The sequence below is a fragment of the Pseudomonas sp. FH1 genome (assembly GCF_000510895.2).
Lineage (GTDB): Bacteria > Pseudomonadota > Gammaproteobacteria > Pseudomonadales > Pseudomonadaceae > Aquipseudomonas > Aquipseudomonas azotoformans_A.
Window position 1 is genome coordinate 1 of sequence record NZ_AOHM01000147.1, and the last position, 55795, is coordinate 55795.

Sequence of the window (55795 nt, forward strand, 5' to 3'; positions counted from 1 at the left end):
GCACCGCTGTCAGGTGGTGCCAGTGGCACCACTGATCTAGTCGTCGGCGCCGATGATCCGTTCGGAGGGTGGTGCGTGTCGCGCCGTTGTGAGGTGGTGCCAGTGGCACCACTGATCTAGTCGTCGGCACCGATGATCCGGTCGGAGGGTGGTGCGTGTCGCACCGCTGTCAGGTGGTGCCAGTGGCACCACTGATCTAGTCGTCGGCACTGGTGATCCGGTCGGAGGGTGGTGCGTGTCGCACCGCTGTCAGGTGGTGCCAGTGGCACCACTGATCTAGTCGTCGGCACCGGTGATCCGGTCGATGAGTGATGCAGGTCGCATCACCATGGTTGGCTGTGGCTTACAAGAAGGGCTATCCACCCCGCGAGGGAAAGAAATGGCCCAAAAGGCATACGTACACTTTGAGCTTTCAAGAGACGCAGGCAGACAATGGGGGCCATTGCGAGCAGTAGTGCGGTCGCCACTGTATAGGGAACTATTTGCCAGCCCCCCCATGCCCCAATCAGAGCTAGCAGCTTGAAGTCGCCCGCGCCCAAACTTTCTTTGCCGGTAATGTGTTTGACCAGGTGGAAGACTGACCAAAGGCTCACATAGCCTATGACACACCCCCAGAGAGCTTCCTGCAATGTGGTGAGCAACCCGAAGGAATTGATGACTAGACCGATCCAGAGGACCGGCATTGCCAGCACGTCCGGCAGCAAGTAGTGCTTACTGTCGATCAAGCTCAAAGCCAGAAGATACCAAGTGAACAGCAGGACAAAGAATGCCTGCATCGTTGGCCCAAAATGCACCGTCACCACGAGCGACAATACAGCGCAGCCGATTTGCGCGGCCCAGGTCCCTCGTATCGGAGCCCCGGTCGTTTGAAGGTCACAAGGCTTCTCGAAATCCAGCCCCAGTAGTTCCCGCGCATCCCGCTGCCATTGTTGCTCGAGGAGTGCCGGCAGCCAGTGGGCGACCCAAGTACACAGGCGACCTGCCAGCATGCCCAGCACGATGGAACCAAACCCTAGGGTGATCTCAGAACCCATCCAATCACTCATCGGTGGGCTCCGCGCGACGACGTGGGTCAAGCAGGGCTTGGAGCGAGGTCAACGCGGAGTTCGCTGTCTGCATCGCGGTCGCTGTCGGTGCCGGCTTCTGGGCGGGGGACAGGGTAGGGCGTGTAACCATCCGTGCCGCTGGAGGCGTTTGCGTTGGCGTCGGAGTTGGAGCGGGTGTTGAAGGGTTCCACTCGGCGTTGAAGTCACCCCGGATGGCCTTGCCAGCAAGGGTCGTCAGGTATGCAAGGGGCTTGGCCACGCTCCCGGTTGTACAGCGATGCTTCCACTGGTTGATCACCGCCTCTCGGACATGCTCCGGTACTGGCCCCATGATTTCTCGTGCCTTCACACGGTCCTCTGGCTTGAGAAGATCCAAGGCAAGCAACCAATTCACACCTGCATTCTCGCGCGGTTGTACAAAGCTTTTAGATACAGACTTGTCTGTATTTGTATACGTACTAGCTGAGTTCGGACTCCGAACTGAGGGTGTACTCAGCGGTTTTAGACTCAGTTCGGATTCCGAACTGAGGGGGAGGGCCCCCTGTTTCACTGAGTTCGTGCTGAGTTCGGAATCCGAACTTAGTCCCTCTGCGGTTAAGTTTTGCTGAGTTCGGATTCCGAACTCAGGGGCGGGTAGTGCATTTTGCTTGGTCTCTACTGCCCAGGTCTGGGCATTCAGCCGATCGCTAATCGTGTCAATCCGCGAGGGAAGTCGTCGGCCCACGTCGGGATCGCTGGTGAATTCGCGCCAGGTGATCGCCGCGATCTCCTTGATCGCTTTGTTCTGATGCTCCATGGATTGCATCAACAAGGTCATGTAGTCCTTGTCGAACTCCAGGGCCTCTGCCGGTGTTACAGACTCATCGTGGAGCAGATAGACGTTCCCCTGGACCTGTCCGTTGATCTCATTACGGACGGTCCTACCCAAGCTCAACCAACGGGTTAGACGGAGTACGGTTAAGGCCTTTGCCACGGTTTCTCTAGAGGCATGTTTACCTGGAGTCATGCCCAGGTATGGCCGTAGCTGCTCATAGGTGGGGAAGGCAGTGATGCCATCTTCGTTGACAAGCAATCGGAAGACTTGCCAGCAATTGCGTTCCAAGGGGGTCAGCCGATTGTCGAGCAGGAGTTTACGCGGGACTGTTTCATGCGGATTTCCGCTGAATATGATCCCGGAGTAGGGCGTAGCAGGCGCAGCAGTAGGGGCGGTGTCCTCAGCTCTCTTTTTCTGTACATGGGCCTCGAGTTGCCCCGAGGCCGAATCTAGGAGCGTGGAAATCGGGAACCGTGCGAGCTTCATTTTCTATGTTCGCCTTCTCCAGAGTGGGCAGAGGCGGCACAGCTTTCATCAACACGGCGTATGCCGCCCTCTTCCAGCAGAGTGAGTTGTCGACGCTCAGATACTCGGGGTCGTTCCTTGCTACCGGTATACAGACCTTGTTCGATCCACTGAGTGATTCGAGACCAGATCTGCGCAAGCGTTAAGCCGTCTGTGCTCAGTTCTTCAGCAACCAGCATGGCAACGTCGAGCATGGCCAGGCTGTCCTCGATCTCCACTCGGTTTTCATCCATCAACTTGGTCCAGCGGTGCCAAATATGATGATCTTGATCCTCGGAAAGCTCGGGCCATCGTCCGCGCGGGGCTCGAACCCCAATGATGGTACGTTGCAGCGCGATCTCTTGAGGTGTGAGCCCGAAGAACTTGTTGAGCAAGCTGGTAGTGGCACCTAGGCGGATTGCCCGCTCAATAAGACGTGTTTCTTCTTCTGAGCGCGCAGCCCCGGTCAGAAGCTTGAGGATCATCGAGCTGTTGATAGACACGTTGACCCAACTGACCGGTGTGTTACGGAGCAAGCTGAGAACTGTTGGATGCTGGATCTGGCCCAGCACCTCAGGTTCAACCCCCATTTCCACACAGCGCTGGAGTTGACCATTGCGCATCAGGTCAAGAAGCTGCGACAGAACTGCTTCGTTAAGTGTTGACTTGGACATTGAGACTCTCTCCCGTTCATCCCATCGAGTGTTCAGTTGCCCTGGACTTCCGAGGACCGTTTGAACTCTTCGATTTCCAAGTCGATCAACCGGCGAGCCAGTCGAATGATGCGGAACAGTTTGACCAGCGCGCCGTCGCTCAAACGACCGTCGTCTCCTGGAGCCTGTTCAGCAATTAGGGGCTGGCCCAGCAGTAGTTGGCCGAGGCCGGCTGCAAATTCAAACTCAGCTAATGCACTGGCAGGATCTGGTTGCTCGTTCAGCATCTTCAGAGCGATCGCGGTGGCACCGCTCAGTGACTGAAGCAATGTCAGGGTATGTTGAGCTGTTGCAGTGACTTCGATATCGGTGTCGGGCTGTTTGTACTTGAAACCGATCCCGCCATCGATTGCCAGGATATCGCCTGGGCCATTGACGGACTCGAGAATCTCCACTGCCAGCTGGGATACCTGCTTGCGCAACTCTGCAGGTTGGTCAATCTGCCGCTCGATGTACCAAAGGTCTGTGATGGGGTGCAGTCCGCCGGCCTGCACGGGGATGGCGACCAGACAGTTCGCGTTGAAATCGGGCAGGGTTTCTCCGCTGAGGGCGGCAACCTTGGCTTTGGTTTCGATCACCCGCTGGCTGAGGTTCGCAGGGGACGCAATGTGCCCTGCAATTCGTTTCTGCTGTTCCTCTGGTGTGAGCGACGTAACTGGTTGTGGTGGCGTTTGCGGAGGCTGCTGCGAGCGACCAGTAGCTTCAGGTGGTTGTTGCGATGGCGGAAGGGTTGAGCCTGCCACAGTGCCTGGCGCCGACGCGGGCGGAGTTGGCGTCGAACTGGTTATCGGCAATTCAACCACCGGTGTCGAGCGACGAAGCTTGTCCTGCTGTTGAGTGATTTCCAGCAGAATGTCCTCATAGCCCAGCATCAGCGATTTTTTCATTGTGCCGATGAGCTCGTCCTGGAAACGCTGGAACAGGAACTCTTCCGCTTCGCCTTCAAACTGGGCAAGGACGTCCTGGAACAACATTTCAAAGTCGACGCCTTCACTGCTGTAGTGCTTGTCCCAGCAGGCCAGCGCGGATTTCCTCAGTGACAGTATTTTCTCGATTTGTGGTTTGCCGAGGCCGTTGTAGAGAAGGGCGGGTACGGCAGGTAGAAGGTACTGAACCGTGTCCAGCATCCTGCTGATATGAGAATGAGAGATTGGATATCCGTCCTTTGTCAGGCGGCGGGAAAGTTCTCGGATCCCAACCTCCTCTCCAGATTCGGATTCATACAGCGCTTTTGCATTCCCCACACCCACGGCGCGCTCGATGAACTTGAGCTCACCCTTGAGATCCTCGGCCAGGTGGCCGGTGAGCATAATGATTTCGGCGCGAGCTTGGTCCCACGGACGGAACAGAACATTGATCCTCTGGAACCTTTCGTCGCCAGTTTCCTGGAACAGCTCCTTAAGGATTGTGATCCTCGTGTTCCCGCCGTTGCGGATCCGGTATTTTTCCTCGCCAGGCCTGCGCGTTACGGGTGGGGGGGTGTCGAGGCCGCGGTTGCGGATCGATTCTTTGAGGTCATCGTATCGTGGGTTGCGAGTGGTACGAGGGTTGTCCTCCCAGGGGAGAACCTCCTCGACGGTCAGCACCAGTGGGGTGTCCGCGATAGGGTCACTCATGGCAGCGGTGGAGCCTGTAGGGCTGAAGCCTGGAGCGAGGAGCTTGGCTTTGAGGTCAGTAGCGGCCATATCAAGCTCCTACCGCAGCAATGTGGGGGTGAGCCAGTGGTGTTTGCTTGCGGACCAGGTGCAACACTTCCTGGATGTCATCTTGTGTAGGAAAGGCGTTTTGCAGCAGGCGATCGATGACCCGGTATGCGCGGGTCAGCTCGGCTTTCAACTCTTCCGCATTGAGAGAGCCGTCTAGCATTTGCTGAGCCGACTCGAACTGGGCGTTCAGCAGTGACTGTTCGAGGCGATCGATAATCTCGCTGTTCATGGAGCGGTGGTTCTTGCGGGCCACTTCTGCGACTTGCTCACGCATGCCGTCCGGCAGGCGTACCACGAATTTGTCAGCGGTGCGGGAATTGGTTGCGTTCATGATGTTCTCCAAAAAATGTGCGGGCCGCTCAGATCCGGGCAGTGAGGGGGCGGCAGCTGTGGTCTGGGACAGTGGCGAAAAAGTCGAACTGGGACAGGCCTTGAAAGGCTGCCCGGTTGAGCCAGAGGCATTCGGTCCGACTTCGCGCTCCATCGGCATATGCTTGCCTGCTTACCCGGTACCAGTCTTTGTAGAGATTGTCGTAAAGCGCGCAGGGGTAGCCTGAAAGCACGACCATCCCTTGCCTGCTTTGCAAGAACGTGGCGAGCTGCAGGTGTTCTTCGTCGCTCAATTCGTAGCGATAGGATTTGCCCGTGTCGGTGTGGCGAACTTTCGTACTGCGAGTGGAGTGCACATAGGGAGGATCTACGTAATGCAAAGTGCTAGGCCGGTCGTGGTGCTCCATGATCGTCAGAGCGTCGCGCTGCTCGATCACTACCCCCTGTAAACGTTCGATGATCGTGTCTAAAGCATCGGGATAGTTGCGCCAATCTACCGCCGGTGAGGTGCCGGATCGAACCGACGTTGAGCGAAATCCCGTGCGCTCCCCGCAGGCAGCCGCACTACCAAACCCTTGGAAAGAGCGGAGTACCATCCGCCGGGCGCGTTCAAGAGGATCTGCCGTCTCGCTGTAGCTCGCGGCAAACTCCTCACGAGCGAAGGGCGTCAGGGCGAGTACGTCGCGAAGCTCACCACCACGGTCCCGGGCTACACGGAAGAGATTGACTACTTCACTGTCCAGGTCGTTATAGATCTCGGCGGGGCTTCGAGGCTTGCGCAGCAGAACAGATGCGGCCCCACCAAATGGCTCGACGTAAGTGTGATGGCGGGCTAAGTGCTGGATGATCCATGCAGCCAGCTTCCACTTCCCTCCGTGATACCGAAGTATCGGGCGCTGAACTTTTTTCATTGCTGCTCTCCCGAATCCGCAATACGACGCTTGAGCTGGTCGGTGAGCTGAGTGGGCAAATTCTTGATCGTCAGGGAGCCGGTGTCGGCATCGTAGGTGACGTTGGAACCGAGCAGGTGTGCCTCAAAGCTGATCGAGAGGCCTTCGGCGCGGCCAGTGAAACGACGGAACTGGTTGAGCACGCGTTTGTCGGCCGGGATCTCGGATGACAAGCCGTAGTCGTTGTTGCGAATGTGGTCGTAGAACGCCTGGGGGCGATCTTCATCGAGTACTTCAGACAGTTCCTGCAGGTGGAGCGGCTGGCCGAGTTTTGTTTGAGTGGTGGCGTAATCGAGCAGCGCATGGGTCTTTTCCCGCGCGCTTTCTTCAGGGAGGTCCTCTTTCTCGACATACTCGGTGAACGCCTTCAGCAACGTGCGGGTTTCACCAGGGCCATCGACGCCTTCCTGGCACCCGATGAAGTCGCGGAAGTATTCCGAGCTCTTCCTGCCGGTTTTGCTTTTGACGATGGAGATGTACTGCTTCGAGTTTGGATTGTTCCGCCACTCACTCAGGTTGATCCGGGCTGCGCAGGAGAAGTTACTGGTGTCCAGGTAGCGCGAGACCACAACGTTGAGATCACCGTCCAGGCCGACTGTCTCGACCAGTTGGAGGAGGGCGATCATCAGGTATTCAGTCATACCCTGCTGGTAGTGGGTGAAGAGCACGTGCCCGCCGGTGGAGAGGTTGGACTCTTCCATCAGCCTCAGTAGGTGTTCGACGGAAGTGCGGCTGAAGGCGGTGAAGTCCTGCTGCTCATCCAGGTGCTGCTTAAGCCAGCCACTGAACGGATAAGCACCGGACTCACCGTGAAAGAATCCCCAGGCTTTGCTCTGTTTTGCGTTGTAACTGTCGTTGAGGTCGGCCAGAAGGTTTTCGATGGAGTCGGAGGCTGCGAGTTCTTGGTCGCGAGCATGGAGCACGGCGGGGGTGCCGTCGGGCTTCTTGTCGACTAAGTGAATGATTGCGTGTCGGATCGGCATTATTGAATCCCCCGCGAGGAGCTGTTTTGGGATTCCGCACGGCGCAACAGGGCCCGAGTATTACGCTCGGTGCGATGGTCGCTCGGTGTGCAGGAAGTGAAGATCGGAGTGAAGCCAGCCTTGCTGAACTTCAGGTGGCCGCTACTGGACCGGCTGAGGGTCCAGCCCTGTGAGAGGGCGAACTCTGCAAGCCGGCGGACGCTGTCGTGTGCGCCGCGAAGAAGGTTATGCATTGGCTCCGGCCTCCTTCTGGCAAAGGGCATCACCGGCTTGGATGGCCACGATTTCAGGACTACAGCCGGGGTATTGGGTGGCCAAGACAGTGAGGAACTCACGTGCGGTTTCGCGTGGTCCAGGAATGCGGAAGACCACGGTGCAGTGCTGAGCCTCGTCCTGTGTGGTGGGCAGATGGGGGGTTACTGCCACCTTCAGCCCGCAGCTCAGGAGGTGCCTTGGTACCCATACGGACCAGAAGTAGTTCGTCAGCAGGGTTGGTTGGCCGAGAAGGGTCGCAGTCAGTGTTCCAGCATCACTGCTTTCCAGCTGGATGTACTGTTGCTGTGCAATCTCATGCAGAACTTCATTCAGCTCAACGGGCACTGTGGTTTCACCGAACTGGGTGAGTCGTGAAACAACCTGGCCAAGAGCATCCAGCCAAACCGCGTTGACGCCAGACTGATGCGCGAAAGCCAGGGCTGACTGCTCAGTGCTTGCGATCGCGGGGATCGTTGGATAGGCCTGCTCAGTCTGCATCGTGCGCCTCCTGCAGAGGCTCGATGTCGTAGCTGCCGCAGACCGGGCAGGCCAGTACCTCAGCTTCACCTTCAGGGGTGTGTTCGGCAAGATGTACCTGCTGTACCTGGTGCAACGCGAAGTGCCGGTCGCAGCCGCGGCAGCCATGGGTAATCGGATGGGATTGCATAGGCGTCATACGGTAGCTCCTTGCCAATGATCGGCAGTGAGGTTTGCGAAACGGGTTTGGTTGGCGATGAAGGCGGCACGAACATGCCCAACGGGACCGTTGCGGTGCTTACCAATGATCAGTTCCGCAACGCCCTTAAGCTCGGAGTCCTTGTTGTAAACCTCGTCTCGGTAAACAAAGATGATGAGGTCCGCGTCTTGCTCGATCGCACCGCTATCGCGGAGATCGGCATTTACTGGCCTTTTGTTGGGCCGCCGTTCCAGGTCACGATTGAGCTGGGAGAGAGCCATGAAGGGGCAACTGAACTCTTTCGCGATCCCCTTGAGCGATCGAGAAATCTCGCTGATCTCGTTAACCCTGTTTTCCTGGCCAGGGCTACGCATGAGTTGCAGGTAGTCCGCCATGATCAAACAGGGTTTACCAAAGCGCCGGCTGGCACGCCGAACCTTTGCGCGCATCGCGGAAGGGGTGAGGTTCGCGCTGTCGTCGATGACCAGGCGGTTGCCATACGCGCTCATGCGGTGCACGGCGGCGGATAGCTTAGGCCAGTCCTCATCCTGCAGCTGACCGGACAGGAGCCTGCTTAGGTCGATACGGCCCAGAATGGCCAACATTCGATAGATCAGTGCCTCGGTAGGCATCTCCATGCTGAAAACCAGCACGATCTCGTCAGGCGCATTGGTCAGCGCGGCATCGACGGTACTCAAGCAGAACGAGGTCTTGCCCATGGATGGGCGAGCGCCGACGATGATCAGATCCGCTGGCTGCAAACCTCGTGTCATCTCGTCAAGGTCGGTGATCCCGGTCGGCACACCAGTCACTGTTACATGGCCGTTGAAGTTGGCGTCGATCTTGTCGACGACGGAGAGCAACTTCTCGTTCATGTTGGCGAATTCGCTAACCACACAGCCTTCGCCTAGCTTAAACAGCTTCTGCTCGAGCGAGTCCTGGACCTCCGCCGCATCAGCGGTAAGCTCAGCCGCGTCTCGGGTCCCCTGGAAACACAGGGACATGATGCGGCGGAGGTGCGCGCGGTTACGCACAATCTCTGCATACGTTTGGATATTCGCTACGGACGGAATGTTCTTTGCCAGCTCTGCCAGGTATGACAGGCCTCCAACCTCTTCGGGGACGGCCATCTGCTCGAAAATCGTCACTATGTCGAATGGGCTGTTTTTCTCTGACAATTGCTGGATAGCAGCAAAGATCAGCTTGTGTTCGGCCCGAAAGAAGTCCTCCGTCTGCAGTAGGTCCCCTATGAGATCCCAGGCGTCGTTGTCCAGCATCAGCCCGCCCAGAACGCTTTGTTCGGCCTCGATGGAGTGGGGAGGGGAATAATTCAGACCAGTCATCTGGCACCTCCGTGGGCAATGGCAGGCTGTTTACTGCGGGATACTCCACGATGGATCTGAGCACGCTGGCCTTGCTGAATGCCTGCGTGCAACGAGCTAAGATCGTGGCCTTTGGCTTCGCTCGGCGTGATGTCGGAGCGCTTCAACTCAGGGTGATGCACGCCCAAATAGGCAGTGATATCAGCTTGGGACTCCGGATCCAGGCCACCCGCGAACTCACGCACTTTGTAGGCCACTGCCCCGATCCAACCTTCGGCAAAGAGTTGACCGCGACGTCGTTTGGTTTTGAGCTGGCAGCGTTTCTGGTGTGACACATGCTCGCGACGTGCTTTCTGCAACTGTTGAATGAGGCTGCTGTAGGCATAGGTAGCCATATCCGGACCGATACCCTTGCCCAGGAACTTGAAGCAGTACCCCTTCACTGGGTGGTAATAGGAGAGGTGGCTGCAGTCGAAGGCGGCTGCACATGTTGCGGCAAGGGCGTGCAGCCAATCCGCCGGGGAGCGTCGAGTGCCCGTTGGGATGCTTGCTTCCAGAACTTGGCTGGCACGAAGTTCGTCGGACTCGATGTTGTACTGGGCCATGAGTGCGCGGGCCTGGCGCAATGCGATCCCGGCCTCGTTCGTGTTTGCCCCTGGGCTATTGGCCAAGGACATCAGCTTGGTGACCTTGTCGAGGATCTTCTGCTTTTCCATCATGAACCCTCCCCGGCGCGGCGAGGTCGGCTGCGCATCGCGGATGCGAGCAAGGCCAGGGTGTTCAGCACGCCGAAGACACAGAGCGCATAGGCTGAGTAGACCGCTCCCTGCAATGCCAGCTCGACATGGGGGGCTTTGAAGATCGAGCCCAAGCCATAGGCAGTGGCCAGTGCCACAGAGCAGTTCATGAGATACAGGCAAAGCGAGCCCGCGAATTGAGATATGAGGGCAAGGCTCATGCTTGGCCCTCCTGCCTGTCCGCTGCAGGCACCAAGGCCTCTTGCCAGAGGCGAAGGGTCTCGCGTTCGTCTGCTGTCAAGGCAGCCAAGCCTACAGCTTCGGCCACTTTCTCCTGCAGGAGCCGCAGGCGTTCCTCAACCGATGAACCATCGTCATAAGCAAGGTGGCTGGTCAGGTCGCTGATCATGAAGTAGCGGAGTGATCTGACATTCCCGGCTCGGTGTTGCTCCACTGAATGCCCATAGAGCCGAGCAGGTGTCTTCAGCTCGTTTCTGATGTAAACGTTGAATTCAGAAGGGGTGTAGGAGGTGTTGAACTGCCGTGCACGATTCAGGATGAGTGCGGCTTTGATCGTCTCCAGCAGTTCTTCGTGAGTCTCGGTAGGCAAGGGGAACGTACGGGCTACCAGCTGTTTCGACTGAGCATCACGCGCATCTTGCCGGCGTTTCGTTTCTTTCTCGGAACGAACGCGCTTTTCCTTCGCATGGGTCACGTTGTGGCCGATCGAATCAATGAGTTGTGCTGCATTACGCAGTAACTCGCGCTGTTCACTGCTCAGAAGGTCACCGAGCGAACCGAGTAAGCCGCTACCCATCTTCCAGCCGTTGGCCAGCTTGTATAGGTCTCCAGACGTGGACGTCAGCTTTTTCTGGATGCCGCGTAGTTCATTTGAGCTGTAGAGTTTCCCAATCCTGAGGACTTCCTCAGCCGTGATCCCGGCAGCCTTGGTAATCGCGTGCTTACTCATCGCGGCGGGCCTCCTTCACGATTTCGGCGACCCGCTCCTCGGTCATTGCCTCGAAGCGGTTTGCCCACTCCGGGAAGGCCTCGATAGCCAGGCTGCGGATGACGCTTAGCGCCGAAGGAGACTTACGGTTCGATGGTTGACGGTATTCAAGTCGATGGGCTGGCACACCTTGGCTGGCGGCCTTCTTGAAGATCACGGCGTCTGGAATGATCGATTGCAAGACGGTGTAGTCCGGATTTCCATCGAAGATTTCGCGCACGGTTCGATGGATCTCGCGTGCGTCAGCGGTTTCATCCAGGCCGTTGATGATGATGTTGATGTGGGGAATGGTGAGGCCGAGACGCGCGTAACTGCGCAGTCCATCCATCATGTGGATGGTTCCACGACTGAATTCGCGCGCGGCCAACATGTTCGGGGGGAGAGGGGAGAGGATGACGTCGGATGCAAGAACGACCATCTCCAGCATCGCAGAGCGGGCGCCCTGGGTGTCGAACAAGATGAGGTCGTAATCGGCATCGAAGGCTGACATCAGGTTGGCTAGTCGCAGCCTGCCATCAGGTGCCTGGAGTATGAGATTGTTGAGCTGATTGTTAGCGTCGTTCGAAATGATTACGTCGAGGTTCTTGATCGACGTGTGGGAGATGATCTTGGTCCGGTCGGTCTCGTTGTAGGAGAGCAACTCGAAAATACCACCCGGGGCGGTGTATTCCAGGGGGTAATAGGAGGATGCCGAGGGTTGGACGGGGTCTAGGTCGATGAGGAGGGTGCGTAGCCCTGCGTCAGCGATGAATGCTCCCAGGTTGGTGGATCCAGTGGATTTGCCGGTGCCGCCTTTGGTGGAAACCTGACCTGCTCGTTTTGCTTTCTTCGGGTGTGTCATTGCCATGCCTCTAATGTGGGTTTCATTAGAGGCAGCGGTCCTAGATTGTACGTAAATCTGCTTTAGATTCCCTTCCTAGCTATCCAAGACCAACAGTCCAATTGTCTTTTAACCAATTGGTCGTAGGTTCGAATCCCACACGACCCACCATTTTTGAGACCAGTTAACGCTGGAATCGAATCTTAAGATCAGAGGCCAAAAGCCCTGATCGAAGAAGGCGACTGAAAGGTCGCCTTTTTTTTACCGGGGTATAGCGCAGTCCGGTAGCGCGCCTGCTTTGGGAGCAGGATGTCAGGAGTTCGAATCCCCTTACCCCGACCATATTAAAAATCCTCGTATCGAAAGATACGGGGATTTTTTTTGCTCGTTTTCTACTTCATTTGTGCGAATTCCAAACAGATATTGTGCTGATTGGTGCGTTGGTGCTGCGGCGGTCGCCTCCTAGACTGGGCTCCGTCAGTTACTTACCCCAACAGGAATTCGCATCATGACCCGTACCGTATCGTTGCTCTGCCCTCAATCGACTCGTTCATTGCCTGCATGGGCCAAATCCACGCTCGTTGGTTTGGGCATGATGTTGGGTTTCGGCCAATTTGCCGCCGCCGCCGATGCCGCGGCGAACCCGCATCCCACTATCCGTGCCATGTCGGGAGCGGAATCCATCGGCCGGCTGGACCCGAAAACCACCGCCTTGCTGGTGATCGACTTCCAGAATGAATACTTCACCGGCCGCATGCCGATCCCGGACGGTATGAAGGCCCTGGAAAATACCCAACACCTGATCACGTTTGCCGACAAGGAACACATCCAGGTTATCCATGTGCAACACATCGCCCCAGACGGCGCGGCTGTATTCGCAACCAATGGCAAGACGGTCGATTTCCACCCCTTGATGAAGCCGCGCCCGCAAGACAAATTGGTGCAGAAAACCACCGTCAGCGTCTTTGCCAGTACCGATCTGGATGCCCAATTGAAGCAAGCCGGCATCAAGACCCTGATCATCACGGGCCTGATGACGCACGCCTGTGTCGCCGGTGCCGCCCGGGACGCTGCGCCGTTGGGGTATGACGTTGTGGTAGCATCCGATGCCACCGCGACCCGGGCGATCACCCGTGTCGATGGCCGTTCGGTGACCAAGGATGAGTTGCACAACGCGGCGCTGGCTGAGATCGAAGACACCTTCGGTTCTGTGCTGACCACCTCGCAAATCATCGCTCTGCCGGTTAACTGATTCCCCCTGACCAGTCTGGGATCGCCCGTTCCATGAACCAGTTATCCGCCATGCGCGCCTTTCGGGGCATCGTTGAAGCCAAGGGGTTCTCTGCTGCCGCAGAACGCCTGGACACCACACACTCGACGATTTCCCGGCAGTTGCAGCAACTGGAAACTGAATTGGGCGCCCAGCTGATCAATCGCAATACGCGGCGCTTCAGCTTGACCTCGGCAGGGGAGCAATACTACGCAGCGTGCGTTGATATCCTTGATCGCGTCGAGGCCGCCTCCCAGGCTGTCGCCCAAGGGCATCAGCGTGCGGAAGGTCTGCTGAGGGTCAGTGTTCCGCTGGTGGTGGGGACGTTGGACCTGCCGCAATGGTTGCCGGGTTTTCAGCGACGCTACCCGGATATCGAGCTTGAGTTGCATTGCGATGATCAGTTTGTCGATCTGGTCGCTGACGGCTTTGACGTCGCCCTGCGTATCGCCAGCGCCTTGGCGGACACGACGTTGATGGCCCGAGCGTTGACGATTTCCAAACAGGTGCTGGTAGCCTCGCCGGCTTACATTGGTCGCCATGGTTTGCCACGTTCGGCCCAGGAGCTCGATAAGCACCGCCTGCTGACATTCATTGGCGCCTCGTCGGATTGGGTGTTGAGCCCGGTACGCGGTGAGGCCGTCACGGTGACGCCCTCCGGGCGGTTCAGGAGCAATACCATCAGTGCGCTGCATGCGGCGACATTGGCGGGGGCGGGCATTGCGTGTTTTACCCAGGCTACGGTGCGCAGTGATTTGGCGCAGGACCGCCTGGTGCCGATCCTGCCTAATTACTCGCTAGGCGAGCGGCACTATTACGCCCTTTATCCACAGTCCCGGCACTTGGCACCGAAGGTGCGGGCGTTCGTCGACCATATGGCTGAGTTTTACAGGGCCCAATAAAAATCCCCCTCTCTTTCGAGAGGGGGATTTTTTTCAGCGGCATAGTCGATCAGTGCAGCTTGAGCCGTGGCTCGGTGCCACGCCCGATCTTGCTGCCCAGCATCAGCATCGCCGTGCGGAAGAAGCCATACAGCGCCATCTGGTGCATGCGGTACAGCGACACATAGAACATCCGCGCCAACCAGCCTTCGAGCATCACACTGCCGGTGAGGTTGCCCATCAAGTTACCCACTGCCGAGAAGCGCGACAGCGAGATCAGCGAGCCGTAGTCGGTGTACTTGTAGCTCGGCAAGTCCTTGCCTTCGATGCGCAGCTTCAGCGACTTGGCCAGCAACGAGGCTTGCTGGTGAGCCGCCTGGGCCCGTGGCGGTACGTTGCGGTCGGTGCCCGGTTGCGGGCAGGCGGCGCAGTCGCCAAAGGCGAAGATGTTTTCGTCGCGGGTGGTTTGCAGTGTCGGCAGTACTTGCAGTTGATTGATGCGGTTGGTTTCCAGGCCATCGATGTCCTTGAGGAAGCCTGGCGCACGAATCCCGGCGGCCCAGACCTTGAGGCTGGCGGGGATTATCTGGCCGCTGCTGGTGATCAACGCATCGGCGGTCACTTCGCTCACCGCCGAATTGGTCAGCACAGTCACCCCAAGTTTCTCCAGGGTTTTATGCACAGGCCCGCCGATACGCTCCGGCAGGGCAGGCAGCACCCGTGGGCCGGCTTCGATCAGGGTGATGTGCATGTTTTCCGGCTTGATGCGGTCCAGGCCGTAGGCGGCCAGTTCATGGGCGGCGTTATGCAGTTCGGCGGCCAGCTCGACCCCGGTTGCACCCGCGCCGACGATGGCGACGCTGATCTTTTCCACCACGTCCGTCTGCCCGGCATGGGCGCGCAGGTAGTGGTTGAGCAATTGCTGGTGGAAGCGCTCGGCTTGCTTGCGGGTGTCGAGGAACAGGCAGTGTTGTGCCGCGCCTTCGGTGCCGAAGTCATTGGTGGTGCTGCCCACGGCAATCACCAGGCTGTCATAGCCCAGCACGCGCGCGGGCACCAGCTCACGGCCTTCTTCGTCGAGGGTGGCGGCCAGCTGGATTTTCTTCTGCTCACGGTCAAGCCCGCTCATGCGCCCCAGCTGGAACTCGAAGTGGTTCCATTTGGCCTGGGCAACATAGTTGAGTTCGTCTTCCGAAGAATTCAGCGAGCCGGCCGCCACTTCGTGCAGCAAGGGTTTCCAGATGTGGGTCAGGTTGGCGTCCACCAGCGTGATGCTGGCGGTGCCGCGCTTGCCCAGAGTCTTACCCAGGCGGGTAGCCAACTCCAGGCCGCCGGCGCCGCCGCCGACGATAATAATACGATGGGTCATGGGGATATCTCGCAAGGCTAAAAGAAATCGGAGCAGTTACCCCCGCGAGCGCCAGGCAGCTCATAGCGTCAGGTAACTCAAAAGTCGGCTCAGCAGGCCCAGGCCGATCACTACAACAAGCACCACACCCAGGAGCAGCCATGGCCGGAAAGGCTTGCGCTCGACTCGGTTTTGGGAGAGTTGCAGGTACTCTTCGACATGCTGTTGGTCATCGGGGTTCAGGCGGCTGGTCATAAAGGCCTCGTCAGGTAGACGTTGCAAAAGGGCGCCACGTTACAGTCCGGGGGATCAGAGGCTGATGCCCACGTCGAATACTATGCTGCGGCCCAGGTTGTTGCGCAAGAAATCCGGTGCGTCCGGGTGCGCGAACAACACCCGTGCAAACGTCGGTCCCACCAATGACAGTGAGCGCCAGCCCTGGCGCAGGTATTCCGTCGGTGGCGGAAAATGGCTGTTCAGGTCGAGCACTTCGCGCTTGAGGCTGGTGAAGGCGACGATATCCAGCTCGCCCAGATCCATCCCGCGCTCTTTATAGTTATGGGCTTTCTTGCGCAGTGTAGGCGCCAGGCGCAATAGAAACTCATGGGCGGGGATGCGTCGCGGCTTGGTCTCGCGTCGTACCAGTTGGCTCAGGGAGAAGGCGCTGCGCCGGCGCAGTAACTCGTCGCGCCATTCGTCGTTCAGGCGGCGGCCCTCATCCAGTACGAAAAACACCTCGAAGCTGGCGTCACGAAAAAGTACGTCCGGGGGCTCTTGCCCTGCGGCGTGAAACTCTTCGGCTCGATAAGGCACGTTCAAGCCTTGCAGCAGGCGCTGGCAGACCCAACGCTCACGCTCCCATTTGCGGGCATTGGACAGGAACGCGTTGGCTTGTTCGGCCGCTACGGTGAGCAGGCGCAAGTAATCTGAGTCATCCATAGCTAGCAGCTTAGCGCTCAAATGTGATGAAAAAAAACAAAAGTCGGGCGCATTTCCACCTTGGAGGATGCGCTCTTGAATATGCGGCTGGGAAATTTCCTACAAGTACGGGGAAGTTTCCTACTTTTTTGTTCCTCCTCGAACCCTAAATTCACTCCCTCACCGAGCCTCTGATCTAACGTCAGCCGCGCTCGACCTGGATGCCTCCGGCGTCCTTATCGCCGGTTTGGCGGTTAGTCTGAGGTTTTGAATCATGCACACCCTTCACCCGAAACGCCCGGCGATACTTGCCCTTTCGCCGCTGGCACTGGCCATGTTCATGCTGCAGCCTACCCCCGCGCGGGCGTTTACACCCACGGTCAACAATGGCGCAGTGGTCGATGGCGAGATGGTGACGGGGGGGCAGCAGAGCATTGGCACCAACGGCACGGCCAACAACACTTTGATTGAGGTGACGGGCACTCAGGCTGTTTTCCAGCATGGTGTCTCCAATGATGCAACGGTCAATGGCCGCCAACTGGTGCAAAGCGGCACGTCCAATCGCGCAGTGGTCAATGTCGGCGGTTCTCAAGTTGTCAGTGCCGGGGGGATCGCCAACGGAACGGTCTTGAATGGCGGCACACAGACAGTGCAAACCCCAAACAGCCGCGCCAACGGCACCGTGATTAATTCGGGCGGTGTGCAAACCCTCACGCTTGGTGCGTCCGCAGCGGACACCGTCATTAACGACGGTGGCGTGCAGACGGTGATCAATCAGGGGGCGGCGCTTAACACGTTTGTGTTGACCGGCGGCGTCCAAAATCTGGAACGCGGCATCCTGGGCGGTGCCGTGGCGACCGATACCCATATCAGCGGTGGTGTGCAGAACGTTTACGACAGTGCTACCGCCAATAACAGTACGGTCAGCAACGGCGGCCAGGTCAACCTCTTCGGCGGTGCACAGGCCAATGGACTGGTGGCGGACGCGGGCGGTAGCGTTAGTGTCATGGAAAACGGCGTAAAAACCGTGGACTCGCTGACCCTCAATGGGGGGCGTCTGGTTTTCGCGCCAAGTACCGACGGCACCTTCAAGACCTTCACCGTCAATGCGTTGTCCGGCAGCGGCAGTATCCTGATGAATACCGACATCGCCAGCGCGCAAAACGATGTGTTGGTGGTGGAGGGCGCCGGACTGGCGAGCGGCAACCATACGTTGATCGTGGCGGATTCGGGCCATGAGCCGGGTACAGCGGACGGCCGTTTGCTGTTGGTGGACACCCATGGCGGCAGCGCCAAGTTCGATCTGTACGGCGGGCATGTCGATGCCGGCGCCTTTCGATACGGCCTGCAGCAAGAAGGTGACGATTGGGTATTGGCCAGTGCTGGCAAAGGGCCCTCTGGGCCGTCGCCGCAGAACCTCTCTTCGGGGGCCAACGCCGCCATCGCTGCACACACCGCCAGCGCCAGCCTATGGAGTGCGCAGATGAACGCGCTGGTCAAACGCCTGGGCGAATTGCGGATGGGCGAGGATAACGGGGGCGTATGGACTCGGGCCATCAGCAGGCGTTTCGATGTGAGCGAGCAGTCCAGCCGTGCCTATTCCCAGAATATCTCCGGGCTTGAAATCGGCGCCGACAAGGCAGTGGCGCTGAGCAACGGCAAGGTGTATCTCGGCGCCATGGTGGGTACTGCCCGGTCGGACCAGGATTTCGGTGAGGGCGCTTCGGGCAACACCGACAGCAAGATGTTCGGTGTGTATGCCACTTACCTGCACGACAACGGCATCTACGTCGACAGTGTGCTGAAGTACAGCCGGTTCGACAACGATATCAAGATGCCGACGAACCTCGGCGATCGGGTGAAGGGGTCGTATAAAACCAATGGAGTGGGCGCGGATATCGAAGTGGGCAAGCACATCCCTTTGGGAAGTGGCTGGTTCGTCGAGCCTCAACTCGAACTCACCGCGACTCGCACCCAAGGCGCCGACTACACCGCGAGCAATGGCTTGAGGGTCAAGTCCGACGATCTCGACTCGTTGCAGAGCCGTGTGGGTTCACTGTTCGGCCGTAGCCTGGCATTGAGCAACGGCATGAAGGCGCAGCCGTACGTGAAGGCGTCCTATGTCACAGAGCATGCCGGTGGCAGCAAGGTCAGCGTCAATGGCAATAAGCTCGATGCCAAGTTGCCGGGCGATCGCACAGAGCTGGGCTTAGGTGGTGTGTTGCAAGTCAGCGAGAAGAGCAAGATCTCCCTGGATGCCGAGTACGCCAAAGGCAATTCCATCGAGCAGCCGTGGGGTGTGAACCTGGGGTATCGCTACCTGTGGTAAAGCGCGGTGTAGACTGATCACCCGATAGCAACCTTTTGGGTGAGATAAAGCCATGATCAGCGCCGCGATGCTAGCGCCGCAAACCCTCGGTATCGGCTGGGTGTTGTATGCGCCGGTGCTGGTGTGGGCGATCCTGCGTTCGCCGTGGGTGGAGCTGTTCGCCGACCGGCGCCGTCAGCACCTGCTCTTCGGCACGGTGTTCGCATTGTTCATGTTGTGGCTGGTCCGGCGGGACTTCGATACCGGTGTGTCCTACCACTTCATTGGCATGACTGCCGTGACCCTGCTGCTGGATTGGCCCTTGGCAATTGTCGGCGGCTTCGCGGCCCAGTTCGGGTTGATGTTGTTGGGGCGCCAGGACCTGGGCGCCCTTGGCATCAATGGCCTGTTGCTGGTCGTGCTGCCGGTGCTGGTCACTGAAGCCTGTGCGCAGTTGGTCGAGCGAGCGCAACCGCGTAATCCCTTCGTATACATCTTTTGTTCCGGATTTTTTGCCGCCGCATTATCGGCCTTGCTCTGCCTGCTGTTCGGGCTGGGGCTGCTGTGGTTCGACGGCCGTTTCGCCATGCCGGAATGGCTGGAGGATTTCGTTGGCTACCTGTGGCTGATCATCTTTCCCGAGGCCTTTATCAACGGCATGGTCGTCAGCGCCCTGGTGGTGTTTTGCCCGGAATGGCTGGAGACTTTCAACCGCACGCGTTACCTCTCGGCGCCCTGGAAGGATGACGATTCGCAGCGTTGATCCAGATCAAATCTCACGCGCCCTGGCAGGCCCATGCTCTGCAAAATTTTTCCAGGAGCACGGATCATGAGTGTGTACGAGTGGGCACGGCAGGAATTGCGCAGAAGCCAGGACGCGGCACAGGAAATCGGTTTTGACCCAGGCCTGACCCTGCGCGCCATGCTCAGTGCAGTGGTGCAGCAGAGCAAGGGGGTGCGCAGTTTCGAAGACCTGGCCGACGAGCTGCAATACCTTGCAGAAAACCTCGACGACCAGCAGGAATACGCCTTTATGCGCCCTTAGTGGCGCGGTGGAAGGTCTTCGGAAAACAGTTCGTCTTCGGCATCCGGGGCCACGGGGATCTTGTGTTCTTCAGCGGCCCAGGCGCCCAGGTCGATGAGTTTGCAGCGGTCCGAGCAGAACGGCCGGTTGAGGTTGGTCGCTTTCCATTCCACGAGTGCGCCGCAGGTTGGGCAGTCGACGGTCAAGGGTTGGCTCATGATCGGCCTCCACGCAAAGTAAGGTAAAAGTGGTGCAGTCGCTCGACCTCGCTGTGCAGCCAGGCGAGGTCCTGGTCATTGACCAGGACGTCATCGGCATGTTTCAGGCGGTCTTCGCGGCTGGATTGTGCCTTGAGGATCGCCTGTACCTGTTGCTCGTTGATGCCGTCGCGCTGCAGGGTACGCTGAATCTGCAGCGATTGCGGCACGTCGATCACCAGGATGCGCTGGGTCATGCTGTACTGGCCGGATTCGATCAGCAGTGGCGACACCAGGATCGCGTAAGGTGACGTTGCCCGCGCCAGGTGGCTGCGGATTTCTTCACCAATCAACGGGTGCAGCAGGGCTTCGAGCCAACGGCGCTCTTCGGGGACTTCAAAGATCAGCTTGCGCAATGCGCCGCGGTCCAATTGGCCGTCAGGCTGCAACACGCCGGCGCCAAAGTGCTCAGCGATACGCGCCAGTGCCGGACGGCCAGGCTCCACCACCCAGCGGGCGGCGTGGTCGGCGTCTACCAGGTCGATACCCAGGTCGATAAAGTGCTGGGCCGCCGCGCTTTTGCCGCTGCCGATGCCGCCGGTAAGGCCGAGAATCCAGGGTGTTGCAACAGAAGTGGTCATCTGAAACCGACAGACTGCAAATAGAAGTCGGTTATTTGACCACCCCAGAGCAATGCAATCCAGCCGGCAATGGCCAGATACGGACCAAATGGCATCGGCGCCGACGCTTGGGCCTTGTGCCGGCGCATCAGGATCAAGCCGACGAATACACCGACCAACGACGACATCAACAGCGTCATCGGCAGGATCTGCCAACCGCCCCAGGCACCGAGCAGCGCGAGTAACTTGAAGTCGCCGTGGCCCATGCCGTCCTTGCCAGTGACCAGCTTGAACAGCCAGAACACGCTCCACAGGCTCATGTACCCGATCACCGCGCCCCACAGTGCGTCGGCCAATGTCGTCAGCAGGCCGGACCCGTTGACGATCAGCCCCAGCCACAGCAACGGCATCACCAGCACATCCGGCAACAATTGATGATCGGCATCAATCAGGCTCATCGCCAGCAAGCCCCAGCTCAGTACAAGCACTGCGCCCGCCTGCCAGCCAAAGCCGAAATGCCAGGCCACCCAGGCCGAGATCAGTCCACACGCCAGTTCAGTAAGTGGATAGCGTGGGCTGATTGCCCCTCGGCAATCGGCGCAACGACCTCGCAGAAACAAGTAGCTGAGCAGTGGGATATTTTCCCACGGGCGTATCGGATGGTTGCAATGCGGGCAGCAGGAATTGGGGCGCATCAGGTTATAGGTCGGCCCGGCTGGGTCGGCGGGTATACCGAGCACTTCATGGGCTTGGGCGCGCCATTCCCGTTCGAGCATTTTTGGCAGGCGCCACACCAGCACGTTGAGAAAACTGCCGACGATCAGCCCCAGTATCCCTGCCATCACCACAAAGGCCCACGGGTGTTCAACCAGTAACAGGCTCAAAACGCGCTCCCCAGCTGGAAGACCGGCAAGTACATGGCGATGACCAGCGCGCCGACGATGCTGCCCAGGACCACCATGATCAGCGGCTCCATCAGGCTGGTGAGGTTATCGACCAGGTTGTCCACATCGGCCTCGTAATGATTGGCGACCTTTTCCAGCATGCGGTCCAGTGTGCCCGACTCTTCGCCGATAGCAGTCATCTGGATCGCCATGGGAGGGAACAGGCCGCTGGCGAGCATGGATTGATTCAATGGCAGGCCGGTGGATACATCGTGTCGCATATGTTCGATTGCCTGTTTGAACGGCCCTGAACCGACCGCGCCGGCTACTGAATCCAATGCCTGAACCAATGGGACACCCGCCGCAAAGGTCGTGGACAGTGTGCGGGCGTAGCGGGCCACGGCCGATTTTGTCAGCAGTTTGCCTGCCAGCGGCGCTTTCAACAAACCGGCATCCAGCCAGAGTCGAAAAGCAGGGGCGGCGTTATAGGCGTGGCGCAACCCCATGCCGCCCGCGAGAATGCCCAGCGCTACGATCCACCAGGCTTTCTGCACAAACTCGGACAAGGCGATCACCTGCAAGGTAAAACCGGGCAGCGTGCCGTCGACGCCGGCAAACAGGTTCTGGAACTGCGGCACGACGTGGATCAGCAGAACGCCGGTGACCAGGCTGGCCACCACCAGCACCGCGATCGGATAGGTCATGGCTTTTTTGATCCTGGTCCTTAACTGCTCGCTCTTTTCCCGATGGATCGCCACACGCTCCAGCAGGGTTTCCAGCGCTCCGGCCTGCTCGCCGGCCGCCACCAGATTGCAATACAGCTCATCGAAGCAGCGCGGTTGTTTGCGCAAGGCTTCGGCCAGGCTGGAACCTGCGGCAATCGCTTGTTTCAGCCCCTGCACCAACTCGCGAACAGCGCGGTTGTCGAAGCCATCGCCGATGACGGCGAAAGCTTGCAGCAGGGGAATCCCGGCCTTCAGCAGCGTCGCCAGTTGGCGAGTGAACAGGGTGATATCCGTCGATTTGATCGACGGTGTGAGTCCTCGCAGAACGGGGGATTTCTTGCGCACATGCCCCGGGCTGATGCCCTGTTGGCGCAACTGGGCCCTGACCCAGGCAAGATTGTGCCCCGTGGTTTGCCCGCACACCCTGCGTCCTTTGCGATTGATGCCTTCCCAGGCGTACAGCGTTAAAGCGTCGTCCATGTCACCGTTCCGCACAGAGGTCGTCGAAGATTTATAGCTTAGTCAGGTGACGGATTCGGGCAGGCTGGGGAAGCAGGATAAAATGTCAGAATATGCGACTTGCGCGCGATTGAGCGTCTGCGGATGAGTACACTGGCGCCGCTGCACAACAACGGGGCGCAGGACGCGCCTTGTCATGAGTTTTATCCTGGAGAGTGAATGTGAGACGTCAAAAAGGTTTTACCCTGATCGAGCTGTTGATCGTCGTGGCAATCATCGGCATTTTGGCCACCATTGGCCTGCCCATGTACACCACCCACCAGGCCAAGGCCAAATTCACCGCCGGCCTGGCTGAAATCAGCGCGTTGAAGCCTGGGTATGAAGACACCCTCAACCAGGGCACGGTCCCGACGCTGGCATTGATCGGCGGCACCAGCCCGACAGCCAACTGCAAGATTGATGTAGCAGGCGATGTCGCCACGGGCGCGGGCTCCATCCAATGCGAAATACTCGACGCGCCCGCGCCGGTGCTGGGCAAGACCATCAGCCTAACGCGCAATGCCACCACCGGTTGGAAATGCACCACCACCGCTGACGCAAAATATGTCGCCAAAGGTTGCGGCGCCGACGGTGCATAACTGCTAAACCCTCCGCAGGGAAGTTGAGGTGGCCGATGGCGTTATCCGTAGAGCAGCGTGGCAGTATTTTCCTGGTGGCCGTGGTGTGCCTGCTGGTGGTTGGGGTTTGTGCTCCCTTCAGTGGGCATGATCTGCAACGGGTGATGCAGATCGCCATCGGGGCTTGCGCGGTGCTGTACGGGCTGTCGGTCGCCCACGTTGAACGGCTGGTTGACCGGCCCACGGCCTTGGGCCTGGCGCTGATCATTGTGCTGGGCCTGGCGTCTTCAATGCGGGCTCACCAGCCGCTCTGGGCGCTTGTCGAAATGGCATCGTTCGTCAGCTGTGGCGCGATTGCGGTGGCATTCGCCCTGCTGCGACGCCAGGGCGGTGAATCGTTGGACCGCGTCTTGATTCTGTTCGTGGTGCTGCTGTGCCTGATCAAATCGATTCAATACACCTACGCCGGTGCTCTGGCGTTCATCAGCGCTGAGCGCACGCTAGACCCTGACGTATTGCTGGCCGGCTTTTCCAACAAGCGTTTCTACGGCCAGTTCCAGACGTTTACTTTGCCGCTGCTGGCGCTCCCCTTATTGATCCCCACGCTGTCTCGCTCACTCAAGGCCGTGGTGTTTGCGCTGCTGTGCGTGTGGTGGCTGATTGCAGTGGCTGGCGGCACGCGTGGCACCTGGCTTGGCATGGGCGCGGCGGGCGTGGTGTTGGCGGTGCTGGGGCCATGGGGCCGGCGCTGGTTGGGGTGGCAGTTGGCCGCAATGCTGGGCGGACTGTTGTTGTATTGGCTGGTGTTCAAGGTGTTGGCGGATTACCTGGGGATCGAGATCGCCAATGCCGCCAGCGATCGCCTCACGACGTCGTTGTCGGGGCGAGGGCCGATCTGGTGGCAGGCCTGGCATATGCTCGTCGAGCGGCCTTGGTTGGGCTTCGGGCCAATGCATTTCGCCGATATCACCAACAGTATTGCCGCTCACCCCCATCAGACCATCCTGCAATGGACGAGCGAGTGGGGCGTGCCATCCGCGTTGTGCGTCGCGGTGTTGGCATGGCGAGGAGGCTGGGCCACGGTCGGTGTCGTGCGTGAGCGTGCGCTGAGCGCCGAGTGTGCAGATTTGCTGCGGCTGTGCCTGTTTGCGGCGTTGGTCGGTGCGCTGGTGCAGTCCATGGTCGACGGCGTGATCGTGATGCCCAACTCCCAGGTCTGGCTGGCGCTGGTGGTGGGCTGGCTGATGGCGTTGCACGTCTGGCGAACCCCACAAACCAACGAGTTGCCATTGGCCTGGAGCGCCTGGAAAGCAATGGGTGTACTGGCCGTTGGTCTGTTGGTTGTGATCGCCTTGCGGGACGTTCCTCATATCGAACACGCTCAACAGCAGTACCTGGGCGCCCATGGCAATCACCTGCAACCACGCTTCTGGGCCCAAGGCGTGATTGCCCGCTGACGGCGGCAAGTTGCCGGACTCCCGATGCGGTGCTAGCTTTAGCCCACCGCCCGTGTAGCTCAGCCGGTAGAGCAGCGCACTCGTAACGCGAAGGTCGCAGGTTCGATTCCTGTCTCGGGCAAAAAGGCAACATCGGCAGCACTGTTTTCAGATGATCCCAGAATGGTTCTGAAGGCCAGACGAGCTGGCATTTGCGCCCGCTCTTTTGTATCTGCGCAACCTTGATGACCCAGATGCATCCCCATTCCTCGATCTAAGAGAACGACATGACCACGACTGAAATGACCCAGGAAGTTCGGCATCAAGCAGCCCTCGAAAAATACCTCGAGGAGTCGCCGCAACTTAAAGAAGAGATCAAGGACCTGAGCGCCGATGATCAGCGCGACCAGATTCAGTGGGCATTCGAGGACGAGGCCGAGAGCCAGGGTTATCAGCCCTGGGAGCTGACCCTCAAGTACACCTCGACACCGGAAGAGTTCGAAGCGGCACGGCTGGCCTTGCATAAAGAGGCGGCTGAAGTGTTGGGTGTCGAGTGGGAAGAGTATTGCGAGATGAACGACTTGGTGGTTTAGAAGCAGCTGCCAGTTTCAAACTGCAAGCTGCAAGTTGTCTTGCAGCTTGCAGCCCTCTTGCAGCTTGAAGCTTACTCCTTGCAGCTCCTCAGATACTCAGCCGCATCGACAAATCCACCACCTTCACATCCTTGGTCATCGCACCAATCGAGATGTAATCCACCCCGGTCTCCGCAATGGGCAGCAGGGTGCTTTCATTGATCCCGCCGCTGGCCTCCAGCTTCGCCTTGCCGCCGTTCAGGCGAACGGCTTCACGCATATCGTCCAGGCTCAGCTCATCGAGCATGATGATATCCGCGCCCGCCGCCAGCGCTTCGCGCAGTTCATCCAGGCTTTCCACTTCGATTTCCACCGGCTTGCCGGGGGCGATCTTGTGGGCGGCCGTGATCGCCTGGGCAATGCCGCCGCAGGCCGCGATGTGGTTTTCCTTGATCAGGAACGCGTCATACAAACCGATACGGTGGTTGTGGCAGCCGCCGCAGGTTACGGCGTACTTCTGCGCCAGGCGCAGCCCCGGCAAGGTTTTGCGGGTGTCCAGCAGCTTGACCTGGGTACTGGCCACAAAATCCGCCAGGAATTGCGCACGGGTGGCGACACCGGAGAGCAACTGCAGGAAATTCAGCGCGCAGCGTTCGCCGCTCAAGAGTGAACGTGCCGGGCCTTCAAGGTGGAACAGCACCTGGTTGGGGCTGACGCGTTCACCGTCGGTCACCTGCCAATGCACCGCGACCCGAGGGTCCAGTTGGCGGAACACCGCATCCACCCAGGCCGTACCGGCGATAACAGCCGTGTCACGGGTAATGATGGTGGCCGTGGCCAGCCGTTCGGCCGGGATCAACTGCGCAGTGATGTCGCCGCTGCCGATATCTTCCAGCAGTGCGCGGCGCACGTTGGCTTCGATTTCGGCGGTGAGGTCGGCAAGACGGAGATTCGGCATAACAGGCTCCACAGACAAAGTGCCCCGATTATAGGGGCAGTGCGCGTTCGAACCCAGGCTCACCACTCATTTACCGAGCAAAGGCAGAGTTTGCTGGCGCAACCCCCCTCATTTGCAAGATAATCTCGCGCCTTGCAATTGGCGTCATAGCTTTGACGTTCAGACCCATACCGCCGTTTCAGGAGGCCAGGATGCACAATGACGGAAAGGTGGTGCCCTTCAACAAGGCGCCCGCCACGCCATCGCCGCTCGCCCGACTGCCGGTGGTTTTGCTGCAGGTCCGCGACAAGGCGGCGCAACAGTTGCAGCAAGGGCTGCAGGATCTGTTCGATAACGCTGACGACACCTTGTTCGAAATGGCCGACAAGGCGCGTAACAACCTCGATCACCATATTTTCTTCGAAGCCATGCGCGACCTGCGCCTCAAGCGCAAGAATTTCGAGCGCGTGTTCATGGAGCGCCTGTTTGAAGCCTTCGCCAGTCTGGGTCAGGCAGGGCGCGGGGAATTGCAATTGGTGCCGGTGGTGTCCTACGACGCGGCACCGGGCTCATCCAGGGATGATCGCGAAAAAGCCGTGGCGCTTGAGGCCATGCTGGGTCGTGTGCGGCACCGTGATGGCCTGGCCCTGGGCCAACTCACCGCGCGCTTGAGCGCGTTGCTCGGCAACCGCCTGGATGATCGCGAAAACCCCCTGGGGCCTGCACTGTTGTGTGAGTTCTTCCTGCGGGCGGGGCGCAGCCTGGGCGTAGAGATCCGCGTCAAGCTGATCATGCTCAAGCTGTTTGAAAAATACGTACTCAGTGACGCCGACCAGCTATACGGCGAAGCTAATCGGTTGCTGGTCGCGACCGGTGTGTTGCCTGAACTCAAAAGCGTACCGTCGCGGCGGCTTGAAGCGCGTGAGTCCCGTGAGCTTCCACGCGAGGAAACCCTGCCGCCCGTTGACGGAAATGGCCAGCAAGCCTTTGCCGCGCTCCAGCAGTTGCTCACGGCGGTACGCGGTAGCGTGGCGCCGACGCTTGAAGCCAGCGCCGAACCCTTGCCCATCGCCACCCGCGACCTGCTGCGCCTGCTCTCCCATTTGCAGCAATACGTGCCGGAGCCTGAGGTCGAGGATGATTTCGACCTGCGCAACCAGCTTGAGCAGTTGCTCACGCGCGTCAGCGTCAAGAGTGGCAAGTCGAGGGTGGTGGAGGAGGCGGACGAAGATGTGATCAACCTGGTCGCGCTGCTGTTCGAATTCATCCTCAACGACCGCGCCGTGCCCGATGCCTTCAAGGCCCTGATCGGTCGCCTGCAGATCCCGATGCTGAAAGTGGCGGTGCTGGACAAGAGCCTCTTCAGTCGCGCCAGTCACCCGGCGCGGCGTCTGCTCAATGAAGTCGCAACCGCCGCAATGGGCGGCAGCCAGCGCGACCATCTGTACCTGCGCATCGAGCAGGTGGTGCAGCGCTTGCTCAACGAATTTGTCGAAGATCCGGCGATATTTTCCCAACTGCTCGCCGAGTTCAGCGCGTTTACCGCGGATGAGCGGCGGCGCAGCGATTTGCTTGAACAACACACCCGTGATGCCGAAGCCGGGCGCGTGCGCACCGAAGCGGCCCGCCAGCGCGTGGCCGATGTGCTGAACAAACGGCTGTTGGGCAAGACCCTGCCGCGTCCGGTCGTGCAGTTTCTGCAGCAGGCCTGGAGCCAGGTGCTGTTGCTGGCCAGTCTCAAGCATGGCGAGCAGTCGGTGCAGTGGCAGGCGGGGCTACGCACCATGGACGAACTGATCTGGAGCGTTGGCCTGCAACAAGACACTGAAGCCGGGCGCCATCTACTGGAGCAACTGCCGGGCTTGCTCAAGGCCCTGCGCGACGGCTTGACCAGCGCCGCGTTCGACCCCTTCAGCACCCGCGAATTTTTTGTGCGCTTGCAAGCCCTGCATGTCCAGGCACCTGAAGGCGTCGACGAGTTGATCGAAGTACGTGAGGCGTTTGTGCTGACATCGGCGTCACCCGACCCGGTCAGCGACTTGCCGGACAACGACCCCGACTTGCTTAAAGCCCGAGAACTCAAGGTGGGGGGATGGGTGGCGTTCGAGGAAAACGAAGCCACTACGCTGCGCTGCCGACTGACGGCGATCATGGCGCCGGCCGAGACCTATGTCTTCACCAGTCGCACGGGGCTCAAGGTGATGGAGAAAAGTGCCGGCCAACTGGCATTGGCGTTCAAGCGTGGCGTCCTGCATGCCCTGGACGATGGCCCCCTGTTCGAGCGCGCACTGGCCGCTGTGGTGAGCAAGCTGCGTCAACTCAATCACGGCAAGTGATCGCAACCTGAGGGTCGAACGCGGCATACTGGTCACACGTTGTCTCGTTAAAGGAACCTGTATGCAGTTGGACCCCACCAGCGGTTGGTGCCAGGGCATCCGTCATTGCCCTTCACCCAACTTCAACGAGCGCCCCGCCGGCGAAATCTCACTGTTGGTGGTGCATAACATCAGCCTGCCACCGGCGCAGTTCGCCACCGGTAAAGTGCAGGAGTTTTTCCAGAATCGCTTGGATGTCACGGAACATCCCTACTTTGAAGGGATTGCCGACTTACGGGTGTCTGCGCATTTTCTGATTGAGCGTGACGGTGCGGTGACGCAGTTTGTGTCCTGTCTCGACCGGGCCTGGCATGCCGGGATCTCGCAATTCGAGGGGCGGGAAACCTGCAATGACTTTTCCCTGGGGGTGGAGCTCGAAGGCACGGACGACCAGCCGTTCACTGACGCTCAATATGCGTCATTGATCGACCTGACCCGCCAGTTGCTGGCGGCTTACCCCGGCATCACGCCCCAGCGCATTTGTGGTCACAGCGATATCGCTCCGGGTCGCAAGACCGATCCCGGCCCGGCTTTTGATTGGACGCGCTTTCGCAGCGCCCTGCAGGATGGAGGACACGCACGATGAGTTTCCTGGTGTTGGTGCTGGCGGTCTGGATCGAGAAATTTTCGGCCCTGCGCCAGCGGTTGCAGCGTGATGGGGGTTGGCTGCGGGAACTGGCCAAGCTGGAATCGAACCCGCGCATGGGCAAGCAGCCCTGGTTGATCCTGGCATTGCTGGTGTTGTTGCCGGTCGCGTTGCTGGCGTTGTTGCTGTTGGTGTTGGAGCCGGTGGCTTACGGGCTGTTGGCACTGCCGGTGCACTTGCTGGTGGTGATCTACAGCCTGGGCCGTGGTGATCTGCTCGCCGGGCTGGGCCCCTTTCGCGATGCCTGGCGACGGGGCGACCTGCAAGCCGCCGAACACGTGGCTGAGCGTGACTTGAACCTGAGCGCCGACAGTGGCGAACAATTGCTCGAGCGCGTCCAGGGCCATCTGTTGTGGCAGGCCTACCAAAGCTTTTTTGCCGTGATTTTCTGGTACTTCCTGTTGGGCCCTGTGGCTGCGTTGGCTTACCGCCTGCTCGCACTGGCCAGTGAACACAGCAGGAACCCTCTGGTGGCTGAGCGAGCCGGGCAACTGCGCCACGCATTTGACTGGCTGCCGGTGCGCCTGCTGGCGGCCAGTTTTGCCCTGGTGGGTAACTTCGTCGCGGTCGGCCGTGTGATGCTCCACGAACTGCTGAGCTGGGACATCAGCGCTGCCCAACTGGTGGAAAAAGTTGGCCTGGTCGCCGCTGAAATCCCGCCTCCAGCGGTCGGCCCCGATGGCATCAACAGCCTGGACCGACTGTGGGAGCTTCTGCTGCGCGCGGCGGTGTTGTGGTATGCCGGGTTTGCGATCTGGACGGTACTGCCCTGACGGCTGATCTCATTAACCTTAAGTTACAAAACTCCCTTTCAAATTGAGCTATACAGATGCTGGCTAACTGCCGCCCTGCGCCTCAATAAAAATAAAAGAAAGGGAGTTCACCTGTGAAGAGCTTGCTCTATCCCGCCGTCGCGCTGATGAATCGCCTGAGCTTCGGCATGAAGTTCAGCCTGATCAGCGTGTTGTTCCTGCTGCCGATGCTGGCGACCAACTATTACCTGGTGCGTGATTCGTGGCGTGAATTCCAGGGCACACGCGTCGAGCTGCAAAGCCTCGACCTGCTCGGCAGCAGCCTGGCCCTGCGCCGCGACCTGGAAACCCTCAACAACCAGGTGCAGATCAACGCCACGTTGGGCCAGTCCGGTAAGGCGGGCGACCTTGAGGGCAAGATCAGCGCTTTGGAACAAAGCGTGCTGAACCGCCTGCAAAGCCTCAACGCCATGACGACCGAACCCGAGCAAATCGCCGCTTTTGACGCCAAGCGCGACGAGTTGATCGCTGCCTTCAAGGCCCAACAGCAGGAAACCTCGCTGCTGAGCAAAAGTGCCCTGATCGGCAAGTTGCTCAACAAGGCGCAGATGCTCAGCCAGATCATCGCCAGCCAGTCCGGCTTAAGCCGCGATTCCCAAAGCGACCTGCGCCAACTCAGTGAACTGATCACCAGCGTGACCCCGCAAGTCACCCAGACCCTGGGCGAAGGCCGGGCAATGGGCGCGTATTCCCTGGGCCAGGGCTTTCTCAACTCGTCGTCCAGCACACGCTTTGACGAGCTGTTGCAGCAATTGGAAAAACTCCAGGCCGAGTATGGCTTGAAGTTGCAGGATGCCTTGGGCTCCAGCAAAGCCGCGCACGCGGCCCTCGACAGCCTGGCCAAGACCAGCAACGCCAGCCTCAAGCAAGGCAGCGAGTTATTCGAGGAGCAGGTGGTGATGGCCGAAACCCTTGATGCGCCCTGGCAGGCCTTTTACGACAGTGTCAGTCAGTTGATGGCCCAGACCTACCAGTTGGATGACGCCACGCTGACCTTTCTCGGGCAACAGTTGGAACAGCGCCTGGCACAAAACCGCACGCACATGGTGGTGCTGGTCTCGGCCCTGAGCGCGGTGTTCCTGTTGATTTTCTACCTGTACGCAGGCTTCTACGCGTCCACGCGCACCACGCTGCGGCGTCTGGGCGCGATGATGGATAAGGTGGCGGCCGGTGACATGACCGTCACCTTTGTTGCCCATAGCCGCGATGAGTTGGGTGACCTGGGCCAGGTATTCAACGGCACCGTGGCGAAGATCCATGACTTGATCGAGCGCGTCGGACACACCGTCAGCCAGGTCGAGTTACAGGCCGGGCAGGTGGAGACGGTCTCGGCCCAGAGCAATCAGGCGGTTTCCGGGCAACGCACGCAGATCGAGCAGGTGGCGACGGCCATGAACCAGATGTCGTCCACCGCCCAGGAAGTCGCGCGCAGTGCGGCGGCGGCGGTGAGCAGTGCCCATAGCGTCAATGACGAAACCGTCAGCGGCCGTGGCCTGGTGCAGTCGCAGCAGGGCAGCATTGCGCGACTCGCGACGGAGATCGATCAGTCGGTGCGGGTGATCAACCAACTGGCCACCGACAGCCAGTCCATCAGCAGCGTGTTGGAAGTAATCAAGAGTATCGCCGAACAAACCAACTTGCTGGCACTCAATGCGGCCATCGAGGCCGCGCGGGCCGGCGAGCAAGGGCGTGGGTTTGCGGTAGTGGCGGACGAGGTGCGTACCCTGGCACGACGCACCCAGCACTCCACCGAGGAAATCGAGCAGATGATCAGCCGCTTGCACAGCGGCGTGGCGGCGGCCGTGAAGGCCATGGGCAGCAGCCATGAAATGGCCAGTGGCACCGTGGGCCAGTCGGAAAAGGTCCAGCAAGCCCTGGAAAACATCCTCGCTGCCGTAGGGATGATCGTCGATCAGAACCAGCAAATTGCCGCCGCCGTGGAGCAGCAAACCGCCGTCGCCCACGATATCGACCAGAACATCGTTGAGATCAATCGGGCTGGCGAACATGCCGCCCAAGGCGCACATCAGACCGAAGCGGCGAGCCGACAGCTGTCGATGCAGGTGATCGAGTTGAAGCAATTGATCGGCGCGTTCCGCGTGTAAGATCAGAATGTAGGATTTGTCGTTTGCTGGCGTGGTGCTCGTCCTGATTTCGCTGCGTCTCTTTTCTGGGGTTTTGAATGGGGGAAAATTGTTTCACTCGATTTCAAGTCCTGGGGAGGCACAGCGATGAACGCTGTAATCGGCATCAAGGGGCACTGCGCCCATTGCGACATCACCTTTAATCTCAAGCCTTGGCAACTGAACGCCATTGCCATCGAAGAACCGTTCGATTGCCCGTACTGCCAGTGGATCTTGCAGTTGAACTGCCCTCGGCAATTGCGCCAATTCAGGTCGCTAGACCATTGGGCACTGGTGCGCCCGAGCATGGTGGTATTGACCTGCACGGCACTCATCGTGGCACTGGTGACGGAGTGGGTGGGGCTGATCAGTGTGATCGGCCAATTCAACATTTCGCTGATCGTGCTGCTGGTGCATTTCCTGGTGCTGCGATATGCCCGCTATCGTCAGCGGATAACGCTGGAGCTGCAAGTGGTCTCGCCTTCTCTACCAATTGAACAGCTCGCACCCATTGCGTGTGCTCGCCTCGGCCAGCAATAGAGGGCTGGTATTCATGCGCTCGGCGAGCGCGGTGCAGATGTCCGGCAGGTGTTCGGGGCTGTTGCGTTGGCCGGGGTGCATCGCGGGCGCCATATCCGGTGAGTCGGTTTCCAGTACCACCGCGTCCAGCGGCAGGTGGGCCAGCACCTTGTGCATGCGCAGGGCTTGAGGCCAGGTCGCCGCGCCGCCCAAGCCCAGTTTGAAGCCGAGCTTGATGTATTCGTGGGCTTCTTCACGGCTGCCGGCGAACGCATGGATGATGCCGCCACGGGGCAGGCGAATGCGCTTGAGGGTTGCAATTACGGCGGCGTGGCTGCGACGCACGTGCAGAAGCGCCGGCAGTTGGAAGTCCACCGCCAGTTTCAGTTGTGCTTCGAACAGGCTTTGTTGGCGTTCGCGGTCCAGCTGTTCGAGAAAGTAATCCAAGCCGATTTCGCCCACGGCGCACAGTTGCCGGTGGCCGTGCAGGCGGGTCAGCCAGTCGCCCAGTTCCGTCAGGTCGGTGGGGCGATGGTCATCGAGGTACACCGGGTGCAGGCCAAAGGCAGCGAACAAGCCTTCGTCCGCTTGCACCAGGTCCCACAACCGCTGCCAATTTTGCTGATACACCCCCAATACCACCATGCGTCGTACGCCCAGTGCCCGGCTGTGAGCGAGGACTTCCCGGCGATCGCTGTCGAAGTCCGGAAAGTCCAAATGGGTGTGGGTGTCGATCAACTCCACGCTCAGGTCTCGCGAATGCGCTGCTTGAACGTCCGGCCGATGGCATGCACGCCGGGCTGGTACTGTTCTTCTTCAATCGCGGCCAGGGCCAGGCGCAGTGCGGTCTCGGCGATCAGTTGATGTTGCTGGGCCATGGCGTTGACCGGCAGCGGCAGGAAGTCCAGCAACTGGGTATCACCAAAGGTGCCCAGGCGCAGCGGTCGTGATTTGAGCGGGAAGTCATGCAAGGCGTCGAACACGCCTTGCAGCAGTACGTAGGACGTGGTCACCAGCGCGTCAGGCAAATGCCCCAGTTGCTGCAGAAGTTGCTCCATCAACTGTCGGCCACAATCGCGACTGAAGGCTTCACCGTGTTCGACGATCACTTCACCGGTGAACCCTTCGAGGGCCTCGCGGAAACCGGCGGCACGTTCCTGGCTGATGCTCAGCTCGGGCCGCGCACCGATCAGCACGATCTGCTTGGGCAATGGCTGCAACAGACTGCTGGTCAATTGCTGGCACGCCTGTCGGTCGTCGCTGACCACCGAGCAGAATTGATCCGCGCCCATCACCCGGTCGATGGCAATCACTGGCAGCCCCTTGGCCTGCAGCTCGCGGTAACTGTCATCGCTGGCCGGCAGGCAGCTGGCGACAAACAGCGCATCACAGCGCCGGGCGCGGAACAGTTGCAGCAGTTGGCGTTCGCTGTCGGCGTCATCGTCGGAGCTGGCGATCAGCAGTTGATAGCCACGTGCCCGAGCCCCTTGCTCCAGGAGCTTGGCGATGCGTGCATAACTGGGGTTTTCCAGGTCGGGCAGGATAAAGCCCAAGGTGCGCGTGTGCCGACTGCGCAGCCCGGCGGCCTGGGGGTTGGGGGTAAAGCCATGGGCTTCGACCACGGCACGCACCCGTTCGACGGTGGCGCTGCTGATGCGTTGCTGTTCAGCCTTGCCATTTATGACGTAGCTGGCGGTGGTCACGGACACACCGGCGAGACGGGCGATATCACTGAGTTTCAAACCGGGATTTCCTTGTTTTCTGGAGCTTGCCCCGACATTTTCTCCAATCGTAACCGATTCCTGTACACGACCAATGTCCTGGCTCAAGCGCCGAGTGGTTCTTCAAGGATGCGCAATTAACGCGTAGTCTTCCACAAACTATAGATTAAACGTTTCAGCCAGCGTATTTTTACGACGTTCGCGACTGAGTGGCTACTGCCAATTGACTGCTCAGTCAGTAAAACCTGAACACCCTTTACACTGTTTGTTTAAAACAATACCTAGTGCGCCACTGCACTAACTAGGAGAACGGCATGCTTGAGCTCACTGTAGAGCAGATTTCCATGGGCCAGGTGGCCGTGGACAAATCTGCTGCCTTGCACCTGCTCGCTGAAAAACTGGTGGCCGACGGCCTGGTCGCCGAGGGTTACCTCAGCGGTTTGCAAGCCCGTGAAGCCCAAGGCTCGACCTTCCTCGGCCAAGGTATCGCCATCCCCCACGGCACCCCCGAAACCCGCGACCAGGTGTTCTCCACCGGTGTGCGCCTGCTGCAGTTCCCCGAAGGGGTGGACTGGGGCGACGGCCAGATTGTTTACCTGGCCATCGGCATTGCCGCCAAATCCGACGAACACCTGCGCCTGTTGCAACTGCTCACCCGCGCCCTCGGCGAAACCGACCTGGGCCAGGCCCTGCGCCGTGCCGGCAGCGCCGAAGCGCTGTTGAAACTGCTGCAAGGTGCGCCGCAGGAACTGGCGCTGGATGCGCAGATGATCAGCCTGGGCGTGTCCGCCGACGACTTCGAAGAGTTGGTTTGGCGCGGTGCGCGGCTGTTGCGTCAGGCCGATTGTGTGAGCAATGGTTTCGCCGCGGTGTTGCAGCAGGTGGATGCGCTGCCCCTGGGTGATGGCCTGTGGTGGTTGCACAGCGAGCAGACCGTCAAGCGCCCAGGGTTGGCGTTTGTCACCCCGGACAAACCCATGCGCTACCTCGGCCAGCCGCTCAACGGCCTGTTCTGCCTGGCCAGCCTGGGCGAAGCTCACCAGACGCTGCTCGAACGCTTGTGCGCCTTGCTCATCGAAGGGCGCGGCCAGGAACTCGGCCGCGCCACCAGCAGCCGCGCCGTGCTTGAGGTGCTGGGCGGTGAGTTGCCGCCCGACTGGCCCACTGCGCGCATCACCCTGGCCAACGCTCATGGCCTGCATGCGCGCCCAGCGAAGATCCTGGCGCAGTTGGCGAAAAGTTTTGAAGGCGACCTGCGTGTGCGCATCGTCGATGGCCCCGTGGGCGCCGTGTCGGTAAAAAGCCTGAGCAAACTGCTGAGCCTCGGCGCGCGTCGCGGCCAGGTGCTGGAGTTTGTCGCCGAGCCGACCATTGCCGGCGACGCGCTGCCCGCGTTGTTGGCGGCGGTGGAAGAGGGCTTGGGTGAAGAGGTCGAGCCGCTGCCGACCCAAAGCGCCCCGCCTGAAGTCGTCGATATCGAGCCGGTGCTCAGCGCACCCTTGGCCGGCAGCCAGATCCAGGCCATCGCCGCCGCGCCGGGCATTGCCATCGGCCCGGCGCATATCCAGGTGCAGCAGGTCTTCGATTACCCCTTGCGCGGCGAATCTTCCGCCATCGAGCGCCAGCGCCTGCACGGCGCCTTGGCCGATGTGCGCCGGGATATCCAGGGCCTGATCGAACGCAGCCAATCCAAGGCGATCCGCGAGATTTTCATCACCCACCAGGAAATGCTCGACGACCCGGAACTCACCGACGAAGTCGACACCCGCCTCAAGCAAGGCGAAAGCGCTGAAGCGGCGTGGATGAGTGTGATCGAGGCGGCGGCCAGGCAGCAGGAGTCGTTGCAGGACGCCTTGCTCGCCGAGCGCGCCGCCGACCTGCGTGACGTCGGCCGTCGTGTGCTGGCGCAGCTTTGTGGCGTCGAAACCGCCCAGGAGCCGAGCGAACCTTACATTCTGGTGATGGACGAAGTCGGTCCGTCCGATGTGGCGCGTCTGGACCCGGCGCGCGTCGCCGGCATCCTCACCGCCCGTGGCGGCGCGACGGCCCACAGCGCCATTGTCGCCCGCGCCCTCGGGATTCCCGCGCTGGTCGGTGCCGGTCCGGCAGTGTTGCTGCTGGTTTCCGGCACGCCATTGTTGCTGGATGGCCAGCGCGGCCGCCTGCATGTAGACGCCGACGCCGCGACCCTGCAGCGCGCAACGGTCGAGCGCGACACCCGCGAGCAACGCTTGCAAGCCGCCTCGGCGCAGCGCCATGAACCGGCCCTGACCCGCGACGGGCATGCGGTGGAAGTGTTCGCCAACATCGGCGAAAGTGCCGGGGTTGCCAGCGCGGTGGAGCAGGGCGCCGAAGGCATTGGCTTGCTGCGCACCGAACTGATTTTCATGGCCCACCCGCAAGCGCCGGACGAGGCCACCCAGGAAGCCGAATACCGCCGTGTCCTCGATGGCCTCGCCGGTCGTCCGCTGGTGGTGCGCACCCTCGATGTGGGCGGCGACAAACCGCTGCCTTACTGGCCGATCGCCCAAGAGGAAAACCCCTTCCTCGGCGTGCGCGGCATTCGTCTGACCTTGCAGCGCCCACAGATCATGGAAGCGCAACTGCGGGCGCTGCTGCGCTCGGCGGACAACCGCCCGCTGCGCATCATGTTCCCCATGGTCGGCAGTGTTGACGAATGGCGCGCGGCCCGCGACATGACCGAGCGCCTGCGCCTGGAAATCCCGGTGGCAGACCTGCAACTGGGCATCATGATCGAAGTGCCGTCGGCCGCATTGCTGGCGCCGGTCCTGGCCAAGGAAGTGGACTTTTTCAGCGTCGGCACTAACGACCTGACCCAGTACACCCTGGCCATCGACCGTGGCCACCCGACCCTGTCCGCCCAGGCCGATGGCCTGCACCCGGCGGTGTTGCAACTGATCGACATCACCGTGCGCGCCGCCCATGCCCATGGCAAGTGGGTTGGCGTGTGCGGCGAGTTGGCGGCTGATCCGTTGGCGGTGCCGGTGCTGATCGGCCTGGGGGTGGATGAGCTGAGCGTGTCGGCCCGCAGCATCCCTGAAGTGAAGGCGCGCGTGCGCGAATTCAGTCTGAGCGAGGCCCAGGGCCTGGCGCAACAAGCACTGGCGGTGGGCTCGCCCGCCGAAGTGCGAGCCCTCGTGGAGGCCGTATAGATGGCAAGGATTCTGACCCTGACGCTGAACCCGGCGTTGGACCTGACGGTACGCCTGGCGCGCCTGGAACCGGGTGAAGTGAACCGCAGCGAAACCCTGCTGACCCATGCCGCCGGCAAGGGTGTGAATGTGGCGCAGGTGCTGGCCGACCTGGGCCATCAGGTGAGCGTGGGCGGGTTTCTCGGTGAAGAAAACCCCCAGGCGTTCGACGCGCTGATCGCCCGCCGTCGATTTGGCAATGCGTTTATACGTGTGCCGGGCGAGACACGCAGCAACATCAAGATTGCCGAGCAGGATGGCCGGGTCACCGATATCAATGCGCCTGGGCCGCTGGTGAGTGAAGCGGCGCAAGCAGAGCTGCTCAAACTCATCGCCATCGTCGGCCCTGAATTTGATGCGGTGGTAGTGGCCGGCAGCTTGCCGCGTGGTATCAGCCCTGAGTGGTTCCAAAGCATGCTGGAGAAGATCAAGGGCCTGGGTTTGAAAGTCGCCTTGGACACCAGCGGTGAGGCGCTGCGCGCCGGTCTTAAGGCCGGTCCGTGGCTGGTCAAACCCAATACCGAAGAACTGGCCGACGCCTTGGGGAATGCCCCGGATGCCATCAGCCAATTGCATCAACAAGGTGTGGAACACGTGGTGGTTTCCGACGGCGCTGCGGGTGTGAGCTGGTACAGCCCAGGCGCGTCGCTGCACGCCACACCGCCCAAGGTCGCGGTCGCCAGCACCGTCGGCGCCGGCGACTCGCTGTTGGCTGGGATGCTCCACGGTCTGCTCAGTGGCGATACGCCGGAGCAAACCCTGCGCCGCGCCACGGCAATTGCCGCGATGGCGGTGACGCAGATCGGTTTCGGCATCAGCGACCACGCGCAGCTGGAACAACTCGAAAGCGGCGTCCACGTGCGTGCGCTGACAGAACAATAAGAGGGTTTGTGATGAAGTTAGCCATTGTTACCGCCTGCCCGAACGGCATGGTCACCAGTGTGCTGTGCGCCCGCTTGTTGGACGCCGCCGCGCAACGCCAGGGCTGGAGCACCAGCGTTGAAGTGGTGGATGTGCAGCGCCCGGAACGCCAGTTGTCCCAGGCCACGATCGACGATGCTGAATGGGTGTTGTTGGTCACCAGTACGTCGGTGGATATGCAACGGTTTGTCGGCAAACGTGTGTTCCAGAGCACGCCGGCCCAGGCGCTGGCGGATGTCGACGCGGTATTGCGTCGTGGTGCTGAAGAGGCGCAGGTGTATGTGGCTACGCAGCAGGCGGCCAAGAATGCACCGCGCATCGTTGCCATCACCGCTTGCCCGACGGGCGTGGCCCACACCTTCATGGCTGCCGAAGCCTTGCAACAGACCGCCAAGCGGCTGGGCTACGACTTGCAGGTCGAGACCCAGGGCTCGGTCGGCGCGCGCACGCCCTTGAGCCCGCAGGCCATCGCCGACGCCGATGTAGTGTTGTTGGCGGCGGATATCGAAGTCGCCACCGAGCGCTTCGCCGGCAAGAAGATCTACCGTTGCGGCACCGGCATTGCCCTCAAGCAATCCGAGGCCACCCTCAACAAGGCCCTGGCCGAAGGTGCGGTGGAAAACGCGGCAAGCGGTGTGGTGGCCAAGCAAGAAAAGACTGGCGTGTATAAACACCTGTTGACCGGTGTGTCGTTCATGTTGCCAATGGTGGTGGCGGGTGGGTTGTTGATTGCCTTGTCCTATATGTTCGGCATCACGGCGTTTGAAGAGCAAGGCACCCTGGCTGCCGCGTTGAAAACGGTGGGTAACCAGGCTTTCATGTTGATGGTGCCGCTGCTGGCAGGCTACATCGCGTACTCCATTGCCGACCGTCCCGCCCTGGCCCCCGGCATGATCGGCGGGTTGCTGGCGACGACATTGGGCGCTGGCTTCATCGGCGGGATATTCGCCGGTTTCCTGGCCGGTTATTGCGTCAAGCTGATCACCCGCGCGGTCAAGCTGCCGCAAAGCCTGGATGCGCTGAAACCGATCCTGATCATTCCCTTGCTGGCGAGCCTGTTCACCGGCCTGGCGATGATCTACCTGGTCGGGCCGCCGGTGGCGCGCATGCTGGTGGGCCTGACGGGATTCCTCAACAATATGGGCACTACCAACGCCGTGCTGCTGGGTGTGCTGTTGGGCGGCATGATGTGCGTCGACCTCGGTGGGCCGATCAACAAGGCAGCTTATGCGTTTTCCGTCGGCATGCTCGCCGAGCACAGTGGTGCGCCGATAGCCGCAGTGATGGCGGCGGGCATGGTGCCGCCCATCGGCATGGGCATCGCCACCTTCCTGGCACGCCGCAAATTTGCCCAGACGGAGCGTGAGGCCGGCAAGGCGGCGATCATTCTCGGCATGGTGTTTATCTCCGAAGGCGCGATTCCCTTTGCAGCCAAAGACCCGCTGCGCGTGATCCCGGCCAGTATCGCCGGTGGCGCGTTGGCGGGTGCGCTGTCGATGTACTTTGGTTGCAAGCTCGCGGCGCCCCACGGCGGCCTCGCGGTGCTGGTCATTCCGAATGCGATGAACCACGCGCTGCTGTACCTGCTGGCGATTGTCGCCGGTAGCCTGCTGACCGGCCTGGTGTATGCGCTGATCAAACGTCCGGAAGCGGTCGAGCTGACTGTCGCACCGGTGTCATAACCCCATGCTTAAGTGGCCCTTTTGATAACCAAGAGGGCACCTGCATGAGCCACTTCGATCTCGGCCGCCGCCGCGTGATGCAAGCCGTCGGCGCCGGCCTGTTGTTGCCGGGCCTGGCCCCGGCGGTGATCGCCTCTGTGAAGGACCGGCCGCAACTCACCGACGGCGTGCAGTCCGGCGACCTGCTCGGTGATCGCGCCATGATCTGGAGCCGCAGCGACCGCCCGGCCCGCATGGTGGTGGAGTGGGACACCCGCAGCGTCTTCAGCAACCCGCGTCGATTTGTTTCGCCCCTGGCCGACAACCGCACCGACTTTACCGCCCGTGTCGAACTCACTGGGCTGCCCGCCAACCAAGCGATTTTCTACCGCGTGCACTTCGAAGACGCCCAGACCGGCGTTGCCAGCGAACCCTGGTTTGGCCACTTGCGCAGCGTGCCGCAGCAGCGCCGCGATATTCGTTTTGTGTGGAGTGGCGACACCGTCGGCCAGGGCTTCGGCATCAACCCGGACATCGGCGGCATGCGCATCTATGAAGCGATGCGCCTGCGCCTGCCGGACTTTTTTATCCACAGCGGCGACACCATCTATGCAGACGGCCCAGTGCCGGCCCAGCTCACGGTCGAAGACGGGCGCATCTGGCGCAACCTCACCACCGACGCCAAGAGCAAGGTGGCTGAAACCCTGGATGAATATCGCGGCAACTACCGCTACAACCTGATGGACGAAAACGTCCGTCGCTTCAACGCCGAAGTGCCGCAGATCTGGCAGTGGGACGACCATGAAGTGGTGAACAACTGGTCGCCAAGCAAGCAGTTGGATGAGCGTTACCAGGTCAAGGACATCAACACCTTGGTCGGCCGTGCGCGCCAGGCCTGGCTGGAATATTCACCGATGCGCCGGCAGAGCGCCGATGGCGGCGGGCGCATTTATCGCAAGCTCGGCTATGGGCCGTTGCTGGATGTGTTCGTGCTGGACATGCGCAGCTATCGCGGGCCGAACGATGACAACCTGGGCGCTGAAAAACCCTTCCTCGGCCGCGAGCAGTTGGATTGGCTCAAGCGTGAACTCAAGGGCTCGCAGGCGCAGTGGAAAGTCGTCGCCGCTGACATGCCAATTGGCCTGGGTGTGCCTGATGGCGAAGTGAGCCCCGGCGTGCCGCGCTGGGAAGCGATTGCCAACAACGACCCAGGCGCACCGCAAGGGCGTGAGCTGGAAATTGCCGAGCTGCTGGGCTTTTTAAGGGCGCAGAAGGTGCGTAACCATGTGTGGCTGACGGCGGATGTGCATTACTGCGCGGCACACCACTATCACCCGGATCGCGCGGCGTTCCAGGATTTCGAGCCGTTCTGGGAGTTTGTCGCCGGGCCGTTGAATGCGGGGAGTTTCGGGCCTAATCCGTTGGACAAGACCTTTGGGCCAGAGGTGGTGTTCGAGAAGGCGCCGCCGGCGCAGAACACCTCGCCATTTGCCGGTTTTCAGTTTTTTGGCGAGGTGAACATTGATGGGCAGACGGCGGAGTTGACCGTGATTTTGCGGGATCTGGATGGCGTTTCGGTCTTTGAACAAAAACTCCAGCCCACCTGACTTGGAACTCAATCAACCTGTGGGAGCGGGCTCCCACAGTTGCCAATCAGTAGACGTCGCGGCGATAGCGACCTTGTTCGATCAACCGCTCCACGGCTTCACTGCCAAGGATGTCCACCAACGCCTGATCCACCCCAGTCGCCATCCCCTGCAGGCTCCCGCACACATAAATCGCCGCGCCGTCGCTCAGCCACTTACGCAGTACTTCGGCTGACTCCCGCAGGCGATCCTGCACGTAGATTTTTTCCTCCTGGTCGCGGGAAAACGCCAGGTCCAGCAGCGCCAGATCGCCACTGGCCAGCCAGCCTTGCAGTTCGTCCTGACAGAGGAAGTCATGCTTGATATTGCGCTCACCGAACAGCAGCCAGTTACGCTGCTGGCCGTCGGCAATGCGCGCCTTGAGCAAACTGCGCAGGCCGGCCAGGCCGGTGCCGTTGCCCAGCAGGATCAGCGGCACGGGTGCTTGCGGCAGGTGGAAGCCACTGTTGCGGCGCAGGCGCAGGCTGATGCTGGAGCCGAGGGCGGCATGTTCGGTGAGCCAGCCTGATCCCAGGCCCAGGCTGCCGTCGGGGTGGCGTTCCTGGCGCACGATCAATTCGAGTACGCCATCGCTGGCAATCGAGGCGATGGAGTATTCGCGCATGCCCAGCGGCACCAGCGCGTCCACCAGCGCCTGGGCATGCAGGCCGACCAGGTGGGCGCGATGCGTCGGCAGTTGGCGAGTGGCCAGGGCCTGGTCGAGGGTGTGCGCCATGCCGTCGATCAACACGCCGTCACTGCCGGCCAGGCCCAGGCCTTCGAGGAAGTGTTCGATGGCCCAAGGGCAGTTGCGCGGCAGCACTTCCACCAGGTCGCCGGCTTGCCAGCGTTGTGGTGACGAGGAGGTGAGGCCCAGCAAGTAGACATCGGCGCCTGCGCTGTCGCGGTTGAGCAGCGTGCGTTGGCTCAGTGTCCAGTTTTCGTACTGCGCGGTCGGCCAAGCGGCCGCCGGGGCGTGGCCGGTGAGCTGGCCGAGTTGTTGTTGCCAGTGCAGCAGGGCGGCGGTGTCACCGCTGTCGACTTCTACCGGAGCAAATAAAGCGTTGCCGCCCTGATGGGTCAGCCAGAAATGCAGGCGCCGCGCGAAGCCGCAGAAGTGTTCGTATTGACGGTCGCCCAGAGCCAGGACCGAGTAGTTCAAGCCCTTTAGGGGCAGGTCTTGGCCGAGCACGCTGCGATCGAATCCGCGAGCACTGTCAGGGGCTTCGCCGTCGCCGAAGGTGCTGACCACGAACAGCGCATTTTCCGACTGGCGCAGGTCATCCTGGCTGACGCTGCTCAGGGATTGCACCTTCACCGGCAAGCCGGCCGCCTGTAATTGGCCAGCCGTTTGCCAGGCCAATTGCTCGGCAAAACCGCTCTGGCTGGCAAAGCCGATCAGCCAGGCCGGGGCATCGCTGGTGTTGGCCGTGAGGCCTTTACGCGCGTCACGCACCTGGCGCTTCTTGCGACGACGGTCCAGGTACAACAGCCAGCCGGTGATGAAGAACAGCGGCATCAGCAACGAGCTGAGCGTGAGGATGATCCGTCCTGCCAGGCCGAAGTAGCTGCCGGTGTGCAGCGCGTAGACGCTGGTCAGCAGTTGTGAGCCGAAGGTCTTGCTGGCGTAGCGGTCGTGGGATTTCACCTCGCCGGTCGCCGGGTCCAGGTTGATCTGGTTCAACGCGCGGTCATGGGGCGAATTGTTTAGCAGGTAGTACACGGTGGCCGGTTGCCCGGCGACAGCTGGCATGCGGATGTTGTAGGCACTCAAGCCGGGGCCGGCGTTGCTGTAGATGCTGCTCCAGATCGCATCGTAATTGGCCACGGGCGCCGGACCTTCAGGGGCTGGGCCGCGTTTGCGCACCCGTTCATTCTGTGGGGCGTCGGACAGCAGCTGGGTCAGGCCCTGGCTGTACCAGTCGTAGGACCAATACAGCCCGGTCAGTGCCGACAGCAGATACGCCAACAGGCACCAGGTGCCGAACACCGAGTGCAGGTCCCAGTTGAAGGCACGGCCTTTTTTACGCCAATCCAAGGTCAGCCAGGCACGCCAGCTTGCCACTTGGCGCGGCCAGCGCAGGTACAACCCGGACAGGCAGAAGAACACCAGGATCAGCGTGCACGCGCCGGTGATGTTGCGACCGGTATCGCCCATCACCAGGAAACGGTGGAATTGCAGCAGGAAGCCGAAAACCTCCTGGCCGACCACGTCGCCCATGTAGTCGCCGGTGTAGGGATCGAAATAGCGCAACTGGCCACGGCGTTCGCCGGTCGGCGGGGTGAAGAACACGCGGGCGGCGTTGCCGCTTTCGCTCTCCACGAACAGCATGGCCACGGTCTGGCCTTCGGTGGCTTCCAGCTTGCGCACCAGCTCGGCGGGCGGCAATACACCGGCTTCGCGTTTTTCCACGGTCAGTACGCTCGGGTTGAGCGCCCGTAGGATTTCATCCTGAAACGAGACCGCAGCCCCGGTGATCCCCATCAAGGCCAGCACCAGCCCGGCGGTAATGCCGAAGAACCAGTGCAACTGGAACAGGGTTTTCTTCAACACGTCTGACCGCCTCGTCTATCCGGATATGTAGGGCACGGCGCGCATTATGCCGTGGCTTGTCGAGAAACATTCTGTTTTACACGCAAAAGCCCCACGCATCCGATGCGTGGGGCTTTTTGCTGCGTGGTGCGGCTGTTTAGAAGTGGAAGCTGGTGGACAACAGGGCCGTACGACCGGCCGCCTGGTTGGCGAAGTGCGAGGCGTAGGCCTTGTCGTAATAGGTCTTGTCGGTCAGGTTCTGCACGTTCAATTGCAGGTCGACGTTCTTGGTCAGCTTGTAGCTGGCCATGGCGTCGTAGCGGGTGTAGGACGGCACGTACACGGTGTTGGCCGCATCGCCATAAACCTGGTCGACGTAGAACGCGCCGCCACCGATGGTCAGCTTCGGGGTCACGTCATAGGTGGTCCACAGGCTGAACGAGTTCTCCGGGGTGTTGGGCATCTGATTGCCTTTGTTGGAGCCGGCAGTGACGACACCCTGGCGGTTGCCGTTCTTGCCCGGGTCAACCAGCTCGGCTTTGAGGTAGCTGTAGCCGGCGAACACTTGCCATTGGTCCGTGATCTTGCCGCTGGCGGACAACTCCAGGCCGTCTACGCGGGATTCGCCTGCGGTTTGGTAGGTGTTGGAGTCCACCAGGATGCGCGTGTTTTTCTTCTCGGTACGGAACACCGCAGCCGACAGCGACAAGCGGTTGTGGAACAGGTCCCACTTGGTGCCCAGCTCGTAGTTGACGGTTTCTTCTGGCTTGAGGTCGCTGGTGTTGATACCGGTCGGAATCGCGTTGTTGTCCACGCCTTCACCCACCAGGCCGCCGGCCGGCGAGGCCGAGGTAGCGTAGGAGGTGTAGATACTGCCGTTGTCCAGTGGCTTCCAGACCAGGCCGGCCTGCCAGTTGAAGAACTGACTGTCGTCCTTGACCTTGCTGCGCGCCTGCACGGTGGACGTCGGCACGGCGTTGGTATTGGCTTCGGTGTCGAAGGTGTCGTAGCGCAGGCCGACGTTCAGCAGCCATTTCGGGTCGAGTTCGATGGTGTCGAACACATACGCGGCGCGGCTGGTGGCCTTGGTGTTGGTGCCCATGTAGTTGCGGGCGATGGAGCCGTTCCAGGCGTCATCCGGGTTCGGGTTGCCCAGCGAAGTGCACTGGCCGCCCTGGCTGCCGGCGGCCACGGTGCAGGTCGGGTTGCTGTTCGGGGTGACGGTGTAGCCGCTGACACGGGTTTCTTCGCCGGTGAATTCCAGGCCGGTGGAGTAGCTGTGCTTGAAGCCCAGGGCCTGGAAGCTGCCGAACAGGTCGGTCTGGTTGGTGGTGGTCGTGGTGGTGGACACGCGGGTGTTGGCTCGACGCCACACCATGCCGAAGCGATTGACGTTGCGCTGGCTGTCATCCGGCTGGGTCAGCACGTAATCCTGGCCGGTGCTGCCGTGGCGCAAGGTGTTTTTCAGGGTCATGTTGTCGTTCAGGTCGTGCTCGACGGAGATCGTGCTGATGTCGGCGCGCGTCTTGCGGAAGTCACGGCTCTTGAGACCGTAGAAGTTGTTGCTGTCGCCGCCGTCAGTGGGTTTGTCATGCACGTGGGCGGTGGCGGTCGACGAGCTGTAGCCGTAGGGAATGCCCGAGTCCGGCAGGTCGTTGCTTTCCATGTGGTAGTAGCTGAGGTTGACGCGGGTCGGGGTGCCCAGGCCAAACGTCAGCGACGGGGCGACACCCCAGCGGTCGTAATTGATCGCGTCGCGACCGGCGACGTTCTGTTCGTGGCTCATCAGGTTCAGGCGGAACGCGGCGCTGTCGTCGAGGAACTGACGGTTCACGTCGAGCACATAGCGGCGGGTCTGGTCGGAACCGTAGGTGAAGCCGCCGTTGGTGAAGTCCCGCGCTTGTGGGGTCTTGCTCACCAGGTTGAGGCTGCCGCCAGCCGATCCACGGCCGCCGAACGACGAGTTCGGGCCCTTGCTGACTTCGATCGATTCGATGTCGAAGATCTCACGGCTCTGGCCGCCCGTGTCGCGCACGCCGTCCAGGTAGGTGTCGCCCTGGGCGTCAAAACCACGGATGAACGGGCGGTCGCCCTGGGGATTGCCGCCTTCACCAGCGCCGAACGTGATGCCCGGTACAGTACGCAAGGCGTCCTGCAGCGAGGTGGCGGCGGTGTCCTTGAGCACTTGTTGCGGCACCACGGTGACGGAACGCGGCGTGTCGACCAGCGGCGCAGTGTATTTCTGCGACGAGGCTTTTTCGACCTGGTAAGAGGTGTTGTCCTGTTCTTCGCCGGTAATGCTGGTGGCGCCCAAGGAGATGCTGTTGCGCTGGCCTTTTTGTTCAGTGTCTTCGGCCGCTTGCGCCAGATGGGCGACAGAGCTGGCGCTGAGGGCAACGCCGATGGCCGAAGCCAGCATGCGTGGTGAACTGGCAGGTATTTTTGTAGTGGTGCGCGACATGACGTGTCCTTTCCCCAAGGATGTGAGGCCGCGGAATATAGTGTTAACAAGTATTTCTATCAATTGCGATACATTGCTAATTGCACTGAATTTACATTCTTTACACTTTTTGCTTACGGTTTTTACGAACTCATCCGTCCCGACGTTTTACAGGGCGGATAAGAATCAATACCATTGGCGCCTCTCTGAATTCAGGTATTGCCCATGCTGCTGCACATCCCCGGCCTGTTCTCTCGTGAGGAAGTGCAGCGCATTCGCCAGGCCCTGGAAACCGCCGATTGGGCCGACGGTAAAATCACTGCCGGACACCAGTCCGCCAAGGCCAAGCACAACCTGCAATTGCCTGAAGGTCACCCGCTCGCCAAGGAAATTGGCGCGGCGATGCTGGAACGTTTGTGGCAGAACCCGTTGTTTATGTCGGCGGCGTTACCGCACAAGGTCTTCCCGCCTTTGCTCAATTGCTACACCGCCGGTGGCAGTTTCGACTTTCACATCGACAATGCCGTACGCCAGCCCAAAGGCAGCCACGAGCGCGTGCGCACCGATTTGTCATCCACCTTGTTTTTCAGCGATCCCGAGGAGTACGACGGCGGCGAGCTGGAGATCCAGGACACCTTTGGCCTGCAGCGTGTGAAGTTGCCGGCCGGCGACATGGTGCTGTACCCCGGTTCCAGCCTGCATAAAGTCAACGCCGTGACCCGTGGCGCGCGCTACGCCTCGTTCTTCTGGACCCAAAGCCTGGTGCGCGAAGACAGCCAGCGCACCCTGCTGTTCGAAATGGACGGTGCGATCCAGCAACTGAGCGCCGATGTGCCAGACCACCCTGCGCTGATCCAGCTCACCGGCACCTACCACAACCTGTTGCGCCGCTGGGTCGAGGTCTGACATGGGCTTCTTGTTGCGCCGTGAAGAAGTGCTCAACGTCGAGCAACTGCAAAGCATGCTCGATGATTCCCCCGTGCGCGCCGCCCAGGCGATCCTGGTGGCGGCAAAGGAGGGCGTGGTCGATGCCCAGGCGTTGCTCGGGCAGATCCTGCTGGAAGGCCGTGGCATTACCCGCGATGAAGCGCTGGCGTTGCGCTGGTTCCAGATTGCGGCGAAGGGCGGGCACTTGATGGCGCGCAATATGACCGGGCGCTGTTTGGAACATGGCTGGGGTGGTGCGGCAGATGAAACGGCAGCGGCGCGAGAGTACCGTTTGGCCGCCGAGGCCGGTTTGGATTGGGCGCAATACAACTACGCCAACCTGTTGGCGACCGGGCGCGGTATTGCCGAAGACCAGCAACAAGCGCTGAGCCTGTACCGCCAGGCAGCGGAACAAGGCCATGCCAAGTCGATGAATCTGCTGGGGCGTTATCTGGAAGACGGTCGCTTCTGTGGGCAGGATCTGGAGGCGGCGGTGGACTGGTATCGGCGCTCGGCCGAAGGCGGCGATTTTCGCGGGCAGTTCAGCTATGCGGCGGTGTTGGCCGACAGGGGGCAAATCGACGCGGCGCTGGAGTGGTTGCGCAAAGCGTTGGCGGGGGGGAATTTGAAGTTTTTGCGCACGGCGCACCAGGCGCTCTCAGCGGCGAGCAACCCGCAAATCAGAGCAATGGCAGAGGCCTACCGTGAGCGCGCAGGCAGCCTTTCTTAAGGCGTAAAAAAACCCATGAATTGTCATGGGTTTTTTAGCTGCAGCCGTTTTATACGTAGAACGACTTCAGTGGCGGAAAGCCATTGAACTCAACTGCGCTGTAGCTGGTGGTGTAGGCACCGGTCGACAACCAGTACAGACGATCACCAATCGCCAGGTTCAGCGGCAGGCCGTACTTGTAGTTCTCGTACATGATGTCGGCGCTGTCGCAGGTTGGGCCGGCAATGACCACTTCTTCCATCTCGCCTTTCTTCTCGGTCCAGATCGGGAACTTGATGGCTTCGTCCATGGTTTCGATCAGGCCGGAGAACTTGCCCACATCCGTATACACCCAACGCTCGACGGCGGTACGGGATTTACGCGCCACCAGCACCACTTCGCTGACCAGGATACCGGCGTTGGCAATCAACGAACGGCCCGGCTCCAGGATGATTTCCGGCAGGTCGTCGCCGAAGTCTTCCTTGAGGAAACGGATGATTTCTTCAGCGTAGGTTTCCAGGCTGTTGGTGCGGGTTATGTAGTTGGCCGGGAAGCCGCCACCCATGTTGATCAGCTTGAGGTGGATGCCGTCTTCTTCTTTCAGGCGTTCGAAGATCACTTTGACCTTGGCGATCGCCGCGTCCCACACGCTGATGTCGCGCTGTTGCGAACCCACGTGGAACGAGATGCCGTAAGGCACCAGGCCCAGGTCACGGGCCAGGATCAGCAGGTCCATGGCCATGTCGGTCTGGCAGCCGAATTTGCGCGACAAAGGCCAGTCAGCCGTGGTCGAGCCTTCGGTGAGGATACGCACATACACTTTCGAACCCGGCGCGGCCTTGGCGATGTTGCGCAGGTCGGCTTCGGAGTCGGTGGAGAACAGGCGCACGCCTTTCTCGTAGAAGTAGCGGATGTCCTTGGACTTCTTGATGGTGTTGCCGTAGCTGATGCGGTCGGCGCTGACGCCACGGTCCATCACTTTATCCAGCTCGTAGATCGAGGCGATGTCGAAGCTCGAACCTTTCTCTTTGAGCAGGTCGATGATCTCGACAGCCGGGTTGGCCTTGACCGCGTAATACACCTTGGCGAATTCGAAACCGGCGCGCAGGTCATCGTAGGCCTGGCTGATCATCGCGGTGTCGATCACCACGAACGGGGTTTCTTGCTTGTCGGCGAACGCCTTCATTTTGTCAAAAGTGGCGCGCGCGAAATAATCTTCGACGTTGATCGACATGCTGGGAACTCCTAAGGGCAAACTAAATTGATCAATGGGTGCAAATGAACGTCCTCCGTATCCCCACTTTGGTTCGCCTACTTCCCAAGGCATGTCGCCGAAAGCAAAAAGGCCATGGGAATAACCGCTTCCCTTGGCCTTGCTGTCTCGTCGTCAGTACTTGAGCCGGATGGATCGTTTCCAGCATGGACGTTCGGCGCGAACTTTAGGGCGTGAGGGGCTTGAGATCAACTAAAAATGTCGCGTTTTTGCACGCGTTCGTCGCGCGAACCCGTGCAGCTACTTATGTAACCGACAGGTGTGACGGAATGATGTTCCCCGGATGTGGGGAATTGAGGGTATTAACTGACACACCAGAGATCCAAATGTGGGAGCGGGCTTGCTCGCGAAAGCGGCGTGTCAGTCACAGCAACTACAACTGACAGACCGCATTCGCGAGCAAGCCCGCTCCCACAGTTTTAACCGCGTGGTGTCAACTCAGGCGAGTGCTGTCTCGGCAGGCGAAACGATGCTGGTCTTGCCACCTCGGGACTTACCCGAGCTCAAGTACTCGGCAATCGACTCCTGCGTCACCTCACCGAGGAACACCCGCTCCGCATCCATCACCGGCAACCACGAACGGTTGAACTCGTACATCCGCGACAGCAGGATGCGCAGATGCTCGTCATACGCCGCCGTGGCGTTGAACTCGCGCAGGTACTGGCCGCAGGTGCCGGTCTGACGGTGCAGGTCGCGACGTCGTACATAACCCAGCGCCTTGTTCTCGGCACAGGTGACCACCACGTAGCGACGGTCATGCTCGTCCATCAGCTCCAGCGCGTCCGCCACTGGCGTTTCCGGGCTCACCGAAGGGGCATTGTCCGCCGCGTCTTCGGCCTTCACCAGCAACAGGCGCTTGAGGGTGCTGTCCTGGCCCACGAAGTTGCTGACAAACTCGTCGGCCGGGTGCGCCAGCAGGGTGTCCGGATGATCGATCTGCAGCAGCTTGCCGGCACGGAAGATCGCGATCTTGTCGCCCAGCTTGATTGCTTCGTCGATGTCGTGGCTGACCATGATCACGGTCTTGTTCAGCGCACGCTGCATCTCGAAGAATTCGTTCTGGATCATTTCGCGGTTGATCGGGTCGACCGCGCCGAACGGTTCATCCATCAACAGCAACGGCGCGTCGGCCGCCAGGGCGCGGATCACGCCGATCCGTTGTTGTTGGCCGCCCGACAATTCACGCGGGTAGCGATGCAGGTATTGCTTGGGTTCCAGCTTGATCATGCTCATCAACTCGCGGGCGCGATCATGGCATTTTTGCTTGTCCCAGCCGAGCAATTTCGGCACGACCACGATGTTTTCCTCGATGGTCATGTTCGGGAACAGGCCGATCTGCTGGATCACATAACCGATGTTGCGACGCAGGGTCACTTCGTCGAGGTCGGTGGTGTCTTCGCCGTTGATCAGGATCTTGCCCGAGGTCGGCTTGATCAGGCGGTTGATCATCTTCAGCGTGGTGCTTTTGCCGCAGCCCGACGGGCCGAGGAACACGCAAATCTCGCCTTCATTGACGGTCAGGCTTACATCGTTCACGGCCGTGACAGTCTTGCCGTTGCTTTGGAAGGTCTTGGACAGGTTTTGAAGTTCGATCATTTGAGCAATCCTTTTGGAGTCAGCGAGCGTTGCAGCCATTGCAAGAGCAGGTCGGCAAAAATGGCCAGGAGACTGACCAGCACGGCGCCGACGATCAGCATCGACATGTCGCTGCGGCTGATGGAAGCCAGAATAAGTACACCCAGGCCACCGGCGCCGATGGTGGCGGCGATGGTCATCACACCAATATTCATCACCACGGCGGTGCGCACACCGGCGAGGATCACCGGCACGGCGATGGGCAACTCGACCATGCGCAGGCGCTGGCCGAAGGTCATGCCGATGCCGCGTGCGGCTTCGCGAATACCCGGTTCCACGCCGGTGAGGGCGAGGTAGGTGTTACGCATGATCGGCAGCAGGGAGTAGAGGAACACGGCGGTGATCGCCGGCATTGGCCCCAGGCCCTGGCCGAACTTGGAGTAGAACGGCAGCAGCAGGCCGAACAGGGCGATGGACGGCACGGTCAGCAGCACCGTGGCGCTGGCTTGCAGCGGGCCTGCGAGCGTCGGGAAGCGCGTCATCAGGATGCCCAGGGGCACACCGATCAGGATCGCGAGGATCACGGCGATACCGACCAGGGTGATGTGCTGCCCGGTCAGTTGTAGGACTTGGGCCCAATCAAGATGGGAAAAGGCGTTCAGGAATTCCATGTCTTCTCCTCTTATTAGTTGATCGGATGTTGGCGCAGGAAGTCGGCGGCAACCGCGGAGGGGCTTTCATGGTCGACGTCGACCCGCGCGTTCAACTGGCGCATGGTTTCGTCGTCGAACAGCTCGGCCAATGGCTTGAGGTCAGCGGCCAGTTCCGGGTGCGCGTCGAGATACACCTGACGCACCACGGGCGCGGCGGTGTAGTCCGGGAAGTAGTGCTTGTCGTCTGCCAGCAGCTTCAGTTTGAAGGCGTTCAGGCGACCGTCGGTGGTGTAGACCAGACCGGCAAACACCTGGCCATTACGCAGCGCGGTGTAGACCAGGCCGGCGTCCATCTGCCGGGTGTTTTTGCGCGTGAGGTTCATGTCGTACAGCTTGACCATACCGGCCAGGCCGTCGGAACGGTTGGCGAACTCGGTGTCCAGGGCCACCAGGCGGTTGCTCTTGGCATCTTGCGCGACGGCCTGGGTCAGGTCGCTGATGCTGTTGATTTCGGGATGCTCAGCCGCAACCTTCTCCGGCAGCGCCAGGGCGTAGGTGTTGCTGAAGCGCGACGGTGAGAGCCAGACCAGGCCTTTTTTCGCGTCGAGTTCTTTCACCCGAGCGTAGGACTGTTCGCTGTCGAGTTTCTCGTCGACGTGGTTGTAGGCCACCAGCGACACGCCGGTGTATTCCCAGATCAGGTCCAGTTGCCCACTTTCCTGGGCACTGCGCGCCAGGTTGCTGCCCAGGCCGCCGGTCACGCGGGTGTCATAGCCCTTGGTGCGCAGGTACTGGGAGGTGATTTCGGCCAGCAGGGTCTGTTCGGTGAATACCCGGGCGCCGATGCGGATCACGGGTTTTTCGGCGGCTTGCGCAATGCCTGCACACAGCAGGACGCAGCTCAATATCAAGGTCAGTTTTTTCATGTCGGTTCCTTAAGACGCACGCAGCCCGCGTTCCAGCCAGAGGCGGCTGGCCAGGGTCACCAGACCGTCAAGCAGCAAGGCCAGCAACGCGGTACACGCGGCGCCGAGCAGCAATTGCGGCTGATTGTTCAGGGCGATGCCGGGGAAGATCAGGCTGCCCAGGCTGTTGGCGCCGATCAGGAAGGCCAGCGGCGCGGTGCCGACGTTGATCGCCAGGGCCACGCGCACGCCACCGATGATGATCGGCACGGCGTTGGGCAATTCCACGCGAAACAGCACCTGGCGTGGCGTCATGCCAATGCCGGTGGCAGCTTCTTTCAGCGAGCCTTGAACGTTTTTCAGGCCTTCGTAGGTGTTGCGCACGATGGGCAGGAGGGAGGCGAGGAACAGCGCGAAGATCGCCGGGCCGCTGCCGATACCAAGGACGCCGAGGGCGATGGCCAGTACGGCCAGGGGAGGGACGGTGTTGCCGATGTTGAAGATCTGCATGAAGCGTTCTGCGCGCCCGACCATGTGCGGTCGGCTGAGCAGGATACCGGCGGGGATGCCCACAACAAGGGCGGCCAGCATGGAGACTAGAACGAGGATCAGGTGTGCTTGCAGGTAAAACAACAAATCGTCGCGGTACAGTTCGATCGTGTTGATGCCGATCCAGTGGACCAGCAGGGCCAGGAGCGCGACGACAACCGCACCTCCTATCAGCCCTTTGCCATAGCGAATAGCCACAGGCGGACTCCTTTTTTCTTCTGTCGGCGTCCACATTTCCGAGCGGCAATGCCATTCCTGGCTGTCGGCGAATGTGGTCGCGAAATGCAGCTCGTCGATACCGGCAACGCGGTAAAGATCCGAGCCATGAGCGCAGCCTCGTCAGGCTAACTTGCTGATTTATCAGCCCCTGTTCCGAGTGCCGTAGCAGGGGAGTGGACGTCTCGACCTTTTAAAAGGTTCCACACTTGGCAGCAATTAGCCACCCCCAATCGGGTGAACGGTGGTCCGGCCCCTGGGGTTTGCGCTATACTCGCCGCCCTTTTTTGACTCACCTGCCAGGCGATTTCCCATGACCCACCAGGCCGCCGAAGTCGCGAAACGCCGCACTTTCGCCATTATTTCCCACCCCGATGCCGGTAAAACCACCATCACCGAGAAACTCTTGCTGATGGGCAAGGCAATCGCGGTGGCCGGCACGGTGAAATCCCGCAAATCCGACCGCCATGCCACCTCCGACTGGATGGAAATGGAAAAACAACGGGGTATTTCCATTACCACGTCGGTCATGCAGTTCCCGTATCGCGACCACATGGTCAACCTGCTCGACACCCCGGGCCACGAAGACTTCTCCGAAGACACCTATCGCACCCTGACCGCGGTGGACTCTGCGCTGATGGTCCTCGACGGCGGTAAAGGCGTCGAGCCACGGACCATCGCGCTGATGGACGTGTGCCGTCTGCGTGACACGCCGATCGTCAGCTTCATCAACAAACTCGACCGCGACATCCGCGACCCGATCGAGCTGTTGGACGAAATCGAAGCCGTGCTGAAGATCAAGGCCGCGCCGATCACCTGGCCGATCGGTTGCTACCGCGACTTCAAGGGCGTGTACCACCTGGCGGAGGACTACATCATTGTCTACACCGCCGGCCACGGTCATGAGCGCACTGAAACCAAGATCATCGAGAAACTCGACTCCGACGAAGCCCGCGCCCACCTGGGTGACGAGTACGACCGTTTTGTCGACCAGCTGGAACTGGTGCAGGGCGCCTGCCATGAATTCAACCAGCAGGAATTCCTCGACGGCCAACTGACCCCGGTGTTCTTCGGTACTGCCCTGGGCAACTTCGGTGTCGACCACGTGCTCGACGCCGTGGTGGATTGGGCCCCGCGTCCATTGGCCCGTGTCGCCAACGAACGCACCGTGGAGCCGGTCGAAGAGAAATTCACCGGCTTCGTGTTCAAGATCCAGGCGAACATGGACCCAAAACACCGCGACCGCATCGCCTTCATGCGCATCTGCTCCGGCAAATACGAAAAAGGCATGAAGATGCGCCACGTGCGTACCGGCAAGGACGTGCGCATCGGCGACGCCCTGACGTTCTTCTCCTCCGAGCGTGAACAGCTCGAAGAAGCCTACGCCGGCGACATCATCGGCCTGCACAACCACGGCACCATCCAGATCGGCGACACCTTCACCGAAGGCGAAGCCCTGGGCTTCACCGGTATCCCGCACTTCGCGCCGGAACTGTTCCGCCGCGTCCGCCTGCGTGATCCGCTCAAATCCAAGCAACTGCGCCAAGGCTTGCAGCAACTGGCGGAAGAGGGCGCCACCCAGGTGTTCTTCCCCGAGCGCAGCAACGACATCATCCTCGGCGCCGTCGGTGTGCTGCAGTTCGATGTGGTCGCCAGCCGCTTGAAAGAGGAATACAAGGTTGAGTGCTCCTACGAGCCGATCACCGTGTACTCCGCGCGCTGGATCGATTGCAGCGATAAGAAGAAGTTGGAAGAGTTCTCCAACAAGGCTGTGGAAAACCTCGCGGTGGACGGCGGTGGTCACCTGACCTACCTGGCGCCGACACGGGTTAACCTGGCGCTGATGGAAGAGCGCTGGCCGGATGTGAAATTCCGTGCGACCCGCGAGCACCATTAAGGTCTGAGCGGTAAAGAAAAGGGCGAAGCTGTTATGGCTTCGCCCTTTTTTGTGGCGAGAGTGACGTATCGGGTCTAGTTTTTTGGGTGCAGGATTTATCCACTGACTGAAAAGGAAAGCGCTGTGCCTAGTGTCAAACGCGTCATCTGCTGGATGCTGTTAGCCAGTCTGGGGCTGACCACGGTCCCGGCACTGGCGGGCGCTGGAGCGCCGCAATGGAAAGACACCGGCCCGGTCACCAAGAAAAAACAGCAAGAGGTCAACTCCGGCAGCTGGAAACCGCAAGCCCAGCCCGCCCCGAAGGAAGACCAGGAAAACCCCTACAACGATGGCGAGGACAGTGAAACCTACGACGACGGCGAAACCTGACGCCTGGCGTAAACCCGGCATCGGGGCTAGCGTCAACGCTGGCGGCGGTGAACGGCTGTCGCGTGGGATCTAC

Annotated in this window: 53 protein-coding genes and 2 tRNA genes; 23 read left to right on the top strand and 32 right to left on the bottom strand. The window is 60.5% G+C overall.

Going from position 1 to position 55795, the window contains the following annotated elements:
* Positions 1–323: 323 nt before the first annotated feature.
* The 15 genes from H096_RS32500 to H096_RS32570 are packed head-to-tail and all read right to left on the bottom strand — an operon-like array spanning position 324 to position 11886.
* Positions 324–1046: an A24 family peptidase gene (locus tag H096_RS32500; RefSeq protein ID WP_055725976.1), complete on the bottom strand. Its 723-nt coding sequence runs from the start codon at positions 1044–1046 to the stop codon at positions 324–326.
* A complete protein-coding gene (locus H096_RS32505) occupies positions 1039–2346 on the bottom strand; it encodes an STY4528 family pathogenicity island replication protein (RefSeq protein WP_033903324.1) in 1308 nt (435 codons plus the stop codon). The genes H096_RS32500 and H096_RS32505 overlap by 8 nt, the downstream gene beginning before the upstream one ends.
* Positions 2343–3038: a DUF2857 domain-containing protein gene (locus H096_RS32510; RefSeq protein WP_033903325.1), complete on the bottom strand. Its 696-nt coding sequence runs from the start codon at positions 3036–3038 to the stop codon at positions 2343–2345. Before H096_RS32510 ends, H096_RS32505 begins: the two co-directional genes overlap by 4 nt.
* 32 nt (positions 3039–3070) lie before the next feature.
* Positions 3071–4762: a ParB family protein gene (locus tag H096_RS32515; RefSeq protein WP_033903326.1), complete on the bottom strand. Its 1692-nt coding sequence runs from the start codon at positions 4760–4762 to the stop codon at positions 3071–3073.
* A 1-nt stretch (position 4763) separates the two neighbouring features.
* Positions 4764–5114 (bottom strand): Arc family DNA-binding protein, encoded by a 351-nt coding sequence (locus H096_RS32520; RefSeq protein WP_033903327.1) that lies wholly within the window; start codon positions 5112–5114, stop codon positions 4764–4766.
* Positions 5115–5142: 28 nt separating this feature from the next.
* Entirely contained in the window at positions 5143–6024 is an 882-nt protein-coding gene (locus tag H096_RS32525; protein ID WP_033903328.1) for a DNA adenine methylase, read from the bottom strand.
* Positions 6021–7046, bottom strand: a complete 1026-nt coding sequence (gene yejK, locus H096_RS32530) for a nucleoid-associated protein YejK (protein WP_033903329.1) — start codon at positions 7044–7046, stop codon at positions 6021–6023. The genes H096_RS32525 and yejK overlap by 4 nt, the downstream gene beginning before the upstream one ends.
* A complete protein-coding gene (locus H096_RS34700; protein WP_033903330.1) occupies positions 7046–7279 on the bottom strand; it encodes a hypothetical protein in 234 nt (77 codons plus the stop codon). The genes yejK and H096_RS34700 overlap by 1 nt, the downstream gene beginning before the upstream one ends.
* Positions 7272–7799 carry a hypothetical protein gene (locus tag H096_RS32540; RefSeq protein ID WP_033903331.1) on the bottom strand — a complete coding sequence of 176 codons (528 nt, stop codon included), beginning with the start codon at positions 7797–7799 and terminating at the stop codon, positions 7272–7274. The genes H096_RS34700 and H096_RS32540 overlap by 8 nt, the downstream gene beginning before the upstream one ends.
* Positions 7789–7977 carry a hypothetical protein gene (locus H096_RS32545; RefSeq protein WP_033903332.1) on the bottom strand — a complete coding sequence of 63 codons (189 nt, stop codon included), beginning with the start codon at positions 7975–7977 and terminating at the stop codon, positions 7789–7791. Before H096_RS32545 ends, H096_RS32540 begins: the two co-directional genes overlap by 11 nt.
* Positions 7974–9320, bottom strand: a complete 1347-nt coding sequence (gene dnaB / locus H096_RS32550; RefSeq protein ID WP_033903333.1) for a replicative DNA helicase — start codon at positions 9318–9320, stop codon at positions 7974–7976. The genes H096_RS32545 and dnaB overlap by 4 nt, the downstream gene beginning before the upstream one ends.
* Positions 9317–10015 (bottom strand): DUF2786 domain-containing protein, encoded by a 699-nt coding sequence (locus H096_RS32555; RefSeq protein WP_033903334.1) that lies wholly within the window; start codon positions 10013–10015, stop codon positions 9317–9319. Before H096_RS32555 ends, dnaB begins: the two co-directional genes overlap by 4 nt.
* Positions 10015–10257: a hypothetical protein gene (locus H096_RS32560; RefSeq protein WP_033903335.1), complete on the bottom strand. Its 243-nt coding sequence runs from the start codon at positions 10255–10257 to the stop codon at positions 10015–10017. The genes H096_RS32555 and H096_RS32560 overlap by 1 nt, the downstream gene beginning before the upstream one ends.
* A complete protein-coding gene (locus H096_RS32565) occupies positions 10254–11006 on the bottom strand; it encodes a hypothetical protein (protein WP_033903336.1) in 753 nt (250 codons plus the stop codon). The genes H096_RS32560 and H096_RS32565 overlap by 4 nt, the downstream gene beginning before the upstream one ends.
* Entirely contained in the window at positions 10999–11886 is an 888-nt protein-coding gene (locus tag H096_RS32570; RefSeq protein WP_033903379.1) for a ParA family protein, read from the bottom strand. The genes H096_RS32565 and H096_RS32570 overlap by 8 nt, the downstream gene beginning before the upstream one ends.
* A 244-nt stretch (positions 11887–12130) precedes the next feature.
* On the opposite strand from H096_RS32570, the gene H096_RS32575 reads away from it, so the two are divergent.
* The 3 genes from H096_RS32575 to H096_RS32585 all read left to right on the top strand — a co-directional run bounded on the left by H096_RS32575 (position 12131) and on the right by H096_RS32585 (position 14037).
* Positions 12131–12207 (top strand) — tRNA-Pro (locus H096_RS32575).
* A 250-nt stretch (positions 12208–12457) separates the two neighbouring features.
* The gene (locus tag H096_RS32580; RefSeq protein WP_033903380.1) at positions 12458–13117 is read left to right on the top strand and encodes a cysteine hydrolase family protein; all 660 of its coding nucleotides are present in this window, start codon (positions 12458–12460) and stop codon (positions 13115–13117) included.
* A 32-nt stretch (positions 13118–13149) separates the two neighbouring features.
* Complete coding sequence (locus tag H096_RS32585) at positions 13150–14037, top strand: LysR family transcriptional regulator (RefSeq protein ID WP_033903337.1); 888 nt, start codon at positions 13150–13152, stop codon at positions 14035–14037.
* A gap of 49 nt (positions 14038–14086) precedes the next feature.
* Here the strand turns inward: H096_RS32585 and H096_RS32590 are convergent, their stop codons facing one another.
* The 3 genes from H096_RS32590 to H096_RS32600 are packed head-to-tail and all read right to left on the bottom strand — an operon-like array spanning position 14087 to position 16303.
* A complete protein-coding gene (locus tag H096_RS32590; protein WP_033903338.1) occupies positions 14087–15385 on the bottom strand; it encodes an NAD(P)/FAD-dependent oxidoreductase in 1299 nt (432 codons plus the stop codon).
* A 60-nt stretch (positions 15386–15445) separates the two neighbouring features.
* Entirely contained in the window at positions 15446–15619 is a 174-nt protein-coding gene (locus tag H096_RS32595) for a DUF3094 family protein (RefSeq protein ID WP_016976295.1), read from the bottom strand.
* Between the two features lie 54 nt (positions 15620–15673).
* A complete protein-coding gene (locus tag H096_RS32600) occupies positions 15674–16303 on the bottom strand; it encodes a DUF1780 domain-containing protein (RefSeq protein ID WP_033903339.1) in 630 nt (209 codons plus the stop codon).
* A gap of 253 nt (positions 16304–16556) precedes the next feature.
* On the opposite strand from H096_RS32600, the gene H096_RS32605 reads away from it, so the two are divergent.
* The 3 genes from H096_RS32605 to H096_RS32615 all read left to right on the top strand — a co-directional run bounded on the left by H096_RS32605 (position 16557) and on the right by H096_RS32615 (position 19635).
* Positions 16557–18611, top strand: a complete 2055-nt coding sequence (locus tag H096_RS32605; RefSeq protein WP_051422278.1) for an autotransporter outer membrane beta-barrel domain-containing protein — start codon at positions 16557–16559, stop codon at positions 18609–18611.
* A 52-nt stretch (positions 18612–18663) separates the two neighbouring features.
* Entirely contained in the window at positions 18664–19353 is a 690-nt protein-coding gene (locus H096_RS32610; protein WP_033903340.1) for an energy-coupling factor ABC transporter permease, read from the top strand.
* A 66-nt stretch (positions 19354–19419) separates the two neighbouring features.
* Entirely contained in the window at positions 19420–19635 is a 216-nt protein-coding gene (locus H096_RS32615) for a hypothetical protein (protein ID WP_003171680.1), read from the top strand.
* Here H096_RS32615 and yacG read toward each other — a convergent pair.
* From yacG to H096_RS32635, 4 genes are read right to left on the bottom strand one after another with little or no spacing between them, the layout of a single operon-like run.
* The gene (yacG, locus tag H096_RS32620) at positions 19632–19832 is read right to left on the bottom strand and encodes a DNA gyrase inhibitor YacG (protein WP_033903341.1); all 201 of its coding nucleotides are present in this window, start codon (positions 19830–19832) and stop codon (positions 19632–19634) included. The genes H096_RS32615 and yacG overlap by 4 nt on opposite strands.
* The gene (gene coaE / locus H096_RS32625) at positions 19829–20452 is read right to left on the bottom strand and encodes a dephospho-CoA kinase (protein ID WP_033903342.1); all 624 of its coding nucleotides are present in this window, start codon (positions 20450–20452) and stop codon (positions 19829–19831) included. The genes yacG and coaE overlap by 4 nt, the downstream gene beginning before the upstream one ends.
* The gene (locus H096_RS32630) at positions 20449–21315 is read right to left on the bottom strand and encodes an A24 family peptidase (protein WP_033903343.1); all 867 of its coding nucleotides are present in this window, start codon (positions 21313–21315) and stop codon (positions 20449–20451) included. Before H096_RS32630 ends, coaE begins: the two co-directional genes overlap by 4 nt.
* Positions 21312–22520: a type II secretion system F family protein gene (locus H096_RS32635; RefSeq protein ID WP_033903344.1), complete on the bottom strand. Its 1209-nt coding sequence runs from the start codon at positions 22518–22520 to the stop codon at positions 21312–21314. The genes H096_RS32630 and H096_RS32635 overlap by 4 nt, the downstream gene beginning before the upstream one ends.
* Before the next feature lie 194 nt (positions 22521–22714).
* Between H096_RS32635 and H096_RS32640 the strand changes: the two genes are divergently transcribed.
* The 4 genes from H096_RS32640 (at position 22715) to H096_RS32655 (ending at position 25145) form a co-directional block, all read left to right on the top strand.
* Positions 22715–23137 (top strand): pilin, encoded by a 423-nt coding sequence (locus H096_RS32640; RefSeq protein WP_082462009.1) that lies wholly within the window; start codon positions 22715–22717, stop codon positions 23135–23137.
* Between the two features lie 35 nt (positions 23138–23172).
* Entirely contained in the window at positions 23173–24573 is a 1401-nt protein-coding gene (locus tag H096_RS32645; protein WP_033903346.1) for an O-antigen ligase family protein, read from the top strand.
* Between the two features lie 48 nt (positions 24574–24621).
* A tRNA-Thr gene (locus tag H096_RS32650) sits at positions 24622–24694 on the top strand.
* A gap of 145 nt (positions 24695–24839) precedes the next feature.
* Positions 24840–25145, top strand: a complete 306-nt coding sequence (locus H096_RS32655; protein WP_033903347.1) for a DUF6388 family protein — start codon at positions 24840–24842, stop codon at positions 25143–25145.
* An 88-nt stretch (positions 25146–25233) separates the two neighbouring features.
* On the opposite strand, the gene nadC is transcribed toward H096_RS32655, so the two are convergent.
* On the bottom strand, positions 25234–26082 hold the full coding sequence (nadC, locus tag H096_RS32660) for a carboxylating nicotinate-nucleotide diphosphorylase (protein ID WP_033903348.1): 849 nt from the start codon (positions 26080–26082) through the stop codon (positions 25234–25236).
* Between the two features lie 191 nt (positions 26083–26273).
* On the opposite strand from nadC, the gene H096_RS32665 reads away from it, so the two are divergent.
* The 5 genes from H096_RS32665 to H096_RS32685 all read left to right on the top strand — a co-directional run bounded on the left by H096_RS32665 (position 26274) and on the right by H096_RS32685 (position 32557).
* Positions 26274–28397 (top strand): DUF1631 domain-containing protein, encoded by a 2124-nt coding sequence (locus H096_RS32665; RefSeq protein ID WP_033903349.1) that lies wholly within the window; start codon positions 26274–26276, stop codon positions 28395–28397.
* Positions 28398–28458: 61 nt separating this feature from the next.
* Positions 28459–29022: a 1,6-anhydro-N-acetylmuramyl-L-alanine amidase AmpD gene (gene ampD / locus H096_RS32670; RefSeq protein WP_033903350.1), complete on the top strand. Its 564-nt coding sequence runs from the start codon at positions 28459–28461 to the stop codon at positions 29020–29022.
* Positions 29019–29855: a regulatory signaling modulator protein AmpE gene (gene ampE, locus H096_RS32675; RefSeq protein WP_033903351.1), complete on the top strand. Its 837-nt coding sequence runs from the start codon at positions 29019–29021 to the stop codon at positions 29853–29855. Before ampD ends, ampE begins: the two co-directional genes overlap by 4 nt.
* Before the next feature lie 113 nt (positions 29856–29968).
* Positions 29969–31999: a methyl-accepting chemotaxis protein gene (locus tag H096_RS32680; RefSeq protein ID WP_033903352.1), complete on the top strand. Its 2031-nt coding sequence runs from the start codon at positions 29969–29971 to the stop codon at positions 31997–31999.
* Positions 32000–32125: 126 nt separating this feature from the next.
* Complete coding sequence (locus H096_RS32685) at positions 32126–32557, top strand: hypothetical protein (protein ID WP_033903353.1); 432 nt, start codon at positions 32126–32128, stop codon at positions 32555–32557.
* Here the strand turns inward: H096_RS32685 and H096_RS32690 are convergent.
* Entirely contained in the window at positions 32504–33280 is a 777-nt protein-coding gene (locus H096_RS32690) for a TatD family hydrolase (RefSeq protein WP_033903354.1), read from the bottom strand. The genes H096_RS32685 and H096_RS32690 overlap by 54 nt on opposite strands.
* A 2-nt stretch (positions 33281–33282) precedes the next feature.
* Complete coding sequence (cra, locus tag H096_RS32695) at positions 33283–34278, bottom strand: catabolite repressor/activator (protein WP_033903355.1); 996 nt, start codon at positions 34276–34278, stop codon at positions 33283–33285.
* A 293-nt stretch (positions 34279–34571) separates the two neighbouring features.
* On the opposite strand from cra, the gene ptsP reads away from it, so the two are divergent.
* From ptsP to H096_RS32715, 4 genes are read left to right on the top strand one after another with little or no spacing between them, the layout of a single operon-like run.
* Positions 34572–37430 carry a phosphoenolpyruvate--protein phosphotransferase gene (ptsP, locus tag H096_RS32700; RefSeq protein ID WP_033903356.1) on the top strand — a complete coding sequence of 953 codons (2859 nt, stop codon included), beginning with the start codon at positions 34572–34574 and terminating at the stop codon, positions 37428–37430.
* Positions 37431–38351: a 1-phosphofructokinase gene (gene pfkB, locus H096_RS32705; RefSeq protein ID WP_033903357.1), complete on the top strand. Its 921-nt coding sequence runs from the start codon at positions 37431–37433 to the stop codon at positions 38349–38351.
* Between the two features lie 11 nt (positions 38352–38362).
* The gene (locus H096_RS32710; protein ID WP_033903358.1) at positions 38363–40072 is read left to right on the top strand and encodes a PTS fructose-like transporter subunit IIB; all 1710 of its coding nucleotides are present in this window, start codon (positions 38363–38365) and stop codon (positions 40070–40072) included.
* 44 nt (positions 40073–40116) lie between these two features.
* Positions 40117–41658 carry an alkaline phosphatase D family protein gene (locus tag H096_RS32715; RefSeq protein ID WP_033903359.1) on the top strand — a complete coding sequence of 514 codons (1542 nt, stop codon included), beginning with the start codon at positions 40117–40119 and terminating at the stop codon, positions 41656–41658.
* 46 nt (positions 41659–41704) lie between these two features.
* Here H096_RS32715 and H096_RS32720 read toward each other — a convergent pair whose 3' ends face one another.
* Together H096_RS32720 and H096_RS32725 are read right to left on the bottom strand one after the other, a co-directional pair.
* Positions 41705–44230, bottom strand: coding sequence for a sulfite reductase flavoprotein subunit alpha (locus H096_RS32720; RefSeq protein WP_033903360.1), 2526 nt, complete (start codon positions 44228–44230; stop codon positions 41705–41707).
* A 136-nt stretch (positions 44231–44366) separates the two neighbouring features.
* A complete protein-coding gene (locus H096_RS32725) occupies positions 44367–46670 on the bottom strand; it encodes a TonB-dependent siderophore receptor (RefSeq protein WP_033903361.1) in 2304 nt (767 codons plus the stop codon).
* A 204-nt stretch (positions 46671–46874) separates the two neighbouring features.
* On the opposite strand from H096_RS32725, the gene H096_RS32730 reads away from it, so the two are divergent.
* Positions 46875–47555, top strand: coding sequence for a Fe2+-dependent dioxygenase (locus tag H096_RS32730; RefSeq protein ID WP_033903362.1), 681 nt, complete (start codon positions 46875–46877; stop codon positions 47553–47555).
* 1 nt (position 47556) lies between these two features.
* Complete coding sequence (locus H096_RS32735) at positions 47557–48306, top strand: tetratricopeptide repeat protein (protein ID WP_033903363.1); 750 nt, start codon at positions 47557–47559, stop codon at positions 48304–48306.
* A gap of 49 nt (positions 48307–48355) precedes the next feature.
* Here the strand turns inward: H096_RS32735 and H096_RS32740 are convergent, their stop codons facing one another.
* From H096_RS32740 to H096_RS32760, 5 genes are all read right to left on the bottom strand, one after another.
* Positions 48356–49519, bottom strand: coding sequence for a type III PLP-dependent enzyme (locus H096_RS32740; RefSeq protein WP_010213203.1), 1164 nt, complete (start codon positions 49517–49519; stop codon positions 48356–48358).
* Positions 49520–49996: 477 nt separating this feature from the next.
* Positions 49997–51154 carry an ABC transporter ATP-binding protein gene (locus H096_RS32745; RefSeq protein WP_003171711.1) on the bottom strand — a complete coding sequence of 386 codons (1158 nt, stop codon included), beginning with the start codon at positions 51152–51154 and terminating at the stop codon, positions 49997–49999.
* A complete protein-coding gene (locus tag H096_RS32750; RefSeq protein WP_010213201.1) occupies positions 51151–51804 on the bottom strand; it encodes an ABC transporter permease in 654 nt (217 codons plus the stop codon). Before H096_RS32750 ends, H096_RS32745 begins: the two co-directional genes overlap by 4 nt.
* A 14-nt stretch (positions 51805–51818) precedes the next feature.
* Complete coding sequence (locus H096_RS32755) at positions 51819–52712, bottom strand: glycine betaine ABC transporter substrate-binding protein (protein ID WP_033903364.1); 894 nt, start codon at positions 52710–52712, stop codon at positions 51819–51821.
* A 9-nt stretch (positions 52713–52721) separates the two neighbouring features.
* Positions 52722–53438, bottom strand: a complete 717-nt coding sequence (locus H096_RS32760; protein WP_033903365.1) for an ABC transporter permease — start codon at positions 53436–53438, stop codon at positions 52722–52724.
* 331 nt (positions 53439–53769) lie between these two features.
* Between H096_RS32760 and H096_RS32765 the strand changes: the two genes are divergently transcribed.
* Together H096_RS32765 and H096_RS32770 are read left to right on the top strand one after the other, a co-directional pair.
* Entirely contained in the window at positions 53770–55353 is a 1584-nt protein-coding gene (locus tag H096_RS32765; protein ID WP_033903366.1) for a peptide chain release factor 3, read from the top strand.
* 123 nt (positions 55354–55476) lie between these two features.
* Positions 55477–55722 carry a hypothetical protein gene (locus H096_RS32770; RefSeq protein WP_033903367.1) on the top strand — a complete coding sequence of 82 codons (246 nt, stop codon included), beginning with the start codon at positions 55477–55479 and terminating at the stop codon, positions 55720–55722.
* Positions 55723–55795 lie beyond the last annotated feature (73 nt).

What these genes read in the sequence shown, in the direction of transcription:
- H096_RS32715 (WP_033903359.1), top strand. Translation starts at nt 40,117, where the DNA reads ATGAGCCACTTCGATCTCGGCCGCCGCCGCGTGATGCAAGCCGTCGGC.
- H096_RS32765 (WP_033903366.1), top strand. Translation starts at nt 53,770, where the DNA reads ATGACCCACCAGGCCGCCGAAGTCGCGAAACGCCGCACTTTCGCCATT.
- nadC (WP_033903348.1), bottom strand. Translation starts at nt 26,082, where the DNA reads ATGCCGAATCTCCGTCTTGCCGACCTCACCGCCGAAATCGAAGCCAAC.
- H096_RS32615 (WP_003171680.1), top strand. Translation starts at nt 19,420, where the DNA reads ATGAGTGTGTACGAGTGGGCACGGCAGGAATTGCGCAGAAGCCAGGAC.
- H096_RS32735 (WP_033903363.1), top strand. Translation starts at nt 47,557, where the DNA reads ATGGGCTTCTTGTTGCGCCGTGAAGAAGTGCTCAACGTCGAGCAACTG.
- H096_RS32540 (WP_033903331.1), bottom strand. Translation starts at nt 7,799, where the DNA reads ATGCAGACTGAGCAGGCCTATCCAACGATCCCCGCGATCGCAAGCACT.
- coaE (WP_033903342.1), bottom strand. Translation starts at nt 20,452, where the DNA reads ATGACCACTTCTGTTGCAACACCCTGGATTCTCGGCCTTACCGGCGGC.
- H096_RS32710 (WP_033903358.1), top strand. Translation starts at nt 38,363, where the DNA reads ATGAAGTTAGCCATTGTTACCGCCTGCCCGAACGGCATGGTCACCAGT.
- H096_RS32725 (WP_033903361.1), bottom strand. Translation starts at nt 46,670, where the DNA reads ATGTCGCGCACCACTACAAAAATACCTGCCAGTTCACCACGCATGCTG.
- H096_RS32665 (WP_033903349.1), top strand. Translation starts at nt 26,274, where the DNA reads ATGCACAATGACGGAAAGGTGGTGCCCTTCAACAAGGCGCCCGCCACG.
- H096_RS32505 (WP_033903324.1), bottom strand. Translation starts at nt 2,346, where the DNA reads ATGAAGCTCGCACGGTTCCCGATTTCCACGCTCCTAGATTCGGCCTCG.
- H096_RS32635 (WP_033903344.1), bottom strand. Translation starts at nt 22,520, where the DNA reads ATGGACGACGCTTTAACGCTGTACGCCTGGGAAGGCATCAATCGCAAA.
- H096_RS32585 (WP_033903337.1), top strand. Translation starts at nt 13,150, where the DNA reads ATGAACCAGTTATCCGCCATGCGCGCCTTTCGGGGCATCGTTGAAGCC.
- H096_RS32560 (WP_033903335.1), bottom strand. Translation starts at nt 10,257, where the DNA reads ATGAGCCTTGCCCTCATATCTCAATTCGCGGGCTCGCTTTGCCTGTAT.
- H096_RS32750 (WP_010213201.1), bottom strand. Translation starts at nt 51,804, where the DNA reads ATGGAATTCCTGAACGCCTTTTCCCATCTTGATTGGGCCCAAGTCCTA.
- ptsP (WP_033903356.1), top strand. Translation starts at nt 34,572, where the DNA reads ATGCTTGAGCTCACTGTAGAGCAGATTTCCATGGGCCAGGTGGCCGTG.
- ampE (WP_033903351.1), top strand. Translation starts at nt 29,019, where the DNA reads ATGAGTTTCCTGGTGTTGGTGCTGGCGGTCTGGATCGAGAAATTTTCG.
- H096_RS32600 (WP_033903339.1), bottom strand. Translation starts at nt 16,303, where the DNA reads ATGGATGACTCAGATTACTTGCGCCTGCTCACCGTAGCGGCCGAACAA.
- H096_RS32740 (WP_010213203.1), bottom strand. Translation starts at nt 49,519, where the DNA reads ATGTCGATCAACGTCGAAGATTATTTCGCGCGCGCCACTTTTGACAAA.
- H096_RS32510 (WP_033903325.1), bottom strand. Translation starts at nt 3,038, where the DNA reads ATGTCCAAGTCAACACTTAACGAAGCAGTTCTGTCGCAGCTTCTTGAC.
- H096_RS32525 (WP_033903328.1), bottom strand. Translation starts at nt 6,024, where the DNA reads ATGAAAAAAGTTCAGCGCCCGATACTTCGGTATCACGGAGGGAAGTGG.
- H096_RS32685 (WP_033903353.1), top strand. Translation starts at nt 32,126, where the DNA reads ATGAACGCTGTAATCGGCATCAAGGGGCACTGCGCCCATTGCGACATC.
- H096_RS32605 (WP_051422278.1), top strand. Translation starts at nt 16,557, where the DNA reads ATGCACACCCTTCACCCGAAACGCCCGGCGATACTTGCCCTTTCGCCG.
- H096_RS32590 (WP_033903338.1), bottom strand. Translation starts at nt 15,385, where the DNA reads ATGACCCATCGTATTATTATCGTCGGCGGCGGCGCCGGCGGCCTGGAG.
- H096_RS34700 (WP_033903330.1), bottom strand. Translation starts at nt 7,279, where the DNA reads ATGCATAACCTTCTTCGCGGCGCACACGACAGCGTCCGCCGGCTTGCA.
- yejK (WP_033903329.1), bottom strand. Translation starts at nt 7,046, where the DNA reads ATGCCGATCCGACACGCAATCATTCACTTAGTCGACAAGAAGCCCGAC.
- H096_RS32755 (WP_033903364.1), bottom strand. Translation starts at nt 52,712, where the DNA reads ATGAAAAAACTGACCTTGATATTGAGCTGCGTCCTGCTGTGTGCAGGC.
- H096_RS32565 (WP_033903336.1), bottom strand. Translation starts at nt 11,006, where the DNA reads ATGAGTAAGCACGCGATTACCAAGGCTGCCGGGATCACGGCTGAGGAA.
- H096_RS32555 (WP_033903334.1), bottom strand. Translation starts at nt 10,015, where the DNA reads ATGGAAAAGCAGAAGATCCTCGACAAGGTCACCAAGCTGATGTCCTTG.
- dnaB (WP_033903333.1), bottom strand. Translation starts at nt 9,320, where the DNA reads ATGACTGGTCTGAATTATTCCCCTCCCCACTCCATCGAGGCCGAACAA.
- H096_RS32645 (WP_033903346.1), top strand. Translation starts at nt 23,173, where the DNA reads ATGGCGTTATCCGTAGAGCAGCGTGGCAGTATTTTCCTGGTGGCCGTG.
- H096_RS32570 (WP_033903379.1), bottom strand. Translation starts at nt 11,886, where the DNA reads ATGACACACCCGAAGAAAGCAAAACGAGCAGGTCAGGTTTCCACCAAA.
- H096_RS32730 (WP_033903362.1), top strand. Translation starts at nt 46,875, where the DNA reads ATGCTGCTGCACATCCCCGGCCTGTTCTCTCGTGAGGAAGTGCAGCGC.
- pfkB (WP_033903357.1), top strand. Translation starts at nt 37,431, where the DNA reads ATGGCAAGGATTCTGACCCTGACGCTGAACCCGGCGTTGGACCTGACG.
- H096_RS32520 (WP_033903327.1), bottom strand. Translation starts at nt 5,114, where the DNA reads ATGAACGCAACCAATTCCCGCACCGCTGACAAATTCGTGGTACGCCTG.
- ampD (WP_033903350.1), top strand. Translation starts at nt 28,459, where the DNA reads ATGCAGTTGGACCCCACCAGCGGTTGGTGCCAGGGCATCCGTCATTGC.
- H096_RS32610 (WP_033903340.1), top strand. Translation starts at nt 18,664, where the DNA reads ATGATCAGCGCCGCGATGCTAGCGCCGCAAACCCTCGGTATCGGCTGG.
- H096_RS32745 (WP_003171711.1), bottom strand. Translation starts at nt 51,154, where the DNA reads ATGATCGAACTTCAAAACCTGTCCAAGACCTTCCAAAGCAACGGCAAG.
- yacG (WP_033903341.1), bottom strand. Translation starts at nt 19,832, where the DNA reads ATGAGCCAACCCTTGACCGTCGACTGCCCAACCTGCGGCGCACTCGTG.
- H096_RS32595 (WP_016976295.1), bottom strand. Translation starts at nt 15,619, where the DNA reads ATGACCAGCCGCCTGAACCCCGATGACCAACAGCATGTCGAAGAGTAC.
- H096_RS32655 (WP_033903347.1), top strand. Translation starts at nt 24,840, where the DNA reads ATGACCACGACTGAAATGACCCAGGAAGTTCGGCATCAAGCAGCCCTC.
- H096_RS32500 (WP_055725976.1), bottom strand. Translation starts at nt 1,046, where the DNA reads ATGAGTGATTGGATGGGTTCTGAGATCACCCTAGGGTTTGGTTCCATC.
- H096_RS32580 (WP_033903380.1), top strand. Translation starts at nt 12,458, where the DNA reads ATGATGTTGGGTTTCGGCCAATTTGCCGCCGCCGCCGATGCCGCGGCG.
- H096_RS32545 (WP_033903332.1), bottom strand. Translation starts at nt 7,977, where the DNA reads ATGACGCCTATGCAATCCCATCCGATTACCCATGGCTGCCGCGGCTGC.
- H096_RS32515 (WP_033903326.1), bottom strand. Translation starts at nt 4,762, where the DNA reads ATGGCCGCTACTGACCTCAAAGCCAAGCTCCTCGCTCCAGGCTTCAGC.